The 46201-nt window shown below is 43.8% G+C and carries 39 protein-coding genes and 4 pseudogenes; 14 read left to right on the top strand and 29 right to left on the bottom strand.

The features are described from left to right. Positions 1–90 precede the first annotated feature (90 nt). Together BS63_RS0106600 and BS63_RS0106605 are read left to right on the top strand one after the other, a co-directional pair. Positions 91–1485: an ISNCY family transposase gene (locus BS63_RS0106600; protein WP_028798431.1), complete on the top strand. Its 1395-nt coding sequence runs from the start codon at positions 91–93 to the stop codon at positions 1483–1485. Positions 1486–1650: 165 nt separating this feature from the next. Next, positions 1651–4530 (top strand): carbohydrate-binding domain-containing protein, encoded by a 2880-nt coding sequence (locus BS63_RS0106605; RefSeq protein ID WP_028798501.1) that lies wholly within the window; start codon positions 1651–1653, stop codon positions 4528–4530. 108 nt (positions 4531–4638) lie between these two features. Here BS63_RS0106605 and BS63_RS0106610 read toward each other — a convergent pair whose 3' ends face one another. The 13 genes and pseudogenes from BS63_RS0106610 to uvrA all read right to left on the bottom strand — a co-directional run bounded on the left by BS63_RS0106610 (position 4639) and on the right by uvrA (position 19505). Then, the gene (locus BS63_RS0106610; RefSeq protein ID WP_002962728.1) at positions 4639–5094 is read right to left on the bottom strand and encodes a deoxycytidylate deaminase; all 456 of its coding nucleotides are present in this window, start codon (positions 5092–5094) and stop codon (positions 4639–4641) included. An 8-nt stretch (positions 5095–5102) separates the two neighbouring features. Continuing rightward, positions 5103–6170, bottom strand: a complete 1068-nt coding sequence (locus BS63_RS0106615) for a M24 family metallopeptidase (RefSeq protein WP_002962729.1) — start codon at positions 6168–6170, stop codon at positions 5103–5105. 119 nt (positions 6171–6289) lie between these two features. Continuing rightward, positions 6290–6469 (bottom strand): hypothetical protein, encoded by a 180-nt coding sequence (locus tag BS63_RS0106620; RefSeq protein WP_019769239.1) that lies wholly within the window; start codon positions 6467–6469, stop codon positions 6290–6292. Positions 6470–6477: 8 nt separating this feature from the next. After that, the gene (locus BS63_RS0106625) at positions 6478–6741 is read right to left on the bottom strand and encodes a hypothetical protein (RefSeq protein ID WP_002962730.1); all 264 of its coding nucleotides are present in this window, start codon (positions 6739–6741) and stop codon (positions 6478–6480) included. A 40-nt stretch (positions 6742–6781) separates the two neighbouring features. Next, positions 6782–7066: a hypothetical protein gene (locus BS63_RS0106630; protein ID WP_002962732.1), complete on the bottom strand. Its 285-nt coding sequence runs from the start codon at positions 7064–7066 to the stop codon at positions 6782–6784. A gap of 598 nt (positions 7067–7664) precedes the next feature. Continuing rightward, the gene (locus BS63_RS0106635) at positions 7665–8369 is read right to left on the bottom strand and encodes a DUF4811 domain-containing protein (protein WP_004205707.1); all 705 of its coding nucleotides are present in this window, start codon (positions 8367–8369) and stop codon (positions 7665–7667) included. Next, complete coding sequence (locus BS63_RS0106640) at positions 8366–9865, bottom strand: MDR family MFS transporter (protein WP_004205708.1); 1500 nt, start codon at positions 9863–9865, stop codon at positions 8366–8368. The genes BS63_RS0106635 and BS63_RS0106640 overlap by 4 nt, the downstream gene beginning before the upstream one ends. Before the next feature lie 320 nt (positions 9866–10185). Then, positions 10186–10902, bottom strand: coding sequence for a DUF4811 domain-containing protein (locus BS63_RS0106645; RefSeq protein ID WP_004205710.1), 717 nt, complete (start codon positions 10900–10902; stop codon positions 10186–10188). A 3-nt stretch (positions 10903–10905) separates the two neighbouring features. Continuing rightward, a pseudogene (locus tag BS63_RS0106650) lies at positions 10906–12239 on the bottom strand (MFS transporter). A gap of 617 nt (positions 12240–12856) precedes the next feature. Beyond that, entirely contained in the window at positions 12857–14191 is a 1335-nt protein-coding gene (locus tag BS63_RS0106665; protein WP_004205711.1) for a hypothetical protein, read from the bottom strand. A 20-nt stretch (positions 14192–14211) separates the two neighbouring features. Continuing rightward, the gene (locus tag BS63_RS0106670; protein ID WP_004317356.1) at positions 14212–15093 is read right to left on the bottom strand and encodes a hypothetical protein; all 882 of its coding nucleotides are present in this window, start codon (positions 15091–15093) and stop codon (positions 14212–14214) included. A 279-nt stretch (positions 15094–15372) separates the two neighbouring features. After that, complete coding sequence (locus BS63_RS0106675) at positions 15373–16473, bottom strand: ATP-binding protein (protein WP_004317359.1); 1101 nt, start codon at positions 16471–16473, stop codon at positions 15373–15375. A 206-nt stretch (positions 16474–16679) separates the two neighbouring features. Further along, a complete protein-coding gene (uvrA, locus tag BS63_RS0106680) occupies positions 16680–19505 on the bottom strand; it encodes an excinuclease ABC subunit UvrA (RefSeq protein ID WP_019770461.1) in 2826 nt (941 codons plus the stop codon). Between the two features lie 131 nt (positions 19506–19636). Here uvrA and BS63_RS0106685 point away from each other — a divergent pair, with 131 nt between their 5' ends. Continuing rightward, on the top strand, positions 19637–19852 hold the full coding sequence (locus BS63_RS0106685) for a hypothetical protein (RefSeq protein ID WP_019775080.1): 216 nt from the start codon (positions 19637–19639) through the stop codon (positions 19850–19852). A gap of 145 nt (positions 19853–19997) precedes the next feature. On the opposite strand, the gene BS63_RS0106690 is transcribed toward BS63_RS0106685, so the two are convergent. The 7 genes from BS63_RS0106690 to BS63_RS0106720 all read right to left on the bottom strand — a co-directional run bounded on the left by BS63_RS0106690 (position 19998) and on the right by BS63_RS0106720 (position 25720). Next, positions 19998–20255, bottom strand: a complete 258-nt coding sequence (locus tag BS63_RS0106690) for a DUF896 family protein (RefSeq protein WP_019770459.1) — start codon at positions 20253–20255, stop codon at positions 19998–20000. A 359-nt stretch (positions 20256–20614) separates the two neighbouring features. After that, entirely contained in the window at positions 20615–20872 is a 258-nt protein-coding gene (locus tag BS63_RS0106695; RefSeq protein ID WP_019769819.1) for a DUF896 family protein, read from the bottom strand. Positions 20873–21029: 157 nt separating this feature from the next. Beyond that, positions 21030–23069 (bottom strand): glycine--tRNA ligase subunit beta, encoded by a 2040-nt coding sequence (glyS, locus tag BS63_RS0106700; RefSeq protein WP_002960696.1) that lies wholly within the window; start codon positions 23067–23069, stop codon positions 21030–21032. Position 23070: 1 nt separating this feature from the next. Beyond that, positions 23071–23985 carry a glycine--tRNA ligase subunit alpha gene (gene glyQ, locus BS63_RS0106705; RefSeq protein WP_002960697.1) on the bottom strand — a complete coding sequence of 305 codons (915 nt, stop codon included), beginning with the start codon at positions 23983–23985 and terminating at the stop codon, positions 23071–23073. Positions 23986–24425: 440 nt separating this feature from the next. Continuing rightward, positions 24426–24851 (bottom strand): EVE domain-containing protein, encoded by a 426-nt coding sequence (locus tag BS63_RS0106710; protein WP_002960698.1) that lies wholly within the window; start codon positions 24849–24851, stop codon positions 24426–24428. Then, positions 24844–25299, bottom strand: coding sequence for a MarR family winged helix-turn-helix transcriptional regulator (locus tag BS63_RS0106715; RefSeq protein WP_002960699.1), 456 nt, complete (start codon positions 25297–25299; stop codon positions 24844–24846). The genes BS63_RS0106710 and BS63_RS0106715 overlap by 8 nt, the downstream gene beginning before the upstream one ends. Position 25300: 1 nt before the next feature. Further along, the gene (locus BS63_RS0106720) at positions 25301–25720 is read right to left on the bottom strand and encodes an SRPBCC family protein (RefSeq protein WP_002960701.1); all 420 of its coding nucleotides are present in this window, start codon (positions 25718–25720) and stop codon (positions 25301–25303) included. Positions 25721–26315: 595 nt separating this feature from the next. Here BS63_RS0106720 and BS63_RS0106725 point away from each other — a divergent pair. Then, entirely contained in the window at positions 26316–26510 is a 195-nt protein-coding gene (locus tag BS63_RS0106725; protein WP_002963353.1) for a hypothetical protein, read from the top strand. A 13-nt stretch (positions 26511–26523) separates the two neighbouring features. On the opposite strand, the gene nagA is transcribed toward BS63_RS0106725, so the two are convergent. Further along, positions 26524–27672, bottom strand: a complete 1149-nt coding sequence (gene nagA / locus BS63_RS0106730; RefSeq protein ID WP_002963354.1) for an N-acetylglucosamine-6-phosphate deacetylase — start codon at positions 27670–27672, stop codon at positions 26524–26526. Positions 27673–28085: 413 nt separating this feature from the next. Here nagA and BS63_RS0106735 point away from each other — a divergent pair, with 413 nt between their 5' ends. Further along, a complete protein-coding gene (locus BS63_RS0106735) occupies positions 28086–28379 on the top strand; it encodes a hypothetical protein (RefSeq protein ID WP_019785063.1) in 294 nt (97 codons plus the stop codon). 575 nt (positions 28380–28954) lie between these two features. After that, positions 28955–29077 (top strand): annotated as a pseudogene (locus tag BS63_RS1000000112425) (bacteriocin-type signal sequence); the annotation flags it as partial. A 10-nt stretch (positions 29078–29087) separates the two neighbouring features. On the opposite strand, the pseudogene BS63_RS0106745 reads toward BS63_RS1000000112425, so the two are convergent. Next, a pseudogene (locus BS63_RS0106745) lies at positions 29088–29354 on the bottom strand (transposase); the annotation flags it as partial. 163 nt (positions 29355–29517) lie between these two features. On the opposite strand from BS63_RS0106745, the pseudogene BS63_RS0106750 reads away from it, so the two are divergent. Beyond that, positions 29518–30120 (top strand): annotated as a pseudogene (locus BS63_RS0106750) (IS982 family transposase); the annotation flags it as partial. A gap of 242 nt (positions 30121–30362) precedes the next feature. Here the strand turns inward: BS63_RS0106750 and BS63_RS0106755 are convergent. The 5 genes from BS63_RS0106755 to BS63_RS0106775 form a co-directional block, all read right to left on the bottom strand. Continuing rightward, complete coding sequence (locus BS63_RS0106755) at positions 30363–31178, bottom strand: Cof-type HAD-IIB family hydrolase (protein WP_002959279.1); 816 nt, start codon at positions 31176–31178, stop codon at positions 30363–30365. A 53-nt stretch (positions 31179–31231) separates the two neighbouring features. Beyond that, positions 31232–31645, bottom strand: a complete 414-nt coding sequence (locus BS63_RS0106760; protein WP_002959277.1) for an acyl-CoA thioesterase — start codon at positions 31643–31645, stop codon at positions 31232–31234. Positions 31646–31712: 67 nt separating this feature from the next. Next, entirely contained in the window at positions 31713–34055 is a 2343-nt protein-coding gene (locus tag BS63_RS0106765) for an endonuclease MutS2 (RefSeq protein WP_002959275.1), read from the bottom strand. A 374-nt stretch (positions 34056–34429) separates the two neighbouring features. Further along, positions 34430–34948 carry a CvpA family protein gene (locus BS63_RS0106770; RefSeq protein ID WP_002959274.1) on the bottom strand — a complete coding sequence of 173 codons (519 nt, stop codon included), beginning with the start codon at positions 34946–34948 and terminating at the stop codon, positions 34430–34432. 3 nt (positions 34949–34951) lie between these two features. After that, the gene (locus tag BS63_RS0106775) at positions 34952–35260 is read right to left on the bottom strand and encodes a hypothetical protein (RefSeq protein ID WP_002959273.1); all 309 of its coding nucleotides are present in this window, start codon (positions 35258–35260) and stop codon (positions 34952–34954) included. 166 nt (positions 35261–35426) lie between these two features. Between BS63_RS0106775 and rnhC the strand changes: the two genes are divergently transcribed. The 6 genes from rnhC to BS63_RS0106805 all read left to right on the top strand — a co-directional run bounded on the left by rnhC (position 35427) and on the right by BS63_RS0106805 (position 41431). Further along, a complete protein-coding gene (rnhC, locus tag BS63_RS0106780) occupies positions 35427–36350 on the top strand; it encodes a ribonuclease HIII (RefSeq protein WP_002959272.1) in 924 nt (307 codons plus the stop codon). Between the two features lie 15 nt (positions 36351–36365). Next, complete coding sequence (lepB, locus tag BS63_RS0106785) at positions 36366–37010, top strand: signal peptidase I (protein WP_002959271.1); 645 nt, start codon at positions 36366–36368, stop codon at positions 37008–37010. A gap of 131 nt (positions 37011–37141) precedes the next feature. Continuing rightward, on the top strand, positions 37142–39775 hold the full coding sequence (gene recD2, locus BS63_RS0106790; RefSeq protein WP_019785604.1) for an SF1B family DNA helicase RecD2: 2634 nt from the start codon (positions 37142–37144) through the stop codon (positions 39773–39775). Between the two features lie 9 nt (positions 39776–39784). Next, positions 39785–40252, top strand: coding sequence for a hypothetical protein (locus BS63_RS0106795; protein WP_002959268.1), 468 nt, complete (start codon positions 39785–39787; stop codon positions 40250–40252). Between the two features lie 53 nt (positions 40253–40305). Then, positions 40306–40890: a hypothetical protein gene (locus BS63_RS0106800; RefSeq protein WP_002959267.1), complete on the top strand. Its 585-nt coding sequence runs from the start codon at positions 40306–40308 to the stop codon at positions 40888–40890. Between the two features lie 55 nt (positions 40891–40945). Then, the gene (locus tag BS63_RS0106805) at positions 40946–41431 is read left to right on the top strand and encodes a hypothetical protein (protein ID WP_002959266.1); all 486 of its coding nucleotides are present in this window, start codon (positions 40946–40948) and stop codon (positions 41429–41431) included. Positions 41432–42015: 584 nt separating this feature from the next. Here BS63_RS0106805 and dinB read toward each other — a convergent pair. Continuing rightward, entirely contained in the window at positions 42016–43113 is a 1098-nt protein-coding gene (dinB, locus tag BS63_RS0106810) for a DNA polymerase IV (RefSeq protein ID WP_002963014.1), read from the bottom strand. A 361-nt stretch (positions 43114–43474) separates the two neighbouring features. Here dinB and pflB point away from each other — a divergent pair, with 361 nt between their 5' ends. Next, entirely contained in the window at positions 43475–45808 is a 2334-nt protein-coding gene (pflB, locus tag BS63_RS0106815) for a formate C-acetyltransferase (RefSeq protein WP_019769457.1), read from the top strand. A 105-nt stretch (positions 45809–45913) separates the two neighbouring features. On the opposite strand, the gene BS63_RS0106820 is transcribed toward pflB, so the two are convergent. Next, positions 45914–46201, bottom strand: a 288-nt coding sequence (locus tag BS63_RS0106820) for an IS3 family transposase (protein WP_028798504.1), incomplete at its 5' end; no start/stop codon positions are given.

Below are 46201 nucleotides of genomic sequence, written 5' to 3' on the forward strand. Positions count from 1 at the left end.
TATCATTCGAAAGTGATAATGTCTTAGTTAGGTCGAAGGAGAAAATGTCCCATCTGTTAAACTAGAATGATGAGGAAAAATGAGCTAACCATGACTGAGACTAAGAAATATATCACTATTAAAGCAGTCTGTGACGGAAAGAAAACAAAGAATAGGGCCTGTGTGGAGCTTGGCATATCCAAAAGGCAGGTGAATCGCCTAGTCATTGCCTATCAGAATAAGGGTAAGCAGGCTTTTATCCATGGGAATAGGCAGAAACAGCCAGCCCACACTATGCCTCCAGAAATCAAAGAAAGAATTATTGGGAAATATCGAGACTATGGAGCTATGAGACCTAATGTTGTTCATTTTTGTGAGCTCCTAGCTGAGGAAGACGGCATCTGTTACTCCGATACTACCGTGAGAAAGCTCCTCTATCAAGCTGGGTTTCTCTCACCTAAGACACAACGAAAAACCAAGAAACGCTTAAAAAAAGAGGCTAAGAAACGCAAGCAAGCTAAAGAAGAGCCACTCCTCCCTACTGCTAGCGACTTCTTAGAAGAACCAGAGAAAGCCCATCCTAGTCGGGCTAGAAAAAAATATAGAGGCGAGCTTATCCAAATGGATGCCAGTCAATTCTTTTGGTTTGGACAAGAGGAAACCCATCTTCACGTCGCCATTGATGATGCCTCTGGTGATATTGTCGGGGCTTACTTTGACACCCAAGAAACCCTGAAGGGCTACTACCATGTTTTGGAACAGATTCTTGCAACCCAAGGCATCCCTTTTCAGTTCCTGACCGATAAGCGAACAGTCTTCACTTATGTCTCTAAACAGTCCAAAAAGATGGAAGAGGACACCTTCACGCAATTTGGCTACGCCTGCCATCAGCTGGGCATCGCCATCAAGACCTCATCTATTCCACAAGCCAAGGGGCGAGTCGAAAGGCTCAATCAGACCCTGCAGTCCCGCCTTCCGATTGACCTCCAAAGGCATGGTATCACAAGCATTGACCAAGCCAACCGTTACCTAAAAGGCTGGATCAAGCGGTTTAACAAGCAGTTCGGAGCCAAAGCAAGCTTATCCGTTTTTGAGGAGGCTCCTAAGCCTGCTCAGAGGAATCTACTTCTAGCTAGGGTGAGTGAAAGAGTGATTGATAGTGGGCACCATATTCGTTATCAAAACAAGTTTTACTTACCCACTGAGGGAGACAAGGAAGTCTTCTTTGCCCGAAAAACGAAAGCCTTGGTTATTGAGGCTTTTAACGGTGACATCTACCTCAATATCGCTGACAAGACTTATGCTACTAGGCCTTTACAGGAACACGAACGCCATTCAGATGAATTTGAACCAGCCCAAGAAAAGAAAAAAGAAAGACGCAAGTATATTCCTCCACAATCACACCCGTGGAAACTTGCATCTTTCAAACAATATCTTCATAAGATTGGAAAATCCTATGAAGAATTTCAAGCTGAGAAGAACAAGGCTTCTCGCCTACAATTATAGCAGATTTTTTCTCCTATCAACTTGATTTTGACGGGACAAAGTCATTTTCGATTGACAATCTTTTATGGTATCCAAGACTTTTAGTGGCTCTTAAGAAAATTTTCACGCTGTCTTAAGAAAACTAAGTTAGGATAGGCCCCATTACTTTTTAAGGAGGTACTGATTATGGCAAACTCACCGAAACACAGAACCGAACTAAAGGGTTATGGTACCCTACGTAAAAGCAAGGCACACGGATTGGTGGGAGCACTAATCCTGTCAGGTGCTCTTATCACGACGGGGGTGATATCCTCTTCTACTTTTGCCGAAGAGCAAGCAGGAGAAGTCACAACAACAAGTCAGTCAAAAGAAACAACAGTTTCGACTGATACAGCAACTTCAGGCACAACTGAGAACTCTCAAACGCAGTCAACTGACACACAAACTACCAATACTAGCTCAACAGAGCAAACCAACTCTCAAAGCACTTCTGAACAAACGAGTACGGAAGCAACAAGTTCCGAAACCAGCTCTAGCCCAGAGACTGTTAACTCTTCGAGCGCAAGCAGCTCTGAAGGAGCTGAGACAAGACTTTCAGAAGGTTCGTCCACAGCTAGCACTTCCACAGAGGCAGGTTCTTCTACCGCCAGCTCCGAACTAGCTTCTGCCTCGCAAGCCGCTAGCTCAGCAGATAGTGACACTAATAATGAAACAAGTTCAACCACAATCACCTTTTCAACAGATAGTGATACAGGTGAATCAACTGTTTCCACCGATGTTGCAGATACTGCAGAAACAGCAGCTGTGACGGTTTCCAACTATATTGTTACCATTACAGAAGCTGGTAGCTATGTCTTAAGTGGTAAGGCCAATGGCTATCAAATTGTCGTAGACAGCAGTGTGGCTGATCAAGTAACACTCATTCTTGATAATCTTGATTTGACCTCCAGCAATATCTACTCTGCGGGCGACTTAACCATCTCTGTCAGCTCTGATAGTTCAGTAAGTTCAGATAGCACTAATGCGATTGAAGCCGAAGGAGCTCTGACAATTTCCAGCAGCAACTCCAGCAATCTGACAGCAACGGCAACAAGTAACCATGCTATAAAGGCAGATAGCGTTAATCTCTCCAACCTCGGTCTAGCACTCACTTCTAGTGACAAGGACGGGATTCATGCCACTAGCAGCTTGACCCTCGATAAGGTTACAATGACTATTTCAGCCGGCGATGATGGTATCCAAGTAGACGATGATACCGATGTCAATTCGGGTGATTTAATCATCACTGACTCTGACATCACCATAACATCAACCGATAAAGGAATTACTGTTTCAGACAGTGCAACGGTTGATGGAGAGACGAATCTGACAATAACCGCTGGAGACGAAGGCATTGAAGGACGTTCCATCAATCTCAATAGCGGTACCATTACGATTGACGCTGGTGATGACGGCCTCAATGCCACTGAATGGACAACTAAGGACGATGCTGATTTAAGTAATTTAACAAATACAACCGCAGATATCGAAAATACGGTCATCATTACTATTGCTGGCGCTACTGTCACTATCAGTGCAGATGGAGATGGTATTGATAGCAACGGAAACCTAGCTATCTCTGCCGGTTCTGTCTACGTGACACAAACATCGGTTGACAATTCTGCCCTTGACTATGATGGTACTGGCATCATCTCTGGCGGAACCGTCTGGGCTTTGGGAAATCAGGGAATGGCTCAAGCCTTTACAACAGGGTCCAGTCAGGCCTATATTATGGCTAATCTGTCAGGTTCAGAAGGAGATACTGTCACCGTAACGGACAGCGATGGTAATCTCATTGCAACCACTACTGCAACAACTTCCTTCGGTAACGTGGTCTTTAGCGATGCTGTCTTAGAATCAGGACAAACCTACACGATTACCACTTCATCTGGCTCCACGACAACTGCCACGGCAACAGAAGAAACTTCTGCCAATGCTTTCGGTGGTATGGGAGGCGGACCTAATGGTGCTCCTGACCAATCTGGAAATATGACGCCACCTAATGGTGCTCCTAGCCAATCTGGAAATATGACACCACCTAATGGATTTCCGGCAAATCCCGGACAAGCACCAGACTTCTCAAGCACCACCAGCAACACGAGTGAGACTGTAGCAGGGTCTAGCAGTACTAGTGAAGAAACAAGTTCAAATACGGATGCGGCATCGACTACACCGGCAAATTCTGAAACTCAGGCAGATAGTACAGCGTCGCTGCCAGCAACTGAACAAGAATCCGATACCTCAAATACTAGCGAAGCAGGATCCACTAGCACCAGTGAAATTAGCTCAAATACGGATGCGGCATCGACTACACCAGCAAGTTCTGAAACTCAGGCAGATAGTACAGCGTCGCAACCAGCAACAGAAAAAGAACCAGGTACCAGCACCAGTGAAGTAAGTTCAAGCACTGACACGATATCAACTACACCGACAAATGTTGCAAATCATGCCGATAATGGAATTAGTTCAGCAAGCGAACAGGCTGCTGGCAAGACTAGACCCACCGATTCCCAAGGTAAGGCTGGACAGGTTCCTAATAGCACGAATGCCACTGGAAGAGGAGACTCAACCGCCAATAAATCAGAAACCAGCCAGCCTAGGCCAGACTTCACAAGTGATACGGCTGCCACAGCTAGTAGACAGGCTAAAAGAGCAGGGAAAACTGACCAACCTAGGCAAGAAGTACAGGCTAATGGAAAAAGCCAAGGTGCAGAGGCTCTTAGAGAAGATCAGACATCACAGTTGACTTCGTCAACACCCACTAAACAGGCTCAAAATAAGCAACATTCCCAACAAAACTGGCTCCCAAGCCAAAAATCTGAGGGGCAACAGACTGAACAAGTTCAAGAGGCGATAAATCATTTCACCTCCACTTCTTCTCAAAAAAATGAGCGGACAGAATCACCTCAAAAAGAGACTCAAAAAAATCCAGAAAAGAGAACTTCTCAAAATCAAGCTTTCCAAAAAACAAAAAGCAACTCTCTCCTTGCGACTATTCTAAACTGGCTCTTAGGTCAGCTTAACTAACGATGTCCGTCCTCAAAAAGGACTAAAAAGCACTGATAAAACAAATCAACCCCAGCAGTTTGTGGGGTTGATTTGTTTTATATTTATAGAAAACTGATAAGAATGCCCTCAGTCTTCCCCTAAAATAATATGGGGAACATCATGCTGGATATAGTCCACACCCTTTTGCTTCATCAACTCGATAGCCAGAGCATTGGGACGATAGTCAGCCTTATAGGTGATCTTCTTGACACCCGCCTGCAAGAGCGCCTTAGTACAGTTGATACAGGGGAAATGGGTAACATAGATTTCAGTATTTTTGGTCGAGATTCCTTCCTTGGCACATTGAATCAGGGCATTCATTTCTGCGTGAACCGTCCGAATACAGTGACCGTCTTCCATGTAATGACCGACCTCATTACAGTTGTCAGTCTCGGAAACACCTCCATTGTAGCCGGTCGCAATAATCCGCTTATCCTTGACCAGAACCGCACCAACATAAGCTCGATCGCAGGTTGATCGCTTAGAAATCAGCTCAGCATTGGCCATAAAATAATCCTGCCAAGATAGTCGTTCTTCCGTCATAAAACCTCCTAAATGACAATTAATTCCTTGGGGGCTTGAGTCAAAACCTGACAGCCTGTCTTAGTTACCAGAATATCATCTTCAATTCTGACCCCGAATTTTCCATCCAGATAAATCCCAGGCTCATCGGTAATGGTCATCCCAGCCTCCACCAAGTCCGCTGATTGACCAAAGTAAGGAATTTCATGAATAGCTAAACCAATGCCATGACCAATACCATGGGTAAAGAAATCACCGTAACCAGCTTGAGCGATAACTTGGCGAGCAATCCGATCATAATCACAGCGTTTTATTCCCGCCTTGACATCATCAATAACCGCCCGATTACTCTTGAGGACAAGCTCATAGACAGCCCGCTCCTCATCGGAAGGCTGACCGATATGGATAGTCCGTGTCATATCGCTGACATAATGGTTATAGATACAACCAAAATCCATGGTTAAAGTCTCACCCTGACGAATGATTTTATCGCTGGCTCGACCGTGGGGCATGGCTGACCGCTGACCCGAAGCCACGATAAAGTCAAAAGAAGGACCGCTGGCTCCTAATCCTCGCATCCGAAAATCAAGAAAATTAGCAAGGTCAATTTCACTGGTCTGGTTGGGTTTGATAAAGTCCAAAGCATCTAAGAAGGCCTGATCAGAAATCTTGCAGGCCTGACCAATGGTTTCAATTTCACCAGAGTCTTTAATCATCCGCAAGTTCTCAATCAAATCGTTCAGCGACTCTAGCTGGTAACCTGTAAAAATAGACCGCAAGTGCTGATAAAAATTATAAGAGATTGCCTCTCCCTCAAAGCCAATCGTCTTCAACTTATCGTCTCTGATAAGCTGAGCAATTTCAGTCAGAGGCTGGCGAGTCTCAATAATATCAAAACCCTTAACCTGCTCTCTAGCTAAAAGACTATAGCGAGAGTCCGTCAGAAAGAGTCGGAGTCCTTCTGAGATAAAAATTGTTCCAGCCGTTCCATGAAAGCCAGTCAAATAATAGATATTGGTCAGATTAGTGACTAGGAAGCCATCGCAAGCCGTCTGCTTCAGGGATGTCACTAATTTTTCAACACGCGCCTCAGACACCTGAGAATCACCTCCCCTTTAATGACTTTATTCTAGCATGATTAGACTGAAATTACTAATTTGAATGAACCAAAAAGGCCCCAACACCATGATGGAGGCGGGGGTAATTCAAGTATACATTACTTGTTTCTAAAAAATTGGAAAAGTTTGATTAAATAGATAATAGCCATACTTAAAACGGTAAGCAAAAGTACAATAAACATAAACTTTCCAAATTGTTTACTCGGTGATAGGATAGTGATAAGAGCTAGAATAGCAATTAAAAATATTAGGAAATTATCTTTGAAAAATTTACTCATAATAGTAACTAAACCTGTGAGCCTGCTATTCCGCAAGTCGTTCCAGCTATTAATCCTTCACCTATTCCACCCAAAACAGCTCCTACAACACTTCCAGCTCCCGGTTCCGCTGCAGTTCCAGCAATCAAACCTTTTCCTGCTCCATCAATAGCTCCGCCGATAAAACCTCCTGCGAAACCTATTGTAGCACCCCAGGCATTAAATCTACCACCAATTTCTACAAGATTTTCACTATCTACAATTTCAAAATCATTAAACGCTATAGAATTCATATATTCCTCCATATTAGTTAATTGTATTGTTTGTCGAATTTTACAAATCTAAATATTTATAGCCAGCAAGACCTGTCGCTGTACCAGCCACGAGTCCTTGACCAACTCCACAAAGAAGCGCACCTGCAATAGTACCTGCACCAGGTTCTGCCAAAGTTCCAGCTTCAGCACCTGTCATTGCACCCTTAAGAAAGCCTCCAGCAAAACCACCTGCAAAACCAACAACTGCTCCAAAGGCATTTCCTGCGTCAATTTCTGTGAGATAATCTGCATCAGCTACTTCAAAGTTTTCTAACACCATAGTATCCAATGTTACTGTGTTCATAAAAATTCTCCTTATTATAAGTTACCGAAGGCATCAGCAAGCACCTCTGGCAACAAATTTATTTTACGACGCTTATCCTATCACTTGAATTTTTCTTAATCAAGGTCTTCTGGCACTTTTCATTAGAATGTTAATGCTCCATAAAAATAATATAAAATTTCTGATAATTATTTTTCGCTAGATTGGAATTGGCATCTTAATATCTCACTCTAGTAGTTTAGTAAAATTGCTTGGGATTTAAGAACCTAGAGCTGCTCTCATGCCAGGGAAACTTAAAATATTAATCTCCTTGAAGACATCTTCCTGAATTAATCGTTTTTTATAAGTACTATGTCAGTAAAAGGCCTCTTTTAATTGCAGACCTCAACTTCCATCTAAAAGGACTAATTCCCATACAATGCAGAAACGCAATCTTTCATCTAATATAATGTCTAACTTTTGGGAGGCACTTTATCCTATACGACTAATCTTTTCTGATTCAGAAACATTAATAAAAACTTTAGGGAGCTTCCCTTGTTTCCCCTAAGCTCTCCCAGATAATAAAATACACTAAGAAAAAGGAACCGAGATTATTCTCAGCACCTTATCGTATTCTTCATTAATCTTTAATTTTTAAAGCCTTCTTGATAGCCGAAACTTGCATCTCAGCGTAGGCCTCAGGATTTGATTTGGCCAGAGCCTGCATTGCTTGGGCCTTGGCAGGATCAGCAGCCATTTGACCTTGCAGCTGTTTGGCAAGACCCGCTAATTTCTTGGCTTGATCTTGTGACAGAACCAGCCAAGTTTTCTTGGGGACTTGAACAACAGATTTTTGGGAGACCAATTCCCCTGATTCCCCACCAAAACCATAGAGCAATTTAGCCGTTTTTGACTTCCAAACGTACCGCTTGGTCGTGGTTTTAACTTGAGCCTCTTTGACATCAGCCAATTGGTAGGTTGCTGTTTTCTTGACAGCTTCCGTTGCATGTTTGGTATCTGGAATGAAGTATGCCTTGGCATCCTTATCTTCCTTGCTAGCTCGGTAAACTAGAACCTTACTGCTTGCCTTGCTGCCCAGATCCTTATAAACGAGGACACCATAGGGAAGCTTACTATCTCCAGCAGTATAAATCTTTTGAGTTACCACCCTATTTTCAACCGTCATACCTGTATGATTAACAAAATGATCGGTCAGGAGGTAGACAGAACCAGCCAAGACTAGGAGGGACAGAAGCCCTAGCCCATAGCGCAGAGCTTTTGAAGACAGTAGCATCCATGAGCCAAAGGTTGCCAAGGTTGCTAGTCCAATAATTAAAATAATCATTTATCATTGTCCTCCTTTTCAATGATTTTCCCCTTACGCAACAAGAGAGCGACGAATAAACCTAAGACTGCAAAGGATAGTCCCAGAGTAAAGGAAACATGGAAGCCGGATAGACTAGCATCAATCATTTTTGAGCCATACTTCAAGGGATCCATGGCTTTCAAGGCAGCAGATGGCTTATTGTCGTTGATAACATTTTGGGTCACACTGGACAAGAGAGCGACAACGATGGCAGAAGCAATTTGCCGTACCGTATTGTTAGCCGCCGTACCGTGGGCCGCTTCATGGGGAGGAAGTGCACTCATAGCACTGGCAGTCAGTGGCATCATAATCATGGCAATGCCAAACATCCGAACGGCATAGAGCAAGCTGATGAAGTGGTCAGGTGTTGATGCCGTCAGGAAGATAAAGGGAACTGTACCAATTCCCAAGATAATAAAACCAATCATAGCTAGGCGACGCGCACCAACCTTATCGTAGACACTACCGGAAATTGGGCTGACTATCCCCATCATCAAGGCACCTGGCAAAAGAGCCAAACCAGAGTCAAGAGCAGACAGACCGTGAACATTTTGCATATAAAGAGGCAGCATCATTTCGACCCCCATCATGGCCATCATTGAAAGAGCAATGGCGATGGTTGTCACAAGAAACTGTTTGTTTTCAAAAACCGAAATGTCCAAGAATGGTTGATCCATATGCAGCTGGCGGTAGGCAAAAAGGATGATAACGATCAGCCCAATAATAATCGGTGCAATGACATAACCCATATTTCCCCAACCATGGTCGGCAACATTAGTGAAGCCCCAAAGGAAGCTGCCAAAACCAAGGATAGACAGAACCAGAGAAGGTAAGTCCAACTTGACAGACTTATTATCAACAACATCCTTAATTAAGAAGGGGGACAGGATGAGGGACAAAATCAAAATAGCCAAGGGAATGATAAAGATGGCCCGCCAGCTTAAATCATGACCAAAGAGACTAAAATTCTGTTTGAGAATCCAGCCAGCCAATGTTGGACCAATGGCTGGAGCCAGTCCAACGACCAGACCATTGAGCCCCATGGCAGCTCCCCGCTGTTCTGCAGGGAAGACATTAACCATGACCACCTGAATCAGGGGCATAGTGATCCCAACAGCACAGGCTTGAATAATCCGTCCAACCAGAAAAATATTCCAGTTAGAAGTTGGAGCCAAAGTGGTCATCAGGAGTCCCACCACCAGAATGACATAGGCACTAAAATAGAGCCACTTGGTTGAAAAACGGGTAGCCAAAAAGGCCGATACTGGAATCATAATCCCATTAGCCAACAGGAACCAAGTGATCGCCTCTTGGGCCGTTGACAAAGAAATGTCAAAACTCTTCATCAAGGTTGGGATAGCTGTCCCTAAGCTGGTTTGGTTGAGAACCCCTGCGAAGGTAGCCACCAGCAAGAGAACAATCATGGCTGTCCTGTTATAGGATTTTCCATGAATATCATGTGTACTTCTCGACATCGTACAACTCCTTTTCATAAAATGTTAGGCAATAAGAAAACTTAAAAGAAATGCTCTTCTTTCAAGTCTATCTAGCCTATTCGTCAGTCTACCGGCCTAGCCAGCAGTTATCACGAAAACTATTTTACTCATTTTTTCAGAAAGGTCAAGAAAAGCGAATGGAAAAAATTCAGATATTCTGTAGGAAAATTTGGAAATCCAGCTAGAGCACTGTATAGAAGCTTTTTTCCAATGGTAAAGATTGGCAAAAAAAGACGAAGGCTGGGAGATCCTGTTACCACTCCTATCTTGCCTTCGCTTTATCTATCATAAGCTTGAAATCAGCTTTTTATTTTCAAAATCTCCTTGATCATCTTCACCTGCATTTGGGCATAAGCTTGCGGATCCGATTGAGCAAGTTCCTGAATCTGCCTAGCTTGTTGGGGATTGGCTGCCATCTGGGACTCCATTTGTTCCTTCATTTGTCCTGCCACGGACGACAGCTTTTTAGCCTGGTCTGGTGTCAAGGCCAGCCAAGTTTTCTTGGGGAGTTGGACGACCGATTTTTGAGAAACGAGTTCTTTGTTTTCCCCGCCAAAACCGTAGAGCCTTTTGGCTGTCTGAGACTTCCAAACATAGCGTTTAGTTGTCGTCTTAACCTGAGCCTGTTTAACATCCGCCAGTTCAAAATCTGCTGACTTTTTAACAGCCTCGATGGCATCTTTTTTATCTGGGACAAAGTGACTCGTCGCCTTTTTATCGTCTTTTTGATTACGGTAAATAATGACCTTGTTGTCTGTCTTAGTTCCTAAATTTTTATAAATAATCATCCCATAAGCTTGACTAGGGTCACCGGCAGAATAAATCTGCTGTGTTGTCGTTGTCGTTTCAACCTTCATTCCCGTATGATTAAGAAAATGATCCGTCAGGAAGTAGACCGAAAGTCCTAAAATGGCCATAGACAAGATACCAAGTAGGTAGCGTAGACTGGCTTTTGAAATTAACATCCAGCTAACAAAGGTGGCCAGTGTTGCTAGAGCTATTATTAAAATCATCATGGATTAGTCCCCCTCTCTTTCAATAATTTTACCCTTGCGAAGCAAGAGAGCGACCGCAATACCCATCAGGGCAAAAGCTAAGCCCAAAGCAAAGGAGGCATGAAAGCCATCTAAGCTAGCACTAATGGTCTTAGAAGCATAAGACAACGGATTTTCTAACTTAAGACTAGCAGCTGGTTTATGATCTGTAATGATATTTTGCGTTACACTAGAAGCTAGAGCTACAACAATTGCCGAAGCAATTTGCCGCACCGTGTTGTTGGCTGCCGTTCCGTGAGCTGCTTCCCTTGTTGGTAAAGCACTCATGGCACTGGCTGTTAATGGCATCATAATCATTCCCAGTCCAAACATCCGAACGGCATAAAGCAGGGTAATGAAATGATTAGGGGTCGCAGCTGTTAAATAGACAAAGGGAACTGTACCAATGGCCAAAATAGCAACTCCCATCATGGCCATCATGGAAAGAGCAACAGCAATTGTTGTCACTAAGAATTGTTTATTCTTAAAGACAGAGATATCAAGGAAGGGCTCATCCATCCGCAGTTGGCGGTAGGCAAAGAGGGCGATAATTAGTAAGCCAAGAATAATCGGAGCAAGGACATAAGTCATATCTCCCCAACCCTTGTCGGCTACATTGGTGAAGCCCCAAAGGAAACTACCAAAGCCAAGAATTGAAAGGAAGAGTGAAATCATATCCAGCTTGACCCGCTTGTTATCCACAACATCTTTGACAATGAAAGGAGACAAAAGCAAGGCCACTGCTACAATGGCTAAAGGCAGGATAAAGATACCTCGCCAAGTCAAATCATGACCAAAAAGATTAAAATTCTGCTTGAGTACCCAATCAGCCAAGGTTGGACCAACAGCGGGAGCTAGACCAACAACCAGACCATTGAGCCCCATGGCTACCCCCCTCTTTGTTCAGGCGGAAAGACATGAACCATAACGACCTGCATCAGAGGCACAGAAATGCCTACTGCACAGGCTTGAATGACACGTCCAATCGGGAAAATATACCAATTGGATGTTGGTGCAAAGGTGGTCATTAAGAGACCGATATTTAAAAGAAAATAGGCACTAAAAGAAAGCCATTTGGTTGAAAATCGGGTCGCTAAGAAAGCTGAGACCGGAATCATAATTCCATTCGCCAGGAGGAACTAGGTTGTTGCCTGTTGGGCTGTCGACAAAGAGAGGTCAAAACTCTTCATTAAGGTTGGAATAGCCGTCCCTAGACTGGTCTGGTTGAGAACCCCAGCGAAGGTAGCAATCAATAATAGGATAATCATGATGGTCCGATTATAGGGCTTACCATGAATATCATGCGTACTTCTGGACATAAATACAACTCCTTTTCATTAGAATGCTAAAACTCTTCGAAAATCGAAACAATCCGACGGACAAAGCAATCTAGGATTTAGAAAATCTTGATTTGCAACGGCAGCCACTATCGCGGTCCACCTATACCTCATTAGGGGGCAGAGGTCTTTGCTCCTTACTATTTCCAATTTTCATTTAGTATAAAACAGAAAGAATCATTGATAAACCAACTGTTTTCAGATTTAATGTTTACCTACTTCTCCAAACTGCTAATGGTTATCAAGAGAACTACTAGCTTGATCCCCGAGAACAGAAAAAATTTAATGATAGGCTGCCTTTGACGTGCACTCCAAAGACAAAAATATAAGAACTAAGTGATGATAGGATAACTAGTTATCACGGGAACTATTCTACTCGTTTTTTTGAATTCGTCAAGGAAAAAATGAAAATTTTATGAAATAGTTTTTAGAAAATACCTTTTCTCCGACAATTTCAATCTTTTTAGCTTAAGTTCTGTCACTTTTGCAAATTTGGCGGGGGAAAAAATAAAAGAGCGGTACAAGAGCACCCTTGGAATTTCTTAATGATTTTAGTTTGACTATCAAATTATTAATTTTTATTAACCAATCTCTTTTGCTTATTGTTGTGGCATTTGACCGGCATCACCACTAACTTGACTTTGGTCGCCACCTTGGCCCTCTTGTCCCTGACTCTGGTCCCCTTGTGCCTGTTGACCCTCGTCTTGGGTTGATTGATCTAGATCAGAGTCTTGGTTGCCGTCATTATAGTCAGAGTATCCATAATCGTCTTCGTTGCTATCAGAATAACTGCTTGGATCACTTGATTCGTTACGACTTGAACTTGAAGAAGAACTAGAAGAGGAAGATGGCTGAGTGCGATACTCTTTTGTTTTAGATGCTGACCTTTTCTTTTTTACTTTCGACTTAGGCTTGCTAATCTTCGATTTTGACGATTCTGAACTGATTATTTCGCTACTAGTAGATTGGTCAGAGAAATTATCTGTCGATGGTCTAACAGTATGATTAAGATAGACTAACCAGAATATAAGAAGCAAAAGTAACGACAAAAGGATTGCCATAAAGGACTTCCAAAACTTATCCCTACTCATTTTTCTTTGATGATTGGACACGGCAAATGCACTAGGTGAGATACTTTTGGGTTCCGAGGCTCCCAGTGAATTGGACAAGTTATTATCTAATCCATAGCCAATGACTTCTCTTTCTACCTCAGAAGTAACCTCTGGGGAAATTGAAGAAACTTCTAACAAGTAAACCGTGTTAAGCCTAGGATTGAAAATTCCTAATTTAGTTATGGATGAAAAATCATCATAAATAGAGTGTCGACCTAGGAGGTAATAAATCAAAAGTTGTAACGTTTGATTTTTGTTGATGGCTGAGCGGGATACTTTGAAATCCCAGAGTGTGTCCTTGGTCAGGAAGTCTCCATCTCCTGAATTAATAAGCTCGGTATAAGCCCCTTCGAAGGTGAAACCGTCCTTGGTAACTGGGCCAAATTGCTTGAAAAACTTTAGACTGCGTATGACCATCTTTCGAACATTAAAAATCGTCCATTTATCAGGCTCTATCTCCTCAATTGGTTTATAGCCTTGCGGACCCGCTCGAAATACAACATCGTAACCAACTAGCTTAATGGTACTGACGATAGACCTATCATCAAGTGCAGCAATACTAGCCAAAAGTTCTCTTGCAACATTTCCCTCACCAATTATCTCTGCTCCCCGCAAGGAAATCGTAAATGCCCTTTCCTTAGGACTACCATTCATAAAACGTGATAAATAGTCCACCGACAGACCAATTAAACTGGGATGGACATTTTCCTGACTATAAAGATTGACCCCATCATCAAGTTCAATCTTACTAAAATCTTTAGCTGGGAGGTAGCCACCACGAGGTTGCCTTACCTCCCTAATGCGTTGTGTTACTGAAACCATAGCCTATCCCAGTTCTTTAATTAATTGCCAACCTTAGTATAAGAGTCATTTTCATAGACAGTATAATTAGAATAATTTGGCTTCTCATTCATTCCATACTGCCAAAGAATCGGATATAAAGTACGTCCATCGGGACTTAATTTATAACCAAAATCATATTTAACACCTACTCCACCTAGCTGAGCAGGTAGTACAGTCCCCGTATAATCAACAATTCGATAGGTCGTATCATCAACAGGAGCTACTGAATATACAGTTCCCGACATTTCAGAGCTACTACCGTCACCTCCTTTGATTTTTATACGTAAATCTCCATTACCATAAAAGGTAATAGTCGTTGCTGACCCTGACATGCTACCTTGCCAAGTTCCGACCATTTGGCTAGGGAAAACACCGTCATAAGAAGGACTATTGTCCTCTGTAGTAGTATCAGACTTAGAAGCTGTGTCTGTTTGATTACTAGCATCTTGACTCTGAATCAAGGAAGTAGAACTCGTTTGAAGCTGATTGGCTTGTTCCTCTTTGTTTTGATAAGAATTCCAGAGGAAAAAAGCAACAAAGGCTAAAATGATTAAAATCAAGCCAAGAAAAATATTATAAATGATTTGTCTGCGTCTCTCCTGACGTTCTAGCTCAGCCTTTTCTAGATAATAAGCATTTTGTTCTAATATTGCTTCATCCAATAGATTCTTAACCCCTTGTCGCTGTTTAGAATCACTCGTCTGTGCTAAAGCCAACTCTAATCGGGAGATTTTCTCTCGCATTTCCCTCTCCTGCTGCTCATCTAAAATCTCCCGATGAAATCTTTCTTGGTCCCGCCGCATCTTTCCTAATTCCGAAGCTTGACGCGATTGCTCCCAAGTGTTACGGTCAATAGAATTTTTGATCTCCCAATCGTCCATACTATTCTCTCCCTCACTTAAACATAATGTTAATTTTCTAAAAATTATAGAACACCTTTAGTATAGCAAAGTCCAGCCTCTAAGACAATATTACCAAGAAATAAAACTTTACAAGCTAGGAAGATTTGTCCTAAATTTATTTGGAAATTTTTATACTTTTTTCAATTTCTACCCTTTTCTCAAACAGAAATTTTGCGAAAGAAAAAGACCAACCGAAAATTCGGACGGTCTGAAACAGGATCTTGAGAGTCATAAAATTGAGGCTAGACTCTTGGTTAACTAGATTTCTACTGCCTCAAGTGCAGCTTGTTGAAGCAGGAAGTCTTTGAAGTAGGGTAAACTAAAAGTCAATTGACCCCGCTCTGGACTTGTTAGGACCTGACTTTTCAGTAAACGATCACGATAGACATTAACATAGGCCTTAGTTTTACCAAGCTCTTCAACTAAGTAAGCAGATGGCACCTCCAGAGCATCGTTCTGAGCCATGACCTTAAGAAAGAGTTTCTCCTGCCCAGTAAATTGCCGATACATGAGAGTGTAGACATTCTGGAAAAGATAGGCTTGATAAGTAGGCAGAACAGCTTCCAAATCCTTGTCAGTCACCCTCTTTTTATTTTCAGTTTGATTCCAGAGAAGATAGCCTAAAAGTTGAAAGGCATAGGCATAGCCCTTAACATAAGCAACCATTTTTGTTAGAACTTCTGAACTAATTTGCCGTCCCCCCTTACCAAAGGTCTTGAGATAACTGTCCATTATTGAATAGTCACCTAAAGTAGGTAAAAGAATTTTATTAGCTCTTAACAAGAAAGTCAAAACATCATGTGTAATCAGTTGATTGATGTTCTCTGGAAGTCCTGCTAATAAAATAGCGATTTTAAATTTTTTTCGCACCAAAACTTGATAAAAGGAGGCAAATTCCCTGACTGCCTTTGTATTGGTTACCTCATCAATGGTCAAAAGAACGGAAATATTTTTCTCCGTCAATTGTTCAAGCAAGCTCTCAATCTTAATTTTGGTAGCCTCCCCTTCTTCCTTTCGTGAAAAAGATGCAGATAGGCCAAAAGCACTAAGGCCCAAACTTTGGATAGAAGCAGCTAATGCCTGATTTGTTTTACTTTCTTTTTCTAAATAATCGGCAAAATCTTCAATTAAGCCGTCTGAAATTGATAAATCAATGGTCAACCACTTGTCGTCCTTGGCCAACTTTTCCGAGACCTCAGTCATAAAACTAGTCTTACCTGACCCTCTCATACCATAGACTAGACTGGTCTGAAAGAGGCTATTTTCATCTTTTAAAGCCTTAAGGGTTGTCTCAACTAACTCGCTTCGATCCAAAAAAATCTTGGGAACTTTACCAAATCCTACATCAAAAGGATTCATAGGTTTCTCCTTTATACTTTTTATATTCTTTTATACTGCTTTATACTTTTGTTTATATTTTATACTGCTTTATACTTTTGTTTATATTTTATACTGCTTTATACTTTTGTTTATATTTTATACTGCTTTATACTTTTTGGCAAGCTGAATTGAGTTTGGGAACGACCTTTGCTAAAAAAACACCACCCTTTCGGATGGCGTTTGCATTAGTTTAACTTGTCTTGCAGGTATTGGCCGGTGAAGGATTGGGCATTTTGGGCCACTTCTTCTGGGGTGCCGGTGGCGATGACTTGGCCACCGCCAACACCACCTTCTGGTCCCAGGTCAATCAGGTGGTCAGCAGTCTTGATGACATCTAGATTGTGCTCGATAACTAGGACTGTATTGCCTTCATCGACGAAGCGTTCCAGGACCTTGAGCAGGCGAGCAATATCGTCGGTATGGAGGCCAGTGGTTGGTTCATCCAAGATATAAAAGGACTTACCGGTAGAGCGTTTATGGAGCTCAGAAGCTAGCTTCATCCGTTGGGCTTCCCCACCAGACAGAGTTGTAGCGGGTTGTCCCAGCGTGACATAACCCAAGCCAACATCCTTGATGGTTTGGAGTTTTCTGGCAATCTTTGGAATTGGTGCGAAGAAGTCAACTGCATCGTTGACGGTCATGTCAAGAACTTCAGCGATATTCTTCTCCTTATAGTGAACTTCCAGAGTTTCGCTATTGTAACGGGTACCATGACAAACTTCACAGGGAACATAAACATCGGGCAGAAAGTGCATTTCAATCTTGATGATCCCGTCACCCGAGCAGGCCTCACAGCGGCCACCCTTGACATTGAAGCTAAAGCGGCCCTTCTTGTAACCACGAATTTTGGCTTCGTTGGTCTTGGCAAAGAGGTCCCTAATATCATCGAAAACACCTGTATAGGTGGCTGGATTGGAACGAGGGGTCCGACCGATTGGGCTTTGGTCAATATCAATCAAGCGTTCAATATTGTCAATGCCTTCCACGCTCTTGTGCTTACCAGGCTTTTCCGAATTTCGATTGAGCTTCTGGGCAATGGCCTTCTTGAGAATGGAATTGACCAGGGTAGATTTTCCAGAGCCCGAAACTCCTGTGACGGCAATGAATTTGCCCAGAGGGAATTTCACGTTAATATTTTGCAAGTTATGCTCGGACGCTCCCCTGACCTCAATGAAACGACCATTACCCTTTCGTCTTTGGCTGGGAACAGGAATTTCCTTTTTACCAGACAGGTATTGACCGGTAATGGATTTCTTGACCCTGGCCACTTGTTTGGGAGTACCCGAGGCAACAATTTCCCCACCAAATTGGCCAGCACCGGGGCCGACATCAATCAGCCAGTCGGCCTGTCGCATGGTATCTTCATCGTGTTCGACCACGATTAGGGTATTGCCTAGGTCCCGCATCTTCTTGAGGCTGGCAATCAGACGGTCATTGTCTCTCTGGTGTAGACCAATTGAGGGTTCATCTAGGACGTAGAGAACACCACTCAGGTTAGAACCAATCTGGGTCGCCAGCCGAATCCGTTGGCTTTCCCCACCCGACAAGGTTCCTGCCATCCGAGATAGGGTCAAATAGTTGAGACCAACATTGTTGAGGAAGGTCAAGCGGTCCTTGATTTCCTTGAGAATGGGACCGGCAATGGTGGCTTGATTGTCTGACAGTTGCAAAGTTTCCAGATGAGCTAAATGATCTTGAATAGAGAGGTCGGAAATCTGACCGATATTGAGACCATCTTGACCACCAACCTTAACTGAGAGAGCGGCATCATTGAGGCGATAGCCGTGGCAGGTCGCACAGGTCAGCTCATTCATATAGCCCCGCATGACATTGCGGGTGAAATCACTGTTGGTCTCGTGGTAGCGGCGATTGACATTATTGACAACCCCTTCAAAGGGAATATCAATATCCCGCACGCCACCAAAGTCATTAACATAGTGAAAATGGAATTCCTTGTCATCAGAACCATAGAGAACGAGAGCCTGCTGGTCTTGGGGCAGATCCTCAAAAGGCGTATCCATATCAACACCAAAGGCTTCCATGGCCTGCTCCAACATGGCTGGATAATAATTGGAAGAAATGGGATTCCAGGGAGTAAGAGCCCCTTCTCTCAGGGTCTTGCTGGGATCAGGAATCAACAAATCCATATCAACGACCAACTTCATGCCTAGGCCATCACAGGTCGGACAAGAACCAAAGGGAGCATTGAAGGAAAAGAGGCGGGGCTCCAGCTCAGGCACGGTAAAACCACAGACAGGGCAGGAATAATGCTCAGAGAAGAGCAGGTCCTTGCCATCCATGGTATCGATAATGACGTAACCATCCGCAATCCTCAGGGCTGCCTCAACCGAATCAAAGAGACGGCTGCGAATGCCTTCCTTATTAACCAGGCGGTCAATGACCACTTCAATATTGTGCATCTTGGACTTGGACAGCTCAGGCACTTCGGCCACATCATAGACGTCACCATCAACCCGAACACGGACATAGCCCTCTTTTTGAACCTTGTCAAAGAGGGTCTTATGTTGCCCTTTTTTGCGACGGATAACGGGGGCTAGAATCTGCATCCTCGTGCGTTCGGGGAGCTCTAAAACCTTGTCGACAATTTGCTCGACCGAGCTGGCAGAAATTTCACCGTGCCCATTGGGACAGTAGGGAACCCCAACCCGAGCATAGAGCAGGCGGAGGTAGTCATTGATTTCGGTCGCTGTTCCCACGGTCGAGCGAGGATTCTTGCTGGTAGTCTTTTGGTCGATGGAAATGGCTGGGCTGAGACCATCAATACTGTCCACATCAGGCTTTTCCATATTGCCCAAAAACTGACGAGCATAGGCTGATAGACTCTCCACATAGCGACGCTGACCTTCGGCATAGATGGTGTCAAAGGCCAAACTGGACTTACCAGAACCTGACAGACCCGTCACCACGACCAACTTATCGCGGGGAATCTCCACATCAATATCCTTTAAATTGTGGGCCCTAGCCCCATGAATAATTAATTTATCTTGCATAATATATACGATACCAAGCCCGTCAAAGGCAAAGTCAAAATAGGAAAATTTTATACTCAAAGAAAATCAAAATAAGACGAGGCAATGAACCGCAGGCAGTACTAGAGTACGCCAAGGTGAGTTAACGAAGTATGATATTGATTTTTAAAGAGTATATCCTTTTTGACACAGCCTTTAGGGCAAGTTCAAGTCCTTTCAATAAGTTAAGTAAATGGGCCATTAAAATGGCTCCATTTACTACGACAGCCACTATGGGGGACTGCCTAAACTTCTTACTAAGCCAGATAAGCGAGCATTATCGGCTCCCCTATCTGGCTGTCGCTACAGTCATCGTAGAAGAAAGCTAAAAAATACTTGAGCTTCTTTGTAGTGATTATTATATCAAAAATCAGCGTTAGTAGCAGAGCTAACGCACGGAAATTTTATTTCGGAAAGGGTATTTCCTTACCAAAGCAAAAAGGCCAGCAAGTTGCCGGCCTTTCACCATTATCATTAACTGTTGGGATCATCCAAGCTACGACCATGTAGGCCTTTTTCTCGTTGGATTTGGCGAAGTTTTTCTGGTGTTACATCATTTCCCTCTTCGTCAACCACTTTGATACCTTCAATGTGATGACGCAGAGAACGGCGGTAACCCTTGATATATTCTTCTCGGAGTTTAGCCTGCTCAACCTTTTCATCCCCAGTCAAGCCGACCGTTTTTTTCTTTTTTGCAAGCTCGTTTATTCGAGCGATTTTTTTAGGATCCATAATATATGTTTCAGCCCTAAGGGCAAATTCTACTCCTTTCTAGGATTAAGATACCACGGAGCAAAGCCAGCTTCTTTCAATACAAGAGCTGGCTAACGGCAATCACTAGTCTGATTGCCTAGCCCCCTGACTAACTTCCTGTGACGAGTATTATCGGCCCAATTATCTGGCTATCGCTACAATCATCGTAGAGGAAGCTAAAAATACTTGAGCTTCTTTGTAGTGATTATTATATCAAAAATCAAGGTTAGTAGCAGAGCTAACGCACGGAAAAATAATTTGAGCCCTGAAATCTGTCTAGCCATTCCCTGACAAAAGTAAAAGACCAGCAAGATCCGCTAGCCTTTAGCAATCTAATATTAACTGTTGGAATCGTTCAAGCTACGGCCATGAAGCCCCTTTTCCCGTTGAATTTGACGAAGCTTTTCTGGGGTCACATCATTTCCCTCTTCGTCAACCACTTTGATACCTTCAATGTGATGACGTACGGAACGACGATAGCCTTCTAGGTATTCTTCACGAAGTTTGGCCTGCTCAACCTTTTCATCTCCAGTCAAACCGACCGTTTTTTTCTTTTTAGCAAGCTCGTTAATCCGAGCAATTTTTTTAGGATCCATAACTAAGATACCAAGCCGTTAAACAACTCAATGGATTAAAACTTTTTTAACCCGAGCCTGGAAATAAGAAAGCGAGGTAGACTGTGGCAAGTCTGGACCAATCTTTCTTTTTCCACAGAGTTGTAGGCGAGTTCATTTCCTTTCCTTAATTCTCATTTTATTTAGTGTTGAGCTTATTAAAGGCAGCGACTGTTCTGGCCTTTTTGGCCAATTCTGACAAGAGGGCCAGACGATTGTTCTTGAGGGTCTCATCATCGCTCATGACCATGGTGTTATCAAAGAAGGCATCAATGACTGGGCTGAGGGCAAAGAACTGCGTCAGATTTTCCTTGACATCGTCAGAAAGCTGCAAATCAGCAAGGGATTGAGCCAAGGCCTTTTCTTGGTCATTTTCAAAGAGGGAGGGATTGACGGCCACATCCGCTGGGGCCTTTTCCGCTAGGTTAAAGACCCGTGAAAGGCTCTCAACAGCTGGCTTGTAATTATCGGCTTGAGAAGCAGCTTGCAGGGCCTGTGCTGCGGCCAACATTTGCGGAACGACGAAGGTTGAACCAGCCAGAACTGCTTCGCGGATGTCCTTTGACACACCAGAGCCCATCATCTTGTCCACACGGGCAGCGATGAAGTCCATGACTTCTTGCTTGTGGGCGTAGGTCAGACTATCAAAGCTCAAATCGTAGAGGTTATCGACCAATTGATCCATTGGCACAGCCCAACCAAAGGAATCTAGGATACGAACAATCCCTTGGGTCGCCCGCCGGAGGGCATAAGGGTCATTGGAACCACTTGGAATCAGGCCAACCGAGAAGAAGGAAAGCAAAGTATCCAATTTATCAGCCAGAGCGAGAACGGCACCAACCTTGGTTTGAGGGAGGACACCATCTGCGGAATCTGGCAGGTAGTGTTCCCGAATAGCTGTCGCAACAGGAGCCTCTTCGCCATCTAGGAGGGCATATTTTTCTCCCATAATTCCTTGCAGTTCATCAAATTCGCCAACCATACCGGTCAGAAGGTCAAACTTGTAGATGCTGGCCGCCCGTGCTAAGGCCTTACTTTCATCAGCGCTCAGGCCAACGGTTTTAGCCAGGTAGTCAGCAATGACACCAGCCCTAGCCATGTGCTCAGAAAGCGAACCAATTTTTTCATGGAAGGTAACTTGGGATAACTTGGCCACCAAATCAGCGATTTTCAGCTTTTGGTCCTCGTGCCAGAAAAATTCTCCATCTTCCAGGCGGGCAACCAGAACCTTTTCATTTCCCTTGATGACATTTTCTAAATAATGCTCGTTACCATTGCGGACAGAAACAAAATTAGGGAGCAATTGACCTGACTGGTCCCGCACAACAAAGTAACGTTGGTGATTCTTCATAGAGGTTACCAGAACTTCTTCCGGCACTTCCAGATATTTCTCATCAAAATGCCCCATGAAAGCTGTCGGGTATTCGACCAGATTGAGGACCTCATTGAGGAGGTCAGGGTCAATATCGACGCTGACATTTTGCTCGGCTTCAACAGCCTTAATTTGCTCAACAATCATGCCTTGCCGTTCTTGACTATCAGCGATGACAAATTCTTTTCGCAAATCATCCTCATAGGAATCCGCTGTACAAATCTGAGTTTCCTGACCTAGGAAACGATGGCCACGGCTGACCCGACCAGAGTGAATATCCAAGAAATCCATATTTAGGGCTTGGTCATCCAAGAGAACCGTGAGGGTATGGACAGGACGGATATACTCAAAGCTATTGCTAGCCCAGTGCATGCTGACGGGGAAAGTCAAGGAATTGAGAACCTCTGGGACACCCGCCAATACAGCCTCTGCAGGTTGACCAGCCTCTTGCTTGGTCACGTAAACGTACTCTTCACCCTTGACCTGACGGAATTCGATGTCATCGGTGGTCAAGCCCTTCCCACGAACGAAGCCTTGAGCTGCCTTGGTAAAATTACCATCAGCATCCAAAGCAATCTTCTTAGAAGGTCCCTTGAAGTCCTCCGACAAATCTTCCTGCTTGTCTGCCAGACCCATCACTCGGACTGCCAAGCGACGAGGGGTTGAGAAGGTCTTGATGCTATCAAAAGATAGACGATTGTCCTTAAGAAAGGCAGCCATTTTTTGGCCCAGTTGTTTTTCACTCGGGGTTACCACATAAGCTGGCAATTCTTCCAAGCCTAATTCTACTAGTAAATTCTTCGTCATCTTAGTCCTCCTCAGCCAAAAGTTTTTCACGGGTAGCCTGGTCCAAAAGTGGGTAGCCTAATTTCTTGCGTTCAGCTACAAAGGTCTTGGCAACGACCCGAGCTAGATTACGAATGCGAGCAATATAACCAGCCCGCTCGGTAACTGAAACTGCTCCACGGGCATCCAAAAGGTTGAAGGTATGGGAACATTTCAAAACATAGTCATAGGCAGGGTGAACCAGACCCAGCTCCAAAGCACGCCCGGCCTCCTTTTCAAACTTGTCAAAGTTTTCCAAGAGCATGTCTTGGTCAGACACTTCAAAGCTATATTTGGAATGCTCGTACTCCGGTTGCTTGAAGATTTCTCCATACTTAACCCCCGGTGCCCACTCAATGTCGTAAACCGAGTCGACTTCTTGAATGTAGGAAGCTAAACGTTCCAAACCATAAGTAACTTCCGCAGTTACAGGGCCTGTTTGCAGGCCACCGACCTGTTGGAAATAGGTGAATTGAGTGATTTCCATCCCATCAAGCCAAACTTCCCAGCCTAGGCCAGCAGAACCCGTTGATGGGTTTTCCCAGTTGTCCTCAACGAAGCGGATATCGTGCTCCAATGGATTGATACCCAATTTTTCCAAAGACTCAAGGTAAAGTTCTTGAATGTTTGATGGAGAAGGCTTCATAACCACTTGAAATTGGTGGTGTTGGTAGAGGCGGTTAGGATTTTCCCCATAACGACCATCAGCAGGCCTGCGAGATGGCTCCACATAGGCCGCATTCCATGGCTCAGGTCCGATAGCACGGAGGAAAGTGTAAGGACTCATCGTCCCTGCACCTTTTTCATTGTCATAAGCCTGCATGAGCATACAGCCCTGATCATTCCAGTATTGTTGCAGTGTTAAGGTTATCTCCTGAAAGGTCAATTTTTTACTCATTATATCCTTCTTTCTTAGTAGTAATAGCTTGCGATGTTTAGCTTGCAAAAACATCCTTTTTTTGAAAGTTAAACAAGTACCTAGCCCAAGCAAATCGCCCCAGCGGTTGTCAAGCGGGACCAACTACCTTTGCTCCAAGGCAAAGAAGATTGAATTGGATCCGCTGCATTCCTAGGCTTGGCAACTTTTCTGGCACAATGAAAAAGAACCGCCTTCTTCCCACCATGCCAGTTGACATAGGGGCGTCAAAACGCGGTTCCACCCTAATTTATTACTTCATTTGTTTAAAAAAATTGAGCTAGGCTCATTACGAAAGTGCCAATTATTACCCTATCTCCCATCTAGCTTCCACTATCCTAGACTCGCTTGAGAAGAACCTGAGCAGCAACCTCTTTCTTCCAGCTATTGTAGCACAAGATGGGGAAATTGTCTAATCTATCTCATGACAGACTTTCTTTTTCAATTTTCATATATTGAAAAATCAGGTTGAAAAAATCCTTACTTATTTCAAAGTGTCCGAATCTTAGCTGAGAAGCATACTTTTTCCACTCTGGGGACTGTCTCGCAAACTCAATCGGACAATCACGCACTGGGTGATAAAATGTAATATTTCTTCTATAAGGAATAAAGTTTGGAGCCATCTCAACAGAATAGACTTGATTATCACTTATTTTACCCGCAGCTGTAAAGGCTTGATATGCATTAGAATCCTTCATCTTATACTTGGGACTGTAGTATAAAAGATAATCTCCTTTTTTCATTCGCTTCAAAGGTCCTGCCTGACCATGACAAACCTGACCAAAGCCACCCTTGACTCCTAACATGACATGCTCTTTCGAAACAACACCTAGCCAATATCTAACCATTTTTTTCCTCCAAGTCCATTAACCATTGATTGAATTCCAAAAGATTTTGGTCTAATTTACCGAAAAACTCCTGATCGACTGCTTCAACTAAGGGTAGGGCACGATTTAAGATAGAAAATCCACTTTCTGAAAGCGAAACAATCTTAGATCGACTGTCTTTAGGATGTTCTCTTCTCTCTACTAGTTTCTTTTTAAGCAAAAGTTTGACAACCTGGGAAACAGTCATAACGTCCATATCCGAAAAACTGGCTAGACGGATTTGACTGACAAGGTCTCCTTGTTTCTCCAGAGCAGCAACTGAAGCAAGTATAATAAATTGCGGATGCGTTAGTTGAAGCTTTTGAAGTTCCTTTTTGATTTGACTATGCCAATTATTATAAACTCTTGCAAATAGTAAGCCGGTTGATTTTTGATAGTCATCCTTGTATAAAGAATTAAAATGATACATACTACTCCTTTTCTACTATATCCTTTAGCGTTAAGACAGAGCTCGGGACATCAGCAAAAACTTGCTTTAAAAAATTAACCTGCTCATCCGAAGGCTCTTCGCACACGAGAGACACACTATGCTTTAACGTAATGAATCCCGTCTCCCCTTCTATGATGTCATGTTCAAAAAGTATGCTTCCTGCTGGCGTTTCGGATATGTCTGTGAAAGAGTGTTGATCAACGACCTTCACTAAGTTAAAAGCCAAGGGAGGCATCCCTGACAGTGTCATTGTTCCTGAGACACCTGTTTCGAACGCACCATCCAGACAAATATCTTCTAAATCAGATTCCCATCGGTACCACTGTTCCAAATTTTCATAGTAAAACCAAGCCTTTTCTTTGGTTCCCTTTACCACAGCCGAAAAAGAAAAAGTTATCATAAAATTTCTCCTCTCATATAACAAGTATACTTATTATATGAGAACTTACATTTTTTGTCAAGAAAATCTCTCAGATCCTTAGCCTGAGAGATGAATCGCTTTATACTCAATGAAAACTCTAAGCAGGCTTCACCTGCTAACTCCTGACAGAAAAAATTATTTTCAAATAAAATCAAGAATCGGAAAGAGCAAGGACTACTGTCTCTAAAGAGGTGAGATCGCAGTGGTTGACTGATGTCTTGGCACCATTCAAGGTACAATAGACAGCTAGTCACCCTTTCTGGGGTAGCAAAATAGTCCGGTGGACTATTTTAGCCCGACACCTTGAAATTGAAAAGTTAGGGACCACGAAGGTTTTGACGACTATCAAAGCCATTCTTTCTGTCTGACTCCCTAACGGCAATCGCTATAGCAACTACCTAATTTCCTCACTAACTCAGCTAAAATAGTAGATCGACTTGTTTTATTCTCGTATTGCCAGACAACACCTTAGTGAAATCCGCTATGGCTGGATTTCCCACGCCAAGTCCTAGTGGAATTTGGTTAAAGGTCTGACTAACATGTCCGTTGCATAGTAGGAGAGGGATTACAGCAGATGGGTGTCGCAAGGAACTGCAGGCAGTCCTTACGTCCGGCAAAGTGCGTTAATACCGCAAATCAAGAAAAGGAAAGCCGAGGATGCTTTCCTTTTGGGGCTAGTGAGAGGTATAGGCAGACCGCCATGGTGGCTGCCATTGCCAATCAAGATTTTTCAAAGCTTAGATTTACCTTGCCCGTCGGAAAATTTTGATTTTCGACGAGTATTATTTATTAAAGACTTCCTTCCCATCGACATAGGTAGCCTGCAGGTTCATGGCCTTATCCAGAACGATAAAGTCCGCTGGCCGACCAGCCTTGATTTGACCGCACTTATCCTCAATACCAACCGACTTAGCTGGGATGTAAGTGGCCATCCGAACAGCCTCCTCAGGACTAGCAATGCCCCAATCCACCACATTTTTTAGACCGTCCTTGAGCTTGAGAATGGAGCCAGCCAGATTGCCCCCATCCTTGAGGCGGGCTGTCCCATCCTTGACCACTACTGGAAATTCACCCAGCAGATAGTCCCCATCGGGTTGACCACCAGCTGCCATACAGTCGGTAATCAGAGCCACATGGTCATAGCCCTTTTGTTGCATAAGGATGTCACAAGCCACAGGGGAGACGTGATGACCATCACAAATCAATTCGGCATAGGTCTGAGGAATGTGGTAAACCGCTCCGACCATACCTGGCTCGCGATGATTGAGGCCTCGCATACCGTTATAGGCGTGAACCCAGACACTGGCACCAGCTGCAACAGCTGCCTTAGCTTCTGCATAGGTGGCATTAGAGTGACCTAGAGCCACCGTCACACCATCCTTGGTCACCGCCGAGACGAAGGATTCTACTCCTTGGCGTTCTGAGGCCAGGGCAATTTTTTTAATCAAGCCCTTGGCTGCCTTTTGCCAACCCTTAAATTCTTCCAAGCTAGGATCCTTCATATAGGCCGCATTTTGCGCCCCCTTGTATTTTTCTGTAAAATAGGGTCCTTCAAAGTAGATACCCTGAATCTTGGCACCTTTATCAGATCCTGCTACATCGGCAATAGTCGCGCAGATATCCTCCAGCTGCTGACTGCTAGCCGTTAAGGTTGTCGGTAGAAAAGAAGTTACTCCGGCTTCCGGCAAGCGCTGACTGATACTGCGAAGACCATCCGCAGAATTATCCATGACATCATGACCGGCATAGCCATGGATATGCGTATCAACCAAGCCTGGCGCAATCTGATAACCCGTGTAATCTAAAACCTGAGCAGCGCTAGGTACACTCTCAGTCCACTGACCAAAACGCCCATCAACCAACTCAAGATAGCCAGCAGGCTTAGTCTCATGAGCATAATAAAAACGATCTGCCTTAAGGTAGGTTGCCATTATTGTTATTCCCTCTTTCAACGAGTTTTTCTTTCCTTTATTATAGTGTTTTTATGGTATTTTGTAAATGGTATATACCAGTTGTTTTGTGAACTATAGCTGACAACCAATTCTAATGCTCAAAAAATGAAAAATAGATAGAGCCTTGAGGTATAGCTAAAGGACTCAAAAACTCCATCATTATCATAGTAGGATTACGGACTACAGAAAATGTAGAACTAATTCTTGATGCCTGAAAGCTAGCTAATCTGGGATAAGTCACCATCCAAACTACTGAAATTTAGTTTTATGATAGTTGTCGGAAAGATTGTTATCGATTTTCAAACGATTACCAATTGTGTTAAAATTACAAAATCACCCTAATTCCCTTGTATAAGTAAATTTTAAGCGTTAAAATAACCACATAATTTTTTATGAACACAGTAACTTTAGACTCAATGGCTTTTGATAATTTTGAGGTAGCGGGTACACCTGTCTTGTCAGAAGCGGAAGGAGGAAGTGTACTTGGTGGAATCATAGTTGGTGCAGGAGCTGGATTTGTCGGTGCTATGAAAGGAGCAGAAGAGGGGACTTCCGGAGGTGCTGCTCTCAGTTTTATACCAGTAGTTGGACCATATATGGAAGCTGGTTGTGCTATTGGAGGATCTGTTATAGGTGGCATTAGTGGTGCTTATGCTGGTTACAAAATCGGAGATAAGTTATTTTAATAAGGTGGATTAACTAAAAAGAGGTAATTTTGAAATGAAGGAACTAATAATTGGTCTCTTGTGGCTTTTTTCTATTAGTACTGCTAGTAGATTTTCAAAAAGATTTGGTACAAAACCGGCTAAAATAATTGCCGTTTTTGTCAATATTTCAGCTTCTATCTTAGTAATAGCTTATTACCTTTTTTTTCAATAAGTAATAGCAATTTGAATAACACCTATCATCGCGTATCACATAGCACTTCCAACTCCGTTAAAACTTAGCAACTTAAAACTCAAGATGAAAAAATTTTTTAAAGAAAATTTCCTGATCTATTTAGTCGCTTTATTAGCCCTTATTGCCGTTTGTTCACCAAATAAGCATTCTAGAAAATTTGTGTTTATCTTGCTGGTATTAGCAATTTTAGGTATGACACTTACTTATTCAATCAAGCTTTTTCAACTTTTTAGAAGAAAGTAGCCCATACTTAAATCTCCCCGCCTCCATCTTGGTGTCGGGGTATTTTTTGATAATGGTCCAGCTTGGTAAAAGCCTTAGAACCGGATTATTTGAAGGTGGAATTAATTAGGATTATGTTTATAGTGCTGCAACTATGGTAATTTTAATGACTTCAAATCCAATTGGTTGGGAGACAGTTGCTGCATACGTAGGACTTTGTGCAGCTTCAGGTGCCTACATAGATTACGGACTAGCAAGTTAAACCCGTGGTGCTAGTTCACAATAAAATAGCTCAGATTATAGGTTAGTATAATTTGTTCTAGCATTAGCTGAATCCCAGCTAGACCTCCGGCTAATGTATGCTCGATTCCAAACAAACTACAGAGCTCGGAAAAGCGTGTCTCAATGGTTCTACGCATGGCTAGTAACTTCCAGTTGTTGTGTTCAGTTGAACCCTGCATATTTTGTCGCCAAGGTGTCCATAAGTGATAGCCCCTCTTGTTTAGTTCCTCTTTAAGGGACTGACTAAGGTAACCTAAACCCGTGGTGCTAGTTAACACTAGCCAAAATAAAAAACTTTGCCTATCATAAACTCAGAACAACCACGAAATGAGGGAATGATAGGCAAAGCTAAGACCATTATCTCGCAAATCCACATCAAACACAAGATATTTTTTCAGTTTTGCTAACAAAAGTGAGTACACTCGCTACTTTATGGTATCTTCCCTTTGTGAGACCTCTTCATTTGGCCTGATTGACAGTTTTCCCTGTGCCTTATGTCATCCCATCCGTAATCTAAGAGCTAGCCTTTTATCAGAAGTCGCTAACATCGGATACAACGCCACGAAGAAGATTCACTACTACGAGGTGAAGTTCTCCGTTTTAGTCAGCGATAGGGGCTTTCCTTTGGATTATGTAGTAACGTCAGCCTCTGTTTACGATAGCCAAGTGGCTTTTGAATTACTGGAACACAGCTCTATTCCACTGATTTATGGAGACAAGGGCTATATTGGCAAGCAGGTTAAGAAAGAGTTGGCCAATTGTGGTATCACCTTAATTTCTCAACTCAGGAAAAATATGGCGGACTATTCTTGGTTTGAGAACTATAAAATTAGCCGATTGCGCAAACCGATTGAAACCGTCTTTTCGAGCTTAGAACAGTTTGGCATTGAGAATTTACGCTGTCGAAACCTTCGGGCATTACAGTTTAGAGTAGAAGCTATTTTACTCATCTATTCACTCATGCTGGAAAATAGTCAAAATGAATTTGGGCTGAGTTTGAAGTATTCTAAGGCTTATGCCTGATTAACTAGCACAACGAGTATATATATAATTTGTCAATAGATTACAGAAGTATTTCTGTTCAATTTCAACATCCATAAAAAGTAAAAGCCTTAAAAATAACTCATACATTTAAGGCTTTGTTTCTTATTCAATCGAATTCAGGCTATCAGTGTCAAGAAAAAAGATTTCTATGAATCTTAAGGGTGGCGCTAACCTTCTATTTCCTACTAAAAATCTCACTAAAGCAGGCACACTTTCATATACTACTTCAGCACATACTCATAGATAGCTTGGGCGACACCAGCTTGGTCATTGCTGGCTGTCTGGTAATTACAAACTGCTTTCACGCTGGCTGCTGCGTTGCCCATAGCCACACTGTGACCGGCAAATTTCAGCATTTCTAAGTCGTTAGCAGCATCGCCTAGAGCCATTATTTCAGAGCGATCAATTCCCAGTTGCTGGGCCAGTGCCTTGAGTCCAGAAGCCTTGGTTGTTCCCTTAGGGAGCGCTTCAACAATATAGTGCTGGCTACGAACATGGGAAAAATGTTGATCAAAATAAGGACAATTTTCGTCATGAAAACGGTCTAAAGCATTACTATCTCCCATAATCATCGCCTGGAAAATTCGGCCATGCCCCGCCTGAAAATCCGACCAAGAGATGGTCTGAGCCTGAGTGAAAATTAAACTAGCATCATAGGCGACAATCTCAGGCACCTGATCCGCAAAGACCAAGAATCGCTCCTGCTCGGTCAGAGTCAGGTAGATGTCCTCATAATCCTTGACCATTTCCAGCAGGGCCTTTACCTCTTGGTCGCTAAGGGTCACATAATCAACTAGGGACCAATCCTTAAGCGCAAAGGTTGAGCAGCCATTGTTTAAAATTGCAAATTCATTGTCTTGTCCCAAGCCCAACTCCCTTGCATAAGGTTCCACACCAGACTGGCAGCGACCTGTACAAAGTACAACATCGTAACCAGCTTGACTAGCTTTCTGAAGGGCCTCAATGTTTTCCTGAGGCAGTTGCTTTTGATTGTTTAAAAGAGTGCCATCCATATCAATAGCAATAAGTTTGATCATCTGTATTTCTTTCTAATTTTCATAAGGACTGATTTTTCCGTGACAAGTGTTCGTTAATCTTGGTTGATCATTTCTTGGACCTTCGCATAGAAGTCAGGGTAAACCTTCTTGAGAGCAATAAACTGTCCAGCCTTATCTAAAAAACTATGTTCCGAATGCGCCTGACAAACCTGCTGTCCATCTTGATTCGTCATCACATAGTCAAATCCCAGTTTGGCCCCTTTCAGTATACTAACACTAATATCAATAGCGATAACATCTGCAAATGTTGATGTCGCTTTATAGTGGCAATCTACCGCAGTAACTGGCGAAATAATACCATCAGCCTCTAACTTATCATAAGGAAGACCTACCGCATCCAAAAAATAGACACGCGCCTCCTCCATCCAACGGACATAGTTGGAATGATGTGTAATGCCCATCCGATCGGTTTCATAGTATTGGACCTTGTGCGTAAAACCTTTCATGATTTTTCCTCTCTAGTTGGTACAAAAGCTGGCGATAGCATAAGCCAACTTTCTTAATTAGCCGTGTTTAGCCTAAGTTAGCAATGGTACAGCCTGAACCTCCAGCATTTTGTGGGGCATAGCCGAAACTCTTGACATGGCGGTGGCTGCGAAGATACTTGGTCACGCCTTCGCGAATCACGCCCGTGCCAATGCCATGAATAATATCGACCTGAGCCATATTATTGAGCAGAGCCTGATCAATAAAGTCATCCAGTTCCTGCATAGCCTCTTCATAGCGCTTGCCTCGGAGATCCAAACGAGCGTGCGGTCCCGTGCTTGCGGACCTTTTGACAACATTAACTTGTTTTTTCTTACGGGCCTTCTGACTTTCCTGATGTTTCACGAGATTGAACTCAGCTTCCTTTAGGGTCATTTTAATCAGACCAACCTGAGCCTCCCAGCGACCATCCTTGAGCTGATTTATGAGAGTGCCACGCTGACCGTAGGCGATAACAATGATATCGTCCCCTACTTTAGGCGCACGCGCTGCCTTTTGCTTCTTAGCCTTGCGAAGGACCTTATTTTTAGCCAGATCATCACTTGGAGCCAACTTCTTGAGTTGGCCCTTAGCTTCAATGATTTCATGGGGCTTAAGTTGGGCCTTGTGATGGAGGTTTTTGAGAATCTTATCACTCTCCTCGCTGGCCTGTTCAATCATGTGGCGAATTTCTTCCTGAGCCTTGGCCAGTTCCTTGCCGTAGGAATGAGAGAATTCATTGTAGAGCTTCTTGACTGCTCGATTGAATTTGAGATTTTCCTGCTCAACTTCTCGAATGTAGTCCAGTCGCTTGCGGGTTTCCTGGGTCTGGGCTTCCAGTTCCTCGATAATAGTATTGACATCGCTGTCCCGATTGGTCATATTTTCCGCATCTTCAACAATAATTTGACTGAGCCCCAATCGCCGGGCAATCTCAAAGGCATTGGAGCGACCGGGAACCCCCTGCATAAAGTGGTAGGTAGGGCTGAGGCTATCGACGTCAAACTCCATGCTGGCATTTTGCACATGGGCAGTCTCAATGCCGTAAGCCTTGAGCTCTGGATAGTGGGTCGTGGCCATGGTCTTGATGTCGCTGAGCCGCAGGTGCTCCAGAATCGCCATAGCTAGACTGGCCCCTTCTTGGGGGTCAGTCCCTGCTCCTAATTCATCTAGGAGAACCAGACTGTCCCCGTCAGCCCTATTCAAAATAGCAACGATATGGCTCATATGACTGGAAAAGGTAGACAGGCTTTGCTCAATGGACTGCTCATCACCAATATCCGCGAAAATTTCCTTGAAAATGGCTACTTTACTTCCTGGCTCCGCCAGAATGGGCAAACCTGACTGAGCCATGATTTGGCTGAGGCCCAGAGTTTTCAGCATGATGGTCTTACCACCCGTATTGGGACCGGTGATGACAATAATAGAAAGATTCTTCGAAAAATGCAGGTCGTTGGCAACTGGATTGGTCAAGAGGGGATGACGAACATTGAGCAGATTGACCGTCTTATCCTCCGACAGGCTGGGTAAACTGGCCTCATGCTCCTGCATGAAAAGATATTTAGCCCGCACAAAATCCAGATGACCAAGCAGCCAGGCATTATTACGAATAGTCTGGGTGTGAGGGCGAAGCAGGTCTGATAACTCCCGCAAAATGCGGTGGAGCTCATGGCGTTCATCCGCCCGAGCCTGGGTAATTTCTTCATTGAGTTGGACCACAGCTCGAGGCTCAATATAAACCGTTGTTCCCGAAGCCGAAATATCGTGGACGACCCCAGCAATCTTATTGCGGTAGGTGTTACGAACCGGCAGAACCGAGCGGCCGTTCCGGCTAGCAATCAGATTTTCCGCCAGCATATCGCTCTTAGCCTTGACCAAGTCCTGAAGAATTTGTCGCACCTGGCCTTCGCCTTGATGAATTTGCCGACGAATCTTGCCCAGACTTGAACCGGCAAAATCTTCGATAAAACCGCCATCGTTGATGGCCTGCAGGCTCCCCTGCAATTTAGGAAAGGCTTCTAAATTTTCAAAAAGACGATTAAGGGCCGTCAGCTCAACATTTTCTAAATTTTCATAAAAGCGACCGACCTCCGCAGACACCTGCAAGGCCTTCTTGATGGCCAAAAGCTCATCAACATTGAGGTCTGCCTCTAACTCCAGACGCCGCAGGGGCTCTGCTAGACTCCTGATAGAGCCAATGGAAAAGCCATGATATTCAATGAAAATGGCCTCCATATCAGCAATTTCTGCGAAAGCCCGCTCAATTTTTTCCCGATTGGTATCGGGCAAAAGAGCCCGCAGCTCCTCCTGGGCAATCCCTGTCTGTAAATAGGGCTCAAACTGATTTTTGACCTTGGCAAATTCCAAGGCCTCCAAGATTTTTGTATTCATAGGGCTATTATAACAAATTTCCAAGAAAAACCTGAGGAGACAGGCAAGAAGGAGGAAAGCTGATACCCATGAAAGCGAGAAGCATGAACTCTCGTTCCAGAACGGGGCCTTATAAGATTAAGGAGGTTTAATCTTGACGTGGCTCAAACTGCATTGAAAACTCTTGGTAACTTGTAACCCTTGGTATTGACTTGGTAAAATTAGGTCAATATTTCTCAACTCAAGCTTGTAATCACGCCTTGATTTACTCAAAAACTCGGGTCAGGCTAGCATGGATAGATTCAACTTGGACATCCTGACTAAAGTCAATAAAAGCCATAGAAAAAAAGCCTTACAGGGCTCTTTGAGTTTCAGTATTGAGGCTTGCTTCCCCCTCAGCCAAACAAAAATTTTGGGAAAATCGTAATCAATAATTTAACCAGCCAATTGTCAGCTAGAAAGTTTTGCAGACCGGTCATGGGCACTGTGGCCAGAAGGGTGAAACATATGGCTAGGCCAAAGGCAGTATTCAAGACAGCTAGACCGCCTGCGATTGAGCGTTGATAGGCTACTTCCTCTAAGTGCGAATATTCAAAGGCATGGGCAAAGACACCTAAGAAACGAAAGACTAGATAGACAGCCAAATAAATAACGAGGAAGGCGACACCAGCATAGTAAAGACGGTTTAAATCAAAAACATTCTCCGAAGTAAAGAAGGCCATCTGGCCACCCTGAGTTGGATTAGCATAAGGGACCCAGAGGTTGAGAGCCTGCGCTAAGCCGCTCTTAAAGAGACTGGCAACCACGATAGCTACAAGACTTCCAAACAAATAAAAGGCCTGCAAAAAAAGCCCCCGGCTGTAGCCTAGGTAGAAATTCCATGCTAGAAGCAAAAGAATGATAAGTGAAACCATAAACTAGTTACCACTGACTTTGCTGGCCTTGCGCCCCTTGATATTGGTCAAAGTCTTCTTGCGCAGAGTATCCAACTCAGTTTCCTTTTTATCAAACTCAATTTCACGGCTGAGCTGGGTTGACAGAGAATTGATAGCCATCAGGATAGCAACCGTTTCATCATCAGCCGTTGGCAGGGCTTCTTTGATACTATCGTATTTTTCTCGTGCCACGCGTTCAACCTCTTCCATAAAGAGATTATCCTTATCCGTCGTTAAGGTCAAAGGCTTTTGGCCAAATGTAAATTTATAGCGATTTTTTGTCTTAGTCATACGTGCACCTCTTTGTCTGTCATTATATCGTAATTTTAGTCTTTAGACAATCACAAAAACTAGGTAAATAGAGGGAGGAGGGACCATTTAAGAAAAAGGACTTTTCTTAAATATTTTTCCAGTTTGAAACTATCACGACAAGGGCTTTTGTGATAAAATAGTCTCCATGAATACTCTTGTCATGAAAATGTGTCAGGGGCGGACAAACAGCCTTACTACCGAGCTGGCTGGCTACCAAACGATTAACAATAATCCCTATGTCAGATTCGCCGCTAAATACAAGCAAACTACCATTCTAGTCTATACCTCTGGCAAGATTGTCTTTCAAGGCAAGGGAGCTTTAAGCGTCGCCCAAGAATTTGGCTATCAGGAGGAGGCTATTTCATCCTCAGATGTTCAAGCCAGTGGTCAATTCCAGATTTCTCAAGAAAATCTGAGTCTAATTGGTTCTGACGAGGTTGGCAATGGCTCCTATTTTGGAGGATTGGCCGTTGTCGCCAGTCTGGTTGGGCCGGGGGACCAAGTCCTGCTTAGAGATTTGGGAGTGGCTGATTCCAAGGTCCTGACTGACCAAAAGATCCAGCAAATTGCCCCTATCTTAGAGGAGAAAATTCCCCACAAGGCCCTGCTCCTATCGCCAAACAAGTATAACGAAGTGGTTGGACCAGGCAAGCCCCATAATGCGGTTTCTGTCAAGGTGGCCCTCCACAATCAGGCTATCTACTTGCTTTTGCAGGAAGTACCCAAACCAGATCAGATTGTCATTGATGCCTTCACCAGCCAGGCCAACTATCAAAAATATCTGCGGCAGGAGCGCAATCAATTTCCCAATCCTCTGACTTTGGAAGAAAAGGCCGAAGGCAAATACCTGGCTGTCGCTGTCAGCTCCATCATTGCCCGCAACCTCTTCCTAGACAATCTCAAAAAACTAGGAGAGGATTTGGGCTATCAGCTGCCCAGCGGGGCAGGGGCCAAATCTGATAAGGTGGCCAGTCAAATTCTCGCCGCCTATGGTATGGAGGGACTCAATCACTGTGCCAAACTCCATTTTGCCAACACCAAAAAAGCGCAAAAACTATTGAAAAACTAAAGGATCCAACACGCAATGTCTGCTACTACAACCAAGAAAAAATCGCTCAATTACTACAACTCCCCTTTTCTCTACTTCATGAGAGAGTGGGGCCTCTATATTGCCATTATTGCCGTCATCTTGCTGACCCGCATTTTTATTTGGACAACTTCTATCGTCGACGGTCACTCCATGGACCCGACCTTAGCGGGACGCCAAAGACTTTTTGTGGTTAAAACCGCCAAGATTGACCGCTACGATATTGTTGTCGCCAAAGAAAATGAGAACGGCAATACCAAGCAAATTGTCAAGCGAGTGATTGGCTTGCCAGGTGACACTATTACTTATGACCATGACAAATTGACCGTCAATGGTAAGGAAGTTAATGAGCCCTACCTCAAGTCTTATCAAACCAAATTTGCTAAGGACAAACTGCAATCCACCTATAGCTACAATGACTACTTCCAGCAACTAGCACGCTCTGCCCAGTCCTTCACCGTTGACAAGGATGGCAATGCCAGCTTCACAGTCAAGGTACCAAAGGGACAGTACTTCCTCCTCGGAGATGACCGAATCGTTTCCAAGGATAGCCGTGCTGTCGGAACCTTTAAAGAAAACAGTATTGTCGGCGAGGTCAAATTCCGCTTTTGGCCTCTTAATAAAATTGGCAATCCAGAATAATGAAATAAAAAGAGGGAGATAGGAGAAGGGGTAAATCCCCCACTCCCATCCCTTTTTTCTTAGTTAACATTCGGCAAATTCAAGAGATGACTAATCTCTTGGTCACCTCCAACCCAGCAAGGTAAAAAATTATGACAGAACTCTATTTTTCAGGAACTGTTGACCGCATTATTTTTGAAAATGCCAGCAACTTCTTTAAAATTCTCCTCTTAGAAATTGAAGAGACCAATGCTCCTGACTTTGACGACTTTGAAATCATCATTACAGGTACCATGGCCGATATCATGGAAGGGGAGGACTATACCTTCTGGGGCCAGTTGACCCAGCACCCCAAGTACGGGGAGCAACTCAAGGCCAATCGCTACGAGCGAGCCCAACTGACCTCTGCCGGGCTTATCAAGTATTTCTCCAGCGATAACTTTAAGGGAATCGGTAAAAAGACCGCCCAAAGGATTGTCGAGACCTACGGCGATGACGATACTATTGACAAAATTCTGGCTCAGCCTGATAAGTTGGAGGCTATCTCAGGACTTTCCAAGGTCAATCGGGCTAATTTTCTAGCTAGACTAAGGGCCAATTATGGGACCGAGCAGATTCTCTCCAAACTGGCTGAATTCGGTCTCAGCAACCGCCAGGCCCTGGAAATCTATGACAGCTACAAGGAAGAGACCCTGGACATCATCCAGGAAAATCCCTACCAGCTGGTTGAAGATATCAAGGGGATTGGCTTTAAGATTGCCGATAACCTAGCCCAGCAACTAGGTATTGAGAGTGATTCACCCCAGCGCTTCCGGGCTGCCCTAGTTCACAGTCTGACCGAAACCTCACTTGAGCGGGGTGATACCTATGTCGAGGCCCGCGACCTCTTGGAGTCTGCCGTCAATCTCTTGGAAGAGGCCAGACAGATAGAATTGAACCCAGCCTTAGTGGCTAATGAATTGACCAACCTCATCGCTGAAGATAAGGTGCAGAACATAGGCACCCGTATCTTTGACAATACCCTCTACTATGCCGAAGAAGGCATTAAAAACAATCTGGAACGGATTCTGGCCCTACCTCTTGAGCAAGACTACTCAGACAAGGAAATTGAAGCTGAGCTAGCAGAGATTCAAGATGAGTTAGGTGTTCACTATGACACCATCCAAAAGGAAGCTATTATTCAAGCTCTGACCAGCAAAGTCTTTCTCCTGACAGGGGGACCTGGAACTGGTAAAACGACTGTCATCAAAGGTTTGATCAAGACCTATGCCCAGCTCAAGGGGATTGACCTTAATAAGGGCGACCTGCCTATCATCTTAGCTGCCCCTACTGGTCGGGCTAGTCGGCGGATGAGTGAGCTGACGGGGCTACCAGCCGCTACCATCCACCGCCACCTAGGCCTGACTACTGACGACAGCGATTTTCAGACACTGGATGACTATCTGGACTGTGATCTGATTATTATTGATGAATTTTCTATGGTCGATGCCTGGCTGGCCAATCAATTACTGAGCGCTATTTCCAGCAAGACCCAGATCATCATCGTTGGTGATAGCGACCAGCTGCCTTCTGTCGGTCCCGGTCAGGTCTTGGCAGACCTCCTGAAAATTCCTAACCTGCCTCAGGTCAGTCTGACAAAAATCTTCCGCCAGTCAGAAGATTCCACCATTGTCACCCTGGCTAGTCAAATTCGTCAGGGACAACTGCCAGTAGATTTCACCACCAAGAAGGCCGACCGCTCCTATTTTGAAGCCCAGGCCAACCACATTCCCAGCATGGTGCAACAGATTGTTAGCTCTGCCATCCGCAGTGGCATTCAGGCCCAGGAAATCCAAATTCTGGCCCCCATGTACCGTGGCCAAGCGGGAATTACCAACCTCAACACCCTCATGCAGGAGCTCCTCAACCCCCAGAAAGAGGGAGAGAGCCAATTTCTCTTCAATGACCTAACCTTTCGCAAGGGCGACAAGGTTCTCCACCTCATCAACGATGCTGAACTCAATGTTTTTAATGGCGACATCGGTGTTATTACCGACCTGATTCCGGGCAAATATACCGAAAGTAAGCAGGACGAAATCTGGCTGGACTTTGATGGAAGCGAAGTCATCTACCCCCGCAATGAATGGAACAAAATTACTCTGGCCTATGCCATGTCCATTCATAAATCCCAAGGGAGCGAATTTCAGGTGGTCATTCTGCCACTGACACGTCAGAGCGGTCGTATGCTCCAACGCAATCTTATCTACACGGCCATCACCCGCTCCAAGAGTAAGCTGATTATGCTGGGAGAGGTTTCTGCCTTTGACTACGCCGTTAAAAATCAAGGCACCCAACGTAAGACCTATCTCATTCAGCGCTTTGGTCAAGAGGGACAAGAGGAAACTACTTCTCAGCAATCAGGCCCAGGTCAAGCAGCCACTAGCCAATCCCTTGGCGAGTCAGCAGAAGAATCAGTAACCAGACTCACCCCAGCAAACAGCCAGTCCGAATTTGCCAGCGACTCAACCGCTGATAAGACTGGCAGCAACAATCAAGCATCAGCTGCTGCTGACTTAAAACCAGCTAGTAAATCTAGACTTGACAGCCAATCTGAAGTTAGCAGTTCAACCCAAACTTCAGCATCTGACAAAAATGAAGTTGACAAAACCACAACCATTGAACAGCTCCCTGAGGGAAGTCCCCAAAGCTATCGTCTCACCGAAACCAACATACTCACCATTGACCCCATGATTGGCCTCACCCAAACTGATATCGACAGTTTCTTTAAACAAAAAACGGAAAACTAGGAGACAACCATGCCCTTCAAAGACCTGCAAAACATCTTTAAAAAATCCAATCGCACCGTAGCCATCCTGCACTTGGTCAACCTCGTTATCAATGTCCTAACCTTACTAGGGTTTATCGTGCTTGCCTATGGTATTCAATCAGGCTTCTACCAGAACAGTAACTTTTCTCACGCCGATATTACCCAAGTCAAGAGCCTGCTTCATTCGGTGACCCCCGATATCCAATTCAACCACGGCATTAATATCATCTTTAACATTGCCATAATGAGCCTAGCCTTTAGAAATCAGGCCCACTTCCAGCAAAAAAAGAAGCTGTCAGAGCTCCCCTACCTACTGGGATACAGCCTCTTTTTCATCAATATTTTTGCCGACCTCATGTCTGTCGGTCTCACACTCAATATGCTCCTGCAACTCTTCTATCTGCCCTTCTACATCAATAGTCGCAACTCAGGCAGACTGCTTAATGCTCTAAACTAGGCTCACTAGCACACAAATATGCCAATACGTCTAACTAGATTGGAGACTCAAACATGCCAAACACTCAAGAAAAACAAGCCTGGCGCTTTCCTAATTCCAAGCCCAGCCTCCTGCCAAAGGGCCTGTTCATCTTTTTGCTTTGCCTAACCTTCGCCATCAGTCTCATCGTTTTTTTCATCGCTGCTCAAGGTAATCTACTCATCCTAGCCGGCCTCCTTCTGGGCTCAGTCTTGCTCTCCCTTCTTCTGAGCCTTGTCTCTGGCCTCTTTTTGCTACAGGATTACCGCTCAAATTATGTCCTTTTCAATCAGGAGGGCATTAACTTCAAGCCTTTGACCAAACTCCTGCCAAATTTCCGACCCGGAAAAAGGCTAATCCTAGCTTGGCAGGATATTTTGACTCTTAATTTTGGTTTGCCCAACATTCCCCAAACCCTCAATCCAGAACTGACCAGTCAAACCGGCCTAGTTCCCCTAAAAATCACCTTTCTCGAAATCATCACCCAAAATCAAGAGAGATACCAATTAGAGGATTACACCAAACTTCCCAACCTAGACCAGCTCTATCAAATGCTCAGCCTCTACCGGCCCGATATTGCTGAAAAAATGGCACCGGCTTTGGGGTCCTATAAGCTCTGAAACTCTCAACTTGAAATCATATCCCTAAGTTAGCTCATTTCCAAAGGAGATAATCATGTTCCCTCAATGGTTCAAATACAGAAATTCCCTCAGAGGACTGAATATAGCACTTTTAGTCATGGAGAGTGTCAGTCTCGCTTTTAATGGTCTCTTCTTTATACTATATCTCATATTCTTAGCCGCCTACAGTGATCTAGAGAGAGCCAACCTCGACTCACTAATCATGACTAATTTTGTCCTCTTAGTCATGCCCCTAATCGTAAATGCTCTCCTTTTAGGACTCTTTATCCATAATCAAAAACGCTTAAAAGAAGAACCAGCCCAACTTTTGACTAAGCTTGTCAGTAGTCTAGCCTATTGCCTAGGTTTTCTCCCTCTAATTCAAGTTTTGCTTGCCTTTTGGCTCCAGTCGGGGTTTATGAGCCAGCTTTTCGCTTTATTGTTTCGACTGGCTTTCTCCATTCTTTGTATTATCGCTTTAGTTTCCCGCCACAACCTTCTTCAAGCACTCAAGGCATCAGCAGAAGCAGCTTACAAATAAGTTCTTTTAATACTTCTCATGCTGGTTCCTTCAAAAAATTTTATCCTATTAAGATTAAAAGCGGGACTCAATCGGGATTTCGGAGAAATCGATTTACCCCCGCTCCCTAGTTTTAAGGCTTCAAGAGAGTTGATACAGTAGTCGCTATTTTGTGAACTGCTGTCCTCTCCTTACTAAGTTTCCCTTTCAAACTATCTTCGAGTTTGAAAGGGACCTGTGGCGGGCTGTCTAGTCCACTGAACTAGATACTCCCGCCTCCGCACAGTTGACTTGGTTTTCTCCAACAGCCCCCCAGATTGCTGGGCCTATCACTTGCCTAGTAGTTAAATAGTCCAGTGGACTATTTAAGGGGATGCCTAGAAATAGGAAAGCATCCCAAGATAAGGACTTTACCGCCGTTAGGCTGGCATGTCTTGAACACAACGCAGAGACAAAACTATCGACCTTATAGTTTTGTCCTAGCTAGATGACTTTGCCACATCACAAATCAACCACCGCATCAAACTGTCTGATGTTGAAAAAGTAAAGAGGCTAGGACCTTATGTCCCAACCTCGTTTTTTAAATAATCTCCTGGCAAAACCAGCTAAAACAGAGTCATTTCACTAGCCCCCACATCTTCCAAGTCCGTTACAGTAACACCCAGAAGACGAATCCCTAGGATGGATTCTTCCTCCAGTTCTGCAAAGATTGCATAGGCTTCCTTTTCAATTTGCTCCCTGTCCTGAGTAGCCAAATCTAGACTATGGCGCTTAGTCAGAGTCGAAAAATCTGAATAGCGAACTTTGAGAACAATAACCTTACCTTGTTTATTATATCTGGCCAAAGTATCAGCTACCCGACTGACATTCTTAGAGATTTCAGCCTTGATATCCTCTTCATTCCGCAGCAGCTTGCCATAAGTCCGCTCGCTGCCGATAGACTTGCGTATCCGATTGGGTTTGACAGGACTATTAGAAATCCCCCTAGCCTTGCGGTAGAGATCATAACCAAAGCGACCAAAGTGATCAATTAGGGTCATCTCAGGGATCACTAAGAGGTCCTGACCCGTATAAACTCCCAATTCATGCAGGCGCTTAACCGATTGCTTGCCAACTCCGTGAAATTTTTCAATGGGCAAGGCCTTTAAAAAATCCTCAGCCTCCTCCGGCAAAACCAGAGTCAAACCGTGGGGCTTTTGATAATCACTGGCCAACTTAGCTAGGAATTTATTGTAGGAGACTCCAGCCGAGCAGGTTAGACCAACCTCTTGCCAAATATCAAGCTGAATCATTTTTGCCAGCTTAATCGCTGATTTAATGCCCAGCTTATTTTGAGTCACATCCAGATAAGCTTCATCAATGGACATGGGCTCCACCAAATCTGTATAGCGCTTGAAAATGTCGCGAATTTGCTGGCCGACTTGGCGGTACTTTTGATAATTACCCGGAATAAAAATGGCTTGAGGACAGAGCTCCAAGGCTTCCTTGGAGTTCATGGCTGAATGAACACCGAACTTTCTCGCCTCATAATTACAGGTAGAGACAACGCCCCGTCCCCCTGTCTTTCTGGGGTCAGCCCCAATAATAAGGGGCTTGCCAATCAGGTCGGGATTATCCCGCTCTTCAACCGATGCAAAAAAGGCATCCATGTCGATATGGATGATTTTTCTGCTGGTATCGTTGAGGAGAGGAAAAATCAGCATAAGCTTCCTTTCTAATCTTGCCAGAGACAACCAGCCGCCAGCCATCAAGGACTGCCTGGATAGTTGGAAATCAAAGCCAAAATTTCATCATCGCAGGACTATCTCAGCCTCTCACTAGCTGTCTACTTAGGCAAATTCAGATTAACATTCGTTAGTTTATTATAAAACTTTCTTATGGAAATTGCCAAGCAGAAAGATTTATAATACAGATTGCAAAAAATCCTCCAACTGTATTATAAAAGAAAGTCAATATTCTCCAGTTTATCCTTGTGAAAACGGTTACCTTGTGTTACTATTATACTGTAAATTGTAACAGATGGTGACTCCATTGTGTTACTAGAATTTAGGAGATATAAATCTTATGGCAACTGTAAAAACAGACACCGACGTTTTTGAAAAAGCTTGGGAAGGCTTTAAGGGAACTGATTGGAAAGAAAAAGCAAGCGTATCTCGCTTTGTACAAGCGAACTACACTCCTTACGATGGTGATGAAAGTTTCTTGGCTGGCCCAACAGAACGTTCATTACATATCAAAAAAATTGTTGATGAAACCAAGGCTGGTTACGAAGAAGTTGGCCGCTTCCCAATGGATACCCGTCCAACCTCAATCGCTGATCTTGATGCTGGTTACATTGACAAAGACCAAGAAGTTATCTATGGTATTCAAAACGATGAACTCTTCAAACTGAACTTCATGCCAAAAGGTGGTATCCGGATGGCTGAAACAGCTCTGAAAGAACATGGTTATGAACCAGACCCAGCTGTTCATGAAATCTTCACAAAGTATGTTACAACTGTTAACGATGGTATCTTCCGCGCTTATACTTCAAACATTCGTCGTGCTCGTCACGCACATACGGTAACCGGTTTGCCTGATGCCTACTCTCGTGGCCGTATCATTGGGGTTTATGCACGTTTGGCTCTTTATGGTGCTGACTACCTCATGCAAGAAAAAGTTAACGACTGGAATGCTTTGACAGAAATTGACGAAGAAACCATTCGTCTGCGTGAAGAAGTAAACCTGCAATATCAAGCTCTGCAAGATGTTGTTAAATTGGGTGATCTTTACGGAGTTGATGTTCGCCGCCCTGCTATGGATACTAAGGAAGCTATCCAATGGACCAATATCGCCTTTATGGCTGTCTGCCGTGTGATTAACGGTGCTGCTACATCTCTTGGACGTGTACCAATCGTTCTCGACATCTATGCTGAACGTGACTTGGCTCGTGGCACTTATACCGAAAGCGAAATCCAAGAATTCGTTGATGATTTCGTTATGAAGTTGCGCACAGTTAAATTTGCTCGTACTAAAGCTTATGATGAATTGTATTCAGGTGACCCTACCTTCATCACAACTTCTATGGCAGGTATGGGAGCAGATGGCCGCCACCGTGTTACTAAAATGGACTTCCGTTTCTTGAACACTTTGGATAACATCGGTAACTCTCCTGAACCAAACTTGACTGTACTTTGGACCGACAAATTACCATATGCCTTCCGTCACTACTGTATGCACATGAGCCACAAGCACTCTTCTATCCAATATGAAGGTGTGACTACTATGGCCAAAGATGGCTACGGTGAAATGTCATGTATCTCATGTTGTGTATCACCACTTGATCCAGAAAACGAAGAAGCTCGTCACAACATCCAATACTTCGGTGCACGTGTAAATGTCTTGAAAGCTCTCCTGACTGGTCTTAACGGTGGTTATGACGATGTTCATAAGGACTATAAGGTCTTTGATATCGAACCAATTCGTGATGATGTTCTTGATTTCGATACCGTTAAAGCCAACTTTGAAAAATCTCTTGACTGGTTGACTGATACATACGTAGACGCCCTTAACATCATCCACTACATGACTGATAAGTACAACTACGAAGCCGTTCAAATGGCTTTCTTGCCAACCCACCAACGGGCTAACATGGGATTCGGTATCTGTGGTTTCGCCAATACTGTTGATACCCTAGCAGCTATTAAATACGCTACCGTAAAACCAATCCGTGATGAAGATGGTTATATCTACGACTATGAAACAACTGGAGACTACCCACGTTGGGGTGAAGATGATCCTCGCTCAAACGAACTGGCTGAATGGTTAGTGGAAGCTTACACAACTCGTCTGCGTAGCCACAAACTCTACAAGAATGCAGAAGCTACTGTATCTCTTCTTACCATCACATCTAACGTTGCTTACTCTAAACAAACTGGTAACTCACCAGTCCACAAGGGTGTTTACCTCAATGAAGATGGTAGTGTTAACCTGTCTAAACTGGAATTCTTCTCACCAGGTGCTAACCCATCCAACAAGGCTAAAGGTGGTTGGTTGCAAAACCTTAACTCACTAGCAAGTCTTGACTTCGCCTATGCAGCTGATGGTATCTCATTGACTACCCAAGTCTCTCCACGTGCTCTTGGTAAGACTCGTGACGAACAAGTTGATAACTTGGTAACCATTCTTGACGGTTACTTTGAAAACGGTGGTCAACACGTTAACCTTAACGTTATGGACCTCAAGGATGTCTATGACAAGATTATGAGCGGTGAAGATGTTATCGTTCGTATCTCTGGATACTGTGTCAATACTAAGTACCTTACTAAGGAACAAAAGACTGAATTGACGCAACGGGTCTTCCACGAAGTGCTTTCAATGGATGACACTGCTGAAGCCATTTCAGGACAAAAAGCCTAAGTCTATCTAGGCCAAATAAAAAGGCAATCGCTAAGCGGTTGTCTTTTTTTACTATAAAAAAATCCACTAGTTTTGTAGTGACCCCAAAAAGTTGGACATAATAGTTTAAGTAAAGGATTGCGTTCTGTATTGCACAGGACTCAGTCCTTTTAGTTTTAATTTAATCCGTTTATTGTTGTAATAAGCAATGTAATCTGAGATTGCGAGCTTTAAGGCCTCAATGGATGGAAAGTCCTTCTCAAAGCCATAGAACATTTCAGATTTTAAGGTTCCAAAGAAAGACTCCATCATTCCATTATCTAAACTGTTACCCTTACGAGACATGGATGGTATCATCTTATGCTCTTTTAGAAAATGGTGATAAGAAGCGTGCTGATACTGCCAACCTTGGTC

Source organism: Streptococcus sobrinus DSM 20742 = ATCC 33478, assembly GCF_000686605.1.
Taxonomy (GTDB): domain Bacteria; phylum Bacillota; class Bacilli; order Lactobacillales; family Streptococcaceae; genus Streptococcus; species Streptococcus sobrinus.

Bases quoted from the DNA above. Each gene is read 5' to 3' on its own strand.
- BS63_RS0106600 (WP_028798431.1), top strand. From the start codon at position 91: ATGACTGAGACTAAGAAATATATCACTATTAAAGCAGTCTGTGACGGA.
- BS63_RS0106605 (WP_028798501.1), top strand. From the start codon at position 1,651: ATGGCAAACTCACCGAAACACAGAACCGAACTAAAGGGTTATGGTACC.
- BS63_RS0106610 (WP_002962728.1), bottom strand. From the start codon at position 5,094: ATGACGGAAGAACGACTATCTTGGCAGGATTATTTTATGGCCAATGCT.
- BS63_RS0106620 (WP_019769239.1), bottom strand. From the start codon at position 6,469: ATGAGTAAATTTTTCAAAGATAATTTCCTAATATTTTTAATTGCTATT.
- BS63_RS0106625 (WP_002962730.1), bottom strand. From the start codon at position 6,741: ATGAATTCTATAGCGTTTAATGATTTTGAAATTGTAGATAGTGAAAAT.
- BS63_RS0106630 (WP_002962732.1), bottom strand. From the start codon at position 7,066: ATGAACACAGTAACATTGGATACTATGGTGTTAGAAAACTTTGAAGTA.
- BS63_RS0106635 (WP_004205707.1), bottom strand. From the start codon at position 8,369: ATGATTATTTTAATTATTGGACTAGCAACCTTGGCAACCTTTGGCTCA.
- BS63_RS0106640 (WP_004205708.1), bottom strand. From the start codon at position 9,865: ATGTCGAGAAGTACACATGATATTCATGGAAAATCCTATAACAGGACA.
- BS63_RS0106645 (WP_004205710.1), bottom strand. From the start codon at position 10,902: ATGATGATTTTAATAATAGCTCTAGCAACACTGGCCACCTTTGTTAGC.
- BS63_RS0106665 (WP_004205711.1), bottom strand. From the start codon at position 14,191: ATGGTTTCAGTAACACAACGCATTAGGGAGGTAAGGCAACCTCGTGGT.
- BS63_RS0106670 (WP_004317356.1), bottom strand. From the start codon at position 15,093: ATGGACGATTGGGAGATCAAAAATTCTATTGACCGTAACACTTGGGAG.
- BS63_RS0106675 (WP_004317359.1), bottom strand. From the start codon at position 16,473: ATGAATCCTTTTGATGTAGGATTTGGTAAAGTTCCCAAGATTTTTTTG.
- uvrA (WP_019770461.1), bottom strand. From the start codon at position 19,505: ATGCAAGATAAATTAATTATTCATGGGGCTAGGGCCCACAATTTAAAG.
- BS63_RS0106685 (WP_019775080.1), top strand. From the start codon at position 19,637: ATGATATTGATTTTTAAAGAGTATATCCTTTTTGACACAGCCTTTAGG.
- BS63_RS0106690 (WP_019770459.1), bottom strand. From the start codon at position 20,255: ATGGATCCTAAAAAAATCGCTCGAATAAACGAGCTTGCAAAAAAGAAA.
- BS63_RS0106695 (WP_019769819.1), bottom strand. From the start codon at position 20,872: ATGGATCCTAAAAAAATTGCTCGGATTAACGAGCTTGCTAAAAAGAAA.
- glyS (WP_002960696.1), bottom strand. From the start codon at position 23,069: ATGACGAAGAATTTACTAGTAGAATTAGGCTTGGAAGAATTGCCAGCT.
- glyQ (WP_002960697.1), bottom strand. From the start codon at position 23,985: ATGAGTAAAAAATTGACCTTTCAGGAGATAACCTTAACACTGCAACAA.
- BS63_RS0106710 (WP_002960698.1), bottom strand. From the start codon at position 24,851: ATGGTTAGATATTGGCTAGGTGTTGTTTCGAAAGAGCATGTCATGTTA.
- BS63_RS0106715 (WP_002960699.1), bottom strand. From the start codon at position 25,299: ATGTATCATTTTAATTCTTTATACAAGGATGACTATCAAAAATCAACC.
- BS63_RS0106720 (WP_002960701.1), bottom strand. From the start codon at position 25,720: ATGATAACTTTTTCTTTTTCGGCTGTGGTAAAGGGAACCAAAGAAAAG.
- BS63_RS0106725 (WP_002963353.1), top strand. From the start codon at position 26,316: ATGGGTGTCGCAAGGAACTGCAGGCAGTCCTTACGTCCGGCAAAGTGC.
- nagA (WP_002963354.1), bottom strand. From the start codon at position 27,672: ATGGCAACCTACCTTAAGGCAGATCGTTTTTATTATGCTCATGAGACT.
- BS63_RS0106735 (WP_019785063.1), top strand. From the start codon at position 28,086: ATGAACACAGTAACTTTAGACTCAATGGCTTTTGATAATTTTGAGGTA.
- BS63_RS0106755 (WP_002959279.1), bottom strand. From the start codon at position 31,178: ATGATCAAACTTATTGCTATTGATATGGATGGCACTCTTTTAAACAAT.
- BS63_RS0106760 (WP_002959277.1), bottom strand. From the start codon at position 31,645: ATGAAAGGTTTTACGCACAAGGTCCAATACTATGAAACCGATCGGATG.
- BS63_RS0106765 (WP_002959275.1), bottom strand. From the start codon at position 34,055: ATGAATACAAAAATCTTGGAGGCCTTGGAATTTGCCAAGGTCAAAAAT.
- BS63_RS0106770 (WP_002959274.1), bottom strand. From the start codon at position 34,948: ATGGTTTCACTTATCATTCTTTTGCTTCTAGCATGGAATTTCTACCTA.
- BS63_RS0106775 (WP_002959273.1), bottom strand. From the start codon at position 35,260: ATGACTAAGACAAAAAATCGCTATAAATTTACATTTGGCCAAAAGCCT.
- rnhC (WP_002959272.1), top strand. From the start codon at position 35,427: ATGAATACTCTTGTCATGAAAATGTGTCAGGGGCGGACAAACAGCCTT.
- lepB (WP_002959271.1), top strand. From the start codon at position 36,366: ATGTCTGCTACTACAACCAAGAAAAAATCGCTCAATTACTACAACTCC.
- recD2 (WP_019785604.1), top strand. From the start codon at position 37,142: ATGACAGAACTCTATTTTTCAGGAACTGTTGACCGCATTATTTTTGAA.
- BS63_RS0106795 (WP_002959268.1), top strand. From the start codon at position 39,785: ATGCCCTTCAAAGACCTGCAAAACATCTTTAAAAAATCCAATCGCACC.
- BS63_RS0106800 (WP_002959267.1), top strand. From the start codon at position 40,306: ATGCCAAACACTCAAGAAAAACAAGCCTGGCGCTTTCCTAATTCCAAG.
- BS63_RS0106805 (WP_002959266.1), top strand. From the start codon at position 40,946: ATGTTCCCTCAATGGTTCAAATACAGAAATTCCCTCAGAGGACTGAAT.
- dinB (WP_002963014.1), bottom strand. From the start codon at position 43,113: ATGCTGATTTTTCCTCTCCTCAACGATACCAGCAGAAAAATCATCCAT.
- pflB (WP_019769457.1), top strand. From the start codon at position 43,475: ATGGCAACTGTAAAAACAGACACCGACGTTTTTGAAAAAGCTTGGGAA.